Source organism: Streptomyces sp. NPDC033229 (genome assembly GCF_055576875.1).
The window spans coordinates 203,819-261,063 of sequence record NZ_JBVIQR010000002.1 but is presented as its reverse complement, the minus strand read 5'-3'; the positions used below and the strand labels follow the sequence as shown (position 1 = coordinate 261,063).

Here is a 57,245-nt window from a genome sequence, read left to right as displayed (position 1 = left end):
GAGCAGCCGGCGGTCTGGCAACAAGGAGCTGTCGGTCATGGGACCAGCCTACGAGCCCGGCGGCGCGTGCGGGGCGCCGCCCGGACACCGAACGTCAGAACTTGATGTTGCTGATCATCCCGGTCACGCTCGTGGTCAGACTGTGCAGCGTCGGGGCTACCGACGAACTCGCGAGGTAGAACCCCAACAGCACACAGACCGCGGCGTGGCCCGCCTTCAGTCCGGACTTCCGGACCAGCAGGAAGACGATGATCGCCAGCAGCACCACCGCCGAAATCGAGAGTGCCACAGCGGTTCACCTCCAGTACGCGCGGTCGGATGGATCACATACAGATGCCTCAGAAGCCATACCCACTATGCGCGAGTGATCATAACTTTCCGTACGTGCCAAGACTCGGTGCACAGGAGCAAATGTGGGGCGCACGGCGAGATCTCGCCGCCCCGGCCGTAGGCTCCCGGCATGACCGGACAGCTCTCGTTTCCACGTCAACACGCCCGTACCCAGCGCTTCTCCCTCGGCGCGCCGCGCGCGTTCACGGTGTCGCCGGACGGCTCGCGTGTCGTCTTCCTTCGCTCCCGTTCCGGCACCGATCGGGCGAACGTCCTATGGGTGCTCGACCTCGACGCCGGCCGGGAGTACCCCGCGGCGGACCCGGCGGTCCTGCTGGGCGGCGCCGACGAGGAATTGTCCGCCGAGGAGCGGGCCCGCCGCGAACGCAGCCGTGAGGGGTCGGCGGGCGTCGTGGGATACGCGGTGGACAACGCGGTGGAGTTGGCGGCGTTCGCCCTGTCCGGGCGGCTCTTCGTCGCCGAACTGCGCGGTGGCACGGCCCGCGAGCTGACCGTGCCGGGCCCGGTCGTCGACCCCCGCCCCTCCCCCGACGGCCGCCGGGTCGCGTATGTCACGGGTGGCACGCTGCGCGTGGTCGAGGCGGACGGCAGCGCCGACCGCGCCCTGGCCGAGCCGGAGAACGACACCACCACGTGGGGGCTCGCGGAGTTCATCGCCGCCGAGGAGATGGACCGCTCGCGCGGCTTCTGGTGGTCGCCGGACGGCTCCGCGCTGCTGGCCGCCCGCGCCGATGACGCGGCGGTCGACCGCTGGTGGATCGCCGACCCGGCCAACCCCGGCCGGGAGCCCGTCGAGGTCGCCTACCCGGCGGCGGGCACGGCCAACGCGTCGGTGTCGCTGTCCCTGCTGCGCCTGGACGGCTCCCGGACGGACGTCCGCTGGGACCGTGAGCGCCACCCCTATCTGGCGCGCGTCCACTGGTCGGCGGACGGCGCCCCGCTGCTGCTGGTCCAGTCGCGCGACCAGCGCTCCCAGGTTTATCTGGCCGTGGACACCGAATCGGGTGCCACGCGGGTGCTGCATCTTGACGAGGACGCAATCTGGCTTGATCTTTTCGCTGGTGTGCCCGCATGGTCGCCGCAGGGCGATCTCGTACGGATCGCCGAAGAAGACGGCGCCCGCGTGCTCGTCGTCGGCGGCCGCGCCCTGACCGGTCCCCAAACGCACGTGCGGGCCGTGCTCGACGTGGGCGACGACGACGTGCTGGTCTCGGCGTCCGCCGGGCCCGGGGCGGCGGATCCGGAGACCGGCCAGGCGCATGTGTACCGCGTCGACGAGCGGGGCGCGGAGCGCCTATCGGAGGGCGAGGGCTGGCATTCGGCGGTGCGTTCGGGCGCGGTCACCGTGCTGGTGTCGGCGTCGCTCGACCGCGCGGGCTCCGAGGCCCGGGTGCTGCGGGACGGCAAGCAGATCGCCGTCGTGGCCTCGTACGCGCAGCAGCCGGTGCTGACCGCACGCGTCACCCTCACCGAGGTGGGCGAGCGGCGCGTGCCGTGCGCCGTCCTGCTGCCGACCGGCTACACCGACGGCGACGGGCCGCTGCCGGTCCTGATGGACCCCTACGGCGGTCCGCACGGACAGCGGGTGGTCGCCGCGCACAACGCCCATCTGACCTCGCAGTGGTTCGCCGACCAGGGCTTCGCCGTGATCGTCGCCGACGGGCGGGGCACCCCGCACCGCTCCCCCGCCTGGGAGAAGTCCATCCGCGACGACTTCGCGGGGGCCACCCTGGAGGACCAGGTCGAGGCCGTACGGGCACTGGCCGGCCGCTACCCCCTGGATCTGACCCGGGTGGGCATCCGCGGCTGGTCGTACGGCGGTTATCTCGCGGCGCTCGCCGTGCTGCGCCGCCCGGACGTCTTCCACGCGGGCATCGCGGGCGCGCCCGTCACCGACTGGCGGTTGTACGACACGCACTACACCGAGCGCTACCTCGGCCACCCCGACGAGCAGCCGGCGGTGTACGCCCGTAATTCCCTGGTGACGGACGAGGGCCTGGCCGAACCGGCCGAGCAGGTCCGCCCGCTGATGATCGTCCACGGTCTGGCGGACGACAACGTGGTCGCCGCGCACACCCTGCGGCTCTCCTCGGCCCTGCTGGCGGCGGGCCGCCCGCACGAGGTGCTGCCGCTGTCGGGGGTCACCCACATGACGCCGCAGGAGCAGGTCGCGGAGAATCTGCTGCTGCTCCAGGTCGACTTCCTCAAGCGGTCCTTGGGCGTCGCCTGACCCCGCGTCTCGTCCTCAAGCGCCGGACAGGCTGAAATCGACTGAGGTCAGCCACATCAAGCCCGTCCGGCGTTCGAGGACACCGCCGCGCAGCGGAGGTGCACCCGCAACGGCCCGCAGGGCCAAGGGCAAAGGCAAATGCGGAAGCACACCCCGCATTTCACCCAGGCCCTCTTGACCGCGCCGTGAGTCCATTGCCACAGTCCGCTCAACCCACCGCGTGCGCGCCCTCTGCGCCGGGTTGACGAGACGACAGTGCGGGGGATCCACGCATGACGAGTCCTTCCCCGGCCGTGACGGCCGAAGCCGGGCCGGTGGGCCGGTCGCCCGGACAGCTGATGTGGCGCCGCTTCCGACGCGACCGTTCGGGGGTCCTGTCCGCGTACGTCGTGGCCTTCTTCTTCACCGTCGCGATCGCGGCGCCGCTGATCTCGAAGTTCTACGGCAAGAGCCCGACGACGACCTACGGTCTGAACGAGCAGGGGCTGCTCAACGAGTTCGGCTATCCCGTCGCGCCCAACGGCGGCGTCTCCGGCCGGTTCTGGTTCGGCATCGAGCCCACCCTGGGGCGGGACGTGCTGACCCAGCTCGTCTTCGGCATCCGCACCTCCCTGCTGATCGCCGTGGCCGCCACCGTGCTGTGCGTGCTGACGGGCGTGGTGGTCGGGGTGACGGCCGGCTATCTGGGCGGCCGGACCGACTACTTCCTGGGCCGGTTCATCGATCTGCTGCTCGCCTTCCCCTCCCAGCTGTCCTTCATCGCCTTCACCCCCGTCGTCTACTCCCTCTTCGTCAGCCCGGAGAAGGAGACCCCCACGTATCTGCGGGTGCTGACCCTGATCCTGGTGCTGTGGGTGCTGGGGTGGATGGGACTCGCGCGACTGCTGCGCGGCCAGGTACTCAGCCTGCGGGAGCGGGAGTTCATCGAGGCAGCGAAGGTGACCGGCGCCTCGCCCTGGCGGATCATCACCAAGGAGCTGCTGCCCAATCTCTGGACCCCGATCCTGGTGCAGTCGACGCTGATGCTGCCCTCGTTCGTGACCATCGAGGCCGGCCTCTCCTTCATCGGGGTCGGCATCCTGGAGCCCACGCCCGACTGGGGCCGGATGTTCGCCAACGGCGCCCAGTACTACGAGAGCGACATCACCTACATCTTCTTCCCCGGCCTCGCGATGATCATTTTTGTGGTCGCCTTCAACCTGCTCGGGGACTCGGTCCGGGACGCCTTCGACCCCCGGACCAAACGCTGAACCGCACGCAGCCGCACGTCATCGTCACAACGGACAGGCAGGTGCATCGACCCATGACCCCCAGGACGAGATCCCCCAGGAGAAGGGCCCACATCGCGGCCACGGCCCTCGCGGCCGGTGCGCTGGTGCTCTCCGCGTGCAGCGACGGAGGCGGCGGGAGCGGCGGAGACAAGGACAGCGGTCCGGGCGACGACAAGACCACGGCCTCGAACTATTCGATCGGCACCAAGGCCGACGCGGCCGGCCCCGCCCCGGAGGTGCCGGGCGCGAAGAAGGGCGGCACGGTCGGCGTTCTCCAGCGGGACGCCTTCAACCACCTCGACCCGGGCCAGATCTACTACGCCGACGTGCTGGCGAACCAGATGCTCTACAACCGCTCCCTGACCTCGTACAAGGTGGACGACAAGGGCAGGGTCAAGGTCGTCGGCGATCTCGCGACCGACGCCGGCACCGCCTCGGACGGCGGGAAGACCTGGAAGTTCACCCTCAAGGACGGACTGAAGTTCGAGGACGGCTCGCCCATCACCGCCAAGGACGTGCGGTGGGGCATCGAACGGCTCTACGCCTCCTTCGAGACCGACGGTCCGCTCTACATCCCGCAGTGGCTCTCCGGTGACGGCAACGACTTCCGCAAGGCCCTTCCGGACGGCCCGTACAACGGCAAGCACCTGCCGTCGTCGGTGCTCGACACCCCCGACGACAAGACGATCGTCTTCCACTTCCGCCAGCCGCACGCGGACACCCCCTTCGCCACCGCGATGCCGAACATCGGCGCGGTCAAGCAGGCGAAGGACACCAAGCAGAAGTACGACAACGCCCCCTTCTCCTCCGGCCCGTACAGGGTCGGCGAGTACAAGGTCGGCAAGTCGCTGACGCTGGTGAAGAACGAGCACTGGGACCCGAAGACCGACCCGATCCGCCACCAGTACGCCGACCGGTTCGAGATCAGCTTCGGCCACCAGTTCGCCGACTCCACCCGCCGCTTCCTCGCCGACCAGGGCGGCGACAAGAACGCCCTGTCGTTCAGCAACGCCGTGGCACCGGAGATGACCGAGAAGGTGCTGAAGCAGACCGACACCAAGGCCCGTCGCTTCCTGGAGATCCAGCCCTACGTCGACTACATCAGCTTCAACACCACCCGCCTCAAGGACGCCAAGGTCCGCAAGGCGCTCGCGTACGCCATGCCCAACGGACAGATCCTCCAGCAGAACGGCGGCGCGACCGCCGGGGTGGTGGCCACCAACTACCTCTCGCCCGCGATGGACGGCTACAGGGCGACCGACCCGTTCAAGAAGAAGGCGAACCCGGCCGGACAGCCCGAGAAGGCCAAGGAGCTGCTGAAGGAGGCCGGCAAGCTCGGTCAGGAGATCGTCTACGCCTACGCCAACACCGACGTCCAGCAGAAGGTGGCCGTGGTGGTGACCCAGGCGCTGGAGCGGGCGGGCTTCACGGTGCAGAAGAAGGAGATCGACGCCAACACCTACCGGACGGCGATCGCCGAGGTGCAGAACAAGTTCGACATCTACCGCTCGTCGTGGGGAGCGGACTGGCCGGTCTCCTCCACCGTCGTCCCGCCGCTCTTCGACGGCCGGCAGGTCGCCGACGGCGCCCAGAACTACGGCCATCTGAAGAACTCCGGGGTCGACTCCGAGATCGACCGGATCAGCGCCATCCCGGATGTGAAGAAGGCCGCCTCCGAGTGGCAGAAGCTGGCCGACAAGATCCTCGAGGAGGATGTCCCGGGCGTGCCCGTCTTCTACAACCGGCAGTTCTCGCTGTGGGGTTCGCACCTCGGCGGCGTCCGCTACCACCCCGTCTACGGGACCGTCGACCCGACCTCCGTCTACGTCAAATAGCGCCGACCGGTCAGGGCGGGCGATAGCGCCCGCCTCACCCGCGCCATGCCCGGCCGGGGCCACCACGGCCCGGCCGGCCCCCGCCGCCCGGCCGGAACCTCCGCCCGCCCGGCCGCTGCCTCCCGCTACCCGGAAGACCGCGACGACATGCTCAGATTCCTCGTCCGCCGCTCGCTCGGCGCGATCGTCATCATCCTGCTGATCAGCGCGATCACCTTCTTCCTCTTCTTCGCCCTGCCCTCCGAGCCCGCCCTGATGTCCTGCGGCAAGAACTGCACCCCCGACGCCCTCGCTGTCATCAACAAGAATCTGGGCCTCGACCAACCCGTCCCCGTCCAGTACTGGCACTACATGCAGGGCATCTTCATGGGCCGCGACTTCACCGTCGGCCACTGCCCGGCGCCCTGCTTCGGCTACTCCTTCTCCAACCAGCAGCCGGTCTGGGGCACGATCGTGGACCGCTTCCCGACCACCTTGTCCATCACCCTCGGGGGCGCGGCCGTCTTCCTCGTCGTCGGCGTGGGCATCGGCATGATCGCGGCGGCCTTCCGGGGCACCTGGATCGACAAGTTCTTCAGCTCCCTGTCGCTCGTCGGCGGCGCCCTGCAGATCTACTTCGTCGGCGTCATCGCCCTCGCCGTCCTGGTCAGCGGGCTGCACTGGATGGACAACCCGGCCTACCACCCGATCACCGAGGACCCCGTCAAGTGGTTCACGGGCATGCTCATCCCCTGGCTGGTGCTCTCCATCATCTTCATCGCCAACTACAGCCGGATGACCCGCTCCCAGATGATCGAGCAACTGGGCGAGGACCATGTGCGCACCGCCCGCGCCAAGGGCCTCAGCCGCCGCACGGTCTTCTTCCGCTACGCCTGGCGGGGTGCGCTGGCGCCCATCGTCACCATCTTCGGCATCGACCTCGGCTCGCTCTTCGGCGGCGCGATCATCACCGAGTTCACCTTCAGCCTGCACGGCCTCGGACGGCTCGCCGTCTCCTCGGTGAGCGAGACCGATCTGCCCACCCTCATGGCCGTGATGCTCGTCGGCTGCACGGCGATCGTCGTCGCCAACATCGTGGTGGACGCCGCCTACGCCGTCATCGATCCCCGCGTACGCCTCGCCTAGCAGCCGGGAGAACCACCGCCGTGACCGCGACCACACCCTTTCTGTCCGTGCGCGATCTGTATGTGCGCTTCGCCACCGAGGACGGCACGGTCAAGGCCGTCGACGGGCTCTCCTTCGAGCTGGAGCGCGGCCGTACGCTCGGGATCGTCGGCGAGTCCGGCTCGGGGAAGTCCGTCACCAACCTCGCCGTCCTCGGGCTGCACGACCCGCGCACCACCGAGATCGAGGGCGAGATCCTGCTGGACGGGCAGGAGCTGACCGGTGCCCCCGAGTCCGCGCTGGAGAAGGTGCGCGGCCACAAGGCCGCGATGATCTTCCAGGACTCGCTCACGGCGCTCTCGCCGTACTACACCGTCGGCCGCCAGATCGCCGAGCCCTTCCGCAAGCACACCGGGGCCACCCGGCGCGAGGCGCGGCTGCGGGCGGTCGAGATGCTGAAGCGCGTCGGCATCCCCAACCCCGCGCTGCGCGTGGACGATTACCCGCACCAGTTCTCCGGCGGCATGCGGCAGCGCGCGATGATCGCGATGGCGCTGGTCTGCGACCCCGAGCTGCTGATCGCCGACGAGCCGACGACCGCGCTGGACGTCACCGTGCAGGCGCAGATCCTCGATCTGCTGAAGGACCTTCAGCAGCAGACCGGTTCGGCGATCATCCTCATCACCCACGACCTCGGCGTCGTCGCCCACACCGTCGACGAGCTGCTGGTGATGTACGCGGGCCGGGCCGTGGAGCGCGGCACGGTCCGCGAGGTGCTGGGGGCGCCGCGGCACCCGTACACCTGGGGGCTGCTCGGATCGATGCCCCGGCTGACGTCGGACGTCGAGGAGCCGCTGAGCCCGATCCCGGGCGCGCCGCCGAGCCTGCTGGCACCGCCGCCGGGCTGCCCCTTCCACCCGCGCTGCGGTCAGGTCGCGGCTGTCGGCGGCGACCGGTGCCGCACCGAACGTCCGGAGCTGCCGGGGGGCCGGGGGGCGGCCTGTCATCTGACGCCCGAGCGGCAGCGGGCCACCTTCGCCGAGCAGATCAAGCCCCGACTGGGTTAGGGCGTGTGAGGAGTTCCCACCATGACCGACAAGGTTTCGCTGCCCGCGCCGCGCGAGGCGGCCCCGGACGGGGCCCGGGGCGAGCCCCTGCTCGTCGCCGAGGGGCTGACCAAACACTTTCCGATCACGGGCGGCTTCCCGGTGAAGCGGCGGATCGGGGCCGTACAGGCCGTGGACGGCCTCGATCTGACCGTACGGGCCGGGGAGAGCTTCGGGTTGGTGGGTGAGTCCGGGTGCGGCAAGTCCACCACCGGCCGGCTGCTGACCCGGCTGCTGGAGCCGACCTCCGGGCGGATCGTCTACCGGGGGCGGGACATCACGCACGCGGGGCGCCGGGAGTTGGCGCCGTTCCGCGCCGAGATTCAGATGATCTTCCAGGACCCGTATGCCTCGCTGAACCCCCGGCACACCGTGGGGAAGATCGTCTCCGGGCCGATGGAGATCAACGGCATCGATCCGCCGGGCGGCCGGGAGGCGCGGGTGCGGGAGCTCCTGGAGACCGTGGGGCTGAGTCCCGAGCACTACAACCGTTTCCCGCACGAGTTCTCCGGCGGCCAACGTCAGCGCATCGGCGTCGCCCGCGCGCTCGCCCTCGAACCCAAGCTGATCGTCGCCGACGAGCCGGTCTCCGCGCTGGATGTCTCCATTCAGGCCCAGGTCGTCAATCTGCTGCGGGACGTGCAGCGCGAGTTGGGCATCGCGTTCGTCTTCATCGCGCACGACCTGGCCGTCGTGCGGCACTTCTCGCAGCGTGTCGCCGTGATGTACCTCGGCAGGATCGTCGAGGTCGGCGACCGGGACGACATCTACCGCCGGCCGCGCCACCCCTACACCCACGCCCTGCTCTCCGCGGTGCCGGAAGCCGCGGACCTGATGGACGCGGGGGACGGCTCCGGGGGCGCGAGCCGGGAGCGCATCCGGCTCGCGGGCGATGTGCCGTCGCCGATCCGGCCGCCGTCCGGCTGCCGGTTCCGCACGCGCTGCTGGAAGGCGCGACAGGAGTGCGCCACCGAGGAACCGCCCCTGCTGCGCGCCGAGGGCAGCGGGCCCGGCCATCTGTCCGCGTGCCACTTTCCGGAGCCGCCGACGGTGGAGCGGGCGACCGAGGTCATTCTCGATCCGGCCCTGCGTGCGGCGGAAGGACATACGGAATCCCCGCCGCCGAACCATGCACCGTGAATTCTGTCAACTCTTGTGATTACAGGGGCACATGCCTACTGTCAATTCCACGCGACGCGGTAATCACACCGCGGGCGGACCTGACGAGAAGGAGGTGTTTGCCATGCGCAAGATGATCCTGACCGGTGCGCTTTTCGCCCGGCTGACTCGCAAGGACCGACTCACCCTGCCGTACTCGTACTACTAAACCGGCACGGTGACGCACCCGGTGGCCGCGGCAGCGATGCCGCGGCCACCGTCGTTCCGCCGCCGCATGAACCCCTGCCCGTACGAACCCCTGCGAGGCATCCGTGACCGCCACCGCCCGCCCGCGTAATGATCTTCCCGGCCCGTCCGGCGACAAGTACTTGGGCAATCTGCACGCGTTCAGCACCGACCCGCTCGGCTTTCTGACCGCTTGCTCCCGGAATTACGGTGACGTGGTGCGGCTCGGCGCGAACAATGTGCTGCTGACCTCCCCCGGCGACGTCGAGAAAATGCTCGTCGACCGGAACGCGAAATTCTCCAAGGCCAGCGCCGACACCCGGCGCGGTTCCCGGCGGCAGGGCTTCCCGCGCTCGACCATGAACAGCGACGGCGCCGAGTGGCAGGCCAAACGGCACCGGATGCAGCCCGCGTTCGGCCGGTCCCTGGCCACCAAGGCCGCCGAGATCGTCGACGCGCAGGGCGAGCGGATGCTCGCCCCCTGGCGGCCCGGCCAGGCCCGTGACCTCCAGGACGACGTCTCCGTACTGACCCTGCGGCTGGTCACCTCGCTGATGTTCGGCGACGAGTTCAGCGACGCGGACACCGCCGAGGTGGCCCGGCTGGTCGCCCCCATCATGGACCTGTCCACATCACCGGTGCTGCTGCCCGAGTGGGTGCCCACCCTCCGCAAGCTGCGCATCCGGCGCTCGATGCGCCGCGTCGACCGCACCCTGCACGCCCTCGCCGCCTCGCCCGCCGCCGGTGACCCGCAGCGCGCGCCCGTGCTGCACGCGCTCGTGCACGGCGACCCTGCCCCCTCGCCGGACGAACTCCGCGACGAGCTGGCCACGTTGATCATGGCCGGCTTCGAGACCACCAACGACTCCGTCGTCTGGGCGAGCGTGCTGCTCGCCCAGCACCCCGAGGCCGCCGAGCGGGTCCGGGCCGAGGCCGAGGCGGCCTTCGCCACCGCCCCGGCCGGACTGGCGCGGATGGAGGCCCTGTCGTACACGAACGCCGTGGTCCGCGAGGCCCTGCGGCTGTACTCGCCGGTCTGGCTCACCAGCCGCGACGCCACCGAGGACATGGAGTTCGGCGGCTATCTCATACCGGCCGGTACCACGGTCACCGTCAGCCAGTGGGTCAACCACCGCGACCCCCGCTACTGGGAGGACGCCGAGGACTTCCGCCCCGAGCGCTGGCTCGGCAGCGGGCCCAAGGCCGTACCGCGCGGCTCGTACTTCCCCTTCGGCCTCGGCCCCCGGGTCTGCGTCGGCGCCGCCGTCGCCACCACCGAGACCGTGCACATCGTCGCCGACATCTGGCGCCGCTTCCGGCTGGAGCTGATCCGCCCCGAGCGCATCACCCCCCGCCCGGCCCTGGCCCTCCAGCCGATGGGCGTGGAGGTCGTGCCGCGCGCCTGGTGATCAGGTGTCGTCCCGGTCCTCGGTGCCCTCCGGCGGCACCACCCGGCGCTCCTCGGCGAAGTGACAGGCCGACGGGTGCGCGGGAGGGCCGCCCTCCTCCCGGAACCACTCCGGCACCGCCAGCTCCGGCACCTCCACCACGCACCGCTCCTGCGCCTTCCAGCAGCGGGTCCGGAAGCGGCAGCCCGACGGCGGATGCGCGGGCGAGGGCACGTCCCCCGACAGCAGGATCCGCTCCCGCCGCGCCCGCGCCGCCGGATCCGGCATGGGCACGGCGGACAGCAGCGCCTGGGTGTAGGGGTGCGTCGGGTGCTGGTAGATCTGGGTGTCGGTGCCGATCTCGGCGAGCCGCCCGAGGTACATCACCGCGACCCGGTCGGAAATGTGCCGCACCACGGACAGGTCGTGCGCGATGAAGACGTAGGACAGCTCGAACTCGTCCTGGAGCTTCTCCAACAGATTGACCACCTGCGCCTGCACGGAGACGTCCAGCGCCGAGACGGGCTCGTCGCAGATGATGATCTCCGGGTTGAGCGCCAGGCCGCGCGCGATGCCGATGCGCTGCCGCTGACCACCGGAGAACTGGTGCGGATACCGGTTGATGTACTCCGGGTTCAGGCCGACGACGTCCAGCAGCTCCTGGACCTTCCGCCGCCGGTCGCCCTTCGGCGCCACCTCGGGGTGGATCTCGTACGGCTCCCCGATGATGTCGCCCACCGTCATACGGGGGTTGAGCGAGGTGTACGGGTCCTGGAACACCATCTGGATGTTGCGACGCACGGCCCTGAGCGCCTTGCCCGACAGATCGGTGATGTCCTCACCCTTGTACAGAATCCGCCCGGCCGTCGGCCGCTCCAGGTTGACCAGCATCTTCGCGACCGTCGACTTACCGCAGCCGGACTCCCCCACGATGCCCAGCGTCTCGCCCCGCCGCAGCTCGAACGAGACCCCGTCGACCGCCCGGACCGCGCCCACCTGCTTACGGAAGACGATCCCCCGGTTCAGCGGGTAGTGCTTGACGAGGTCCCGTACTTCCAGAATCTCCTCGCCTTCAGCTTTCATCGAGGGTGTCCTTCCAGAAGTGGCAGGCGCTGGCCCGGCCCGGGCCCACGGTGAACAGCGGCGGCCGGTCCGTACGGCAGATGTCCTGGGCGCGGGGACAGCGCGGGTTGAACGGGCAGCCGGGCGGGATGTCGGTCAGGCTGGGCGGCAGGCCCTTGATCGCGTAGAGCGCGCGGCCCTTCTGGTCCAGACGCGGGATCGAGTCCAGCAGGCCCCGGGTGTACGGGTGCGCGGGCGCCGCGTACAGCTCGTGGACCGGCGCGGTCTCCACGATCCGGCCCGCGTACATCACCGCGATGCGGTCGGCGACGTCCGCGACCACGCCCAGGTCGTGGGTGATGAGGATCAGCCCCATGTTGTACTCGCGCTGGAGCTCCGCGAGCAGATCCATGACCTGCGCCTGCACCGTCACATCGAGCGCGGTCGTCGGCTCGTCCGCGATGATGAGGTCCGGCTCCAGGGCCAGCGCCATCGCGATCATGATGCGCTGGCGCATACCGCCCGAGAACTGGTGCGGATAGTCCCGCAGCCGCTCCTGCGCGGCCGGGATCCGCACCCGGTCCATCAGCTGCGCGGCCCGCGCACGGGCGTCCTTGCGGGTCATCCCCTGGTGCACCACATACATCTCGGCGAGCTGCGCCCCCACGCTCATCACGGGGTTCAGGGACGACAGCGCGTCCTGGAAGATCATCGCGATCTTCGCGCCGCGCAGTCTGCGCCGGGACTCGGCTCCCATCGTCAGCAGGTCCTCGCCCCGGAAGAGCACCTCGCCGCCGGTGACGAACCCCGGCGGCGAGTCGAGGATGCCCATCACCGCCTGGGCGGTCACCGACTTGCCCGATCCCGACTCGCCGAGCACGGCCAGCGTCTCGCCCGCCGCCACGCTGTACGTCACTCCGTTGACCGCCTTGGCGACCCCATCCCGGGTGCGGAACTCCACCCGCAGATCGCGCACGTCCAGCAGGTTCTTCGGCTCCGCCGGGGTCTCCTGGGTCAGCTGCTGATCCATCCGTCGCTCCATCCCGCCGGGTCTCAGCGCAACTTGGGGTCGAGGGCGTCGCGGACCGCGTCGCCGAGCATGATGAACGCGAGCACCGTGATGCTCAGCGCTCCCGCCGGCCACAGCAACATGTGCGGGGCGTTGCGGATCTGGGTGGAGGCGTTGGAGATGTCGATCCCCCAGGAGACAGTCGGCGGCTTGAGGCCCACGCCCACGAACGACAGCGTCGCCTCCAGGGCGATGTACGTCCCCAGCGCGATGGTCGCCACGACGATGACCGGGGCCACCGCGTTGGGCGCGATGTGCCGCAGCAGCATCCGCCTGTTGTCGGCGCCGAGCGCCCGCGCCGCCTGGACGTAGTCGTGCTGCTTGGCGGTGACCACCGAGCCGCGCGCGATCCGGGAGATCTGCGGCCAGCCCAGCAGCACGATGAAGCCCACCACCGGCCATACCGAGCCGCTGGTGATCACGGAGAGGAAGACCAGCCCGCCGAGGATGATCGGAATGCCGAAGAAGATGTCGGCGACCCGGGACAGCAGCCCGTCCCACCAACCGCCGAAGAACCCGGCCAGCCCGCCCAGCACACTGCCGAGCAGCGCCGCCCCGGTCGTGGCGCAGACACCGACGGCGATCGAGGCGCGCGCCCCGTGGACCGTGCGGGTGTAGACGTCGCAGCCCTGGGTGTCGAAGCCGAAGGGGTGGCCGGGCTGCGAGCCCTGGCCCGCCTTGGCGAGGTTGCAGCTCAGGGGGTTGCCACTCGCGATGAGGCCGGGCCAGATCGCGATCAGTACAAGAAAGACGATGACCAGCCCGGAGACGAGGAAGACGGGGTTGCGCCGCAGGTCGTGCCAGGCGTCGGACCACAGGCTGCGGGGCTTGCCGTCGGCGCCGCCGGGGGGCGGCTCCTTCTCCAGCGACTCGCCCTCACTGGTGGCCAGCGTCATGGCGCCGCCGTCGCCGGGGGTGATGGCGGCGTGCGGATCGAGCTTCGGGTCGAAGGGGTCAGGCATAGCGGATCCTCGGGTCGAGCACGGCGTAGAGGAGGTCGACGAGCAGGTTCGCCAGCAGGAAGACGATGACCAGGACGGTCACGAAGCCGACGACGGTCGGCGAGTTCTGCCGCAGGATGCCCTGGTAGAGCTGGTAGCCGACGCCGTGGATGTTGAAGATCCGCTCGGTGACGATGGCGCCGCCCATCAGCGCGCCGATGTCGGTGCCGACGAAGGTGACGACGGGAATCAGCGAGTTGCGCAGCAGGTGTCGGGTCACCACCCGGCGGCGGGGCAGCCCCTTGGCCACGGCCGTCCGGACGTAGTCGGCGCGGGAGTTCTCGGCGATGGACGTGCGTGTCAGCCGGGTGACGTACGCGAGCGAGGTCAGGGCGAGCACCAGGCCCGGCAGGATCAGCTCGTCGAACGGCGCGGCCGGGGAGACGGACGGGGAGACCCATCCCCATTTCACGCCCAGCAGGTACTGCAGCACATAGCCGCTGACGAAGGTGGGGATGGAGACCACGATCAGAGTGAGCAGCAGCACGGAGGTGTCCACCGAGCGCCCGCGCCGCAGCCCGCTGAGGACGCCGAGGGTGATCCCGACGAGGATCTCGAAGAGCAGCGCGACGACGGTCAGCCGCAGGGTCACCGGGAAGGCGCTCTTCATCAGCTCGGTGACCTTCATGCCGTTGAAGGCGGTGCCGAAGTCACCGGTGAGGATCTGCCCCATGTAGTGCAGGTATTGCTTCCACAGCGGCTCGTCGAGGTAGAGGTCCTTGCGGATCCGCGCGGCGGTCGCGGGGTCGGGGGCCTTGTCGCCGAACAGCGCGGCGATGGGGTCACCGAGGGCGTAGACCATGAAGAAGATCAGGAACGTGCTGCCGATGAACACCGGGATCATCTGGAGCAGCCGCCGGATCACATACCGTCCCATGGGGGCTCCGGGGGTTCGGACGTAGGGAAGGGGCTTCCGGGTACGGTCAGCCGACCTTGATCCGGTCGTAGACGGGCACGCTGAACGGATTGAGCATCACGTCGGAGAGATTGGCGGAATAGCCCGCGCTGCCGTTCTGGTACCAGAGCGGGATGGCCGGCATCTGCTCGGCGAGGATCTTCTCCGCGTCCTGGAACTTCCCGACCGCCTTGTCCTGGTCGCTCTCGGCATTGGCCTCGTCGACGAGCTTGTCGAAGTCCGGGTCGCTGAACTTCCCGTAGTTGGAGGAGGCGTTCGCGTAGTAGAGCGGCTGGAGGAAGTTCTGGATCAGCGGGTAGTCCATCTGCCAGCCCGAGCGGAACATCCCTGTCATCCGGTGCTGGGAGATCTGATTGCGGAAGTCCGCGAAGGTGCCCACGGGATTGACGACGCACGCCTTGTCCATGGCGAGGGCGTTGTTGATGCTGTTGCAGACGGCGTCCATCCACACCCGGTGCGAGCCGGTGTCGACGTTGGAGGTGATGGTCACCTGCCCGCCGGGCAGCCCGCCGCCCTCCTGGATCAGCTTCTTCGCCCGCGCGGCGTCGAAGTCGCAGGCGTCACCGCACACCCCCTCCTTGTAGCCGCCCTCGGACTTCAGGACGGGCGAGGTCCAGTCGGTCGCCGGGGTGCGGGTCTTCTGGTAGATCTGCTCGGTGATCTCCTTGCGGTTGATCGCCATGGAGATGCCCTTGCGGACCTTCTCCATCCCGGCCTTGGACCATTTCGCGTCGTACATCGGGAAGACGACGGTCTGGATGATGCCGGCGGGCTGGTTGATGTACCGGTCACCGAGGTCGTTCTTGACGTTCTTGAGCTGGGCGGCCGGAATGTCGTCCACGAGGTCGAGATTGCCCGCCTGGAGATCGGTGTAGGCGGTGTTGTTGTCGGTGTAGACGCGCAGCTCGACGCCCTCGTTCTGCGCCTTGTCGTCGCCCGGGTAGCCCTCCCACTTCTTGAGGTTGAGAGCGGAACCCTTGGCATACGAATCCACCATGTACGGGCCGTTGCCGACCGGCTTCTTCAACCAGTTGTCGTGGTCGTCGAAGAACGCCCGGGGCAGCGGGGAGAAGGCCTGGTAGCCGAGGGTCTGCGGCCAGGTGGAGAACTTCTGCTTGAGCTTGACGGTAAAGGTCCGGTCGTCCTTGACCACCAGCCCGGACATGGTCTTGGCCTTGGCCGAGCCGCTGTCCGGGTGGACCTCGTCATAGCCCTCGATGGTGGCGAAGAAGGGGGCGTTGTTCTGCTTGTTGTCGACAAGGGCCGCGTAGTTCCAGGCGTCGACGAAGGACTTGGCGGTCACCTTCTCGCCGTTGGAGAAGGTCCAGCCGTCCTTGAGGGTGATGGTGAAATTCTGCTGGTCGGAGGTGTCGATCTTCTCGGCGAGCACGTCCTTCGCGGCGCCGGACTTGGGGTCGTACTTCTTGAGCCCCCGGAACATCATGGCCAGGACCTTGCCGCCCTGCACCTCATTGGTGTTCGCCGGCTCCAGCGGATTCTGCGGATCCCCCCAGGAGGCCCGCACCACCCCGGCCCCTCCGCCGCCACCCCCGCCGCATCCCGTTGCCGTGAACGCGACCGCGACCGCCGTCGCCGTCGCCGTCGCACGAACGGCCCATGTGGCGCGCGTACCTCCACGCATGGAGTGCCTCCCTCAAGGTCCCAAGCCGTATCCCAGCCATATCCCGAACCACGCTCAGGCCCACATAACACCCCATGAGGTGACGAAAGGCGCCCTTATGGCGGCCGTCCGCGCGCGATCCGACGCGGATTCCGCCCGAATGCGCGAGCGCGTGGCGCGCCGGGGGCGGGGCGGTCACCGGGAGGCGGTGTGGCTACTTTCGGACGGTCAGTTCGCAACATGACGGTCCCCGTTCTGCCACAGCCCTGTGACACCTACCGCCCCTGGCCTGCGTTTCCTTCACATTCCACACGTATCTTCGATAGACAGGAGTGCTAGTGACGACGTGACAGTCGGCCGGATCGCATAGGGCCGCTGCCATGTCAGCAACGGGGGCAGGGGGAACTTTCGTGTCGGCTTGGGACATCAGTCCGTCCGCGGTGAGTGGCGTGCTCACCAAGTGCGGAACGTCAGCCGAGGGGTTGTCGAAGGCGGGCCAGGCGGTGCAGAAGTCGCTGCCGGCCGCCGCGACGGCGGCGGGGACCATCAGCGGGATGTACTGCGGTGAGGCGCCGAGCGGGCCGGTCTCGGGCGCGCTGGCCGAGTTCGCCAACGCGTGGGGCAAGGACGTCGCCTACGTGGCGCAGCGCACCGTCAACTCTCTGACCGGGGCCAAGACGGCCACCGAGGAGTACGTCAAGGGCGACCTGAAGATGGCGGCGGACGCGCAGAGCGAGGCGCTCAAGGAGCCCAAGATCGACATGCCGGGTCAGGGGAAGAAGTGAGCGACAAAGAACTCATCGTCCCTTCGGGCATACCGCAGTTCACGGGCGATCTGGAGACACTGGACACCGAGTCCAAGTCCCTGGCCACCAACGCCAAGCTCTTCCGGGACTCCGGTGCCGCCGTGCACACCCAGTTCCAGGGGCTCTCGGCCTGCTACAAGGCACCCGAGGCGGACAAGCTGTTCGCCACGACCCAGCCCGTCGCGACCAAGTCCGACGCCTTCGCGGACGACCTCGAAAAGGTCTCCTCGGCACTGAACGCCTACGCCGGTGAAGTCCGCCCCTTGAAGGACAAGCTCAAGAGCCTCAGGGACGACGCCTTCGCGTTCGTCGACAGCGTCGAGGGCGACGACGACTGGCGCAAGGACCAGAAGAAGGTCGACCGGAACAACAACCTCTGGCACAGCGTCAACGCCACCGTCGCCGCCTTCCACGCCGCCGAACGCGCCTGCCACGACAAGATCGTCGCCCTGGTGCACGGCACGCCCCTCATCGCCGACGACGGCTCCCACAAGCCGAACATGTACGGCTACAAGGCCAGTGACCTCGACCATGCCGAGGAAACACCCTGGGGCAAGATGGCCGAGCGCGAGTACACCGGCATCGAGTGGCTGGGCCACCAGATCAAGAGCTTCGTCTGGGACGGCTTCATCGTCGACGGCATCTGGGGCACGATCAAGGGCCTCGGCACCCTGGTCGGCACCGACGGCTGGGACGCGGCGGGCCAGGCCTGGACGGGCCTCGCCAAGCTGGCCACCGGTCTGGCCATCACGGCCACCCCCCTCGCCGCCGTGTACTGGACGGCCCCCGAGGACAAGCTGCCGAGCTGGCTGCGTGACTCCCGCACGGCGGTGAAGGAGACCGGCAAGGCGCTCATCGCCTACGACCAGTGGGGCAAGAACCCCGCCCGCGCGGCAGGCGGCGTCACCTTCAACGTGCTGACCACGGTCTTCACCGGCGGCGGTGGGGCTGCCGCGAAGGGCGGTGCCGCCGCGAAGGCGATCTCCGTGGCCGGCAAGGTGAGCCGCATCGTCGACCCGATCACCTATGTCGGCAAGGCCGGAAAGTTCGCCTTCGTCAAGGTCGGCGACCTCATGGCGGGCCTGAAGACCTTGAACCCGGGCGCCTCGTTGCGTATCGCGGGAGAGACGTTCAAGCTGGCCGACGAGCTCACGGCGTCCAAGCTGCCGGAACGCCCCGCCGGTCTGCCCGAGGAGGCGGCGCCCTTCCTCGACAACAAGGGCCGCCCGGTCTATCTGAATCCGAAGACCGGCGAACTCTTCGACGAGTACGGCAAGGTCAAGCAGCCCGCCGAAGCCGTCCCGAAGGAAGGCTCGGCAGCGGAACGCGCCGCCGAGGCGGAGAAGGCCCGTGCCCCCGAGCCGGAGAAGGTCCTGGTCGGCGCGGGTGCCCGCGCGGGGGACAACGTCACGGCCTCGGTCGGACACTCCGGCGACAACGCCGCGGGCGGGGCGGGCGGCGCGGCGCGCGACGTCCCCGGCGGTGCTGCCCACGACCTCGGGCAGGGCCCCTCCGCGAGTCACGGGACGCCGGGCACGGGTAGTGGTGGTGCGGGTGGTGGTGCCGGTGGCGGGCACAGCACGCCGCACACCGGCGGTGGCGGTGGCCACGACGTGCCGGGCTCGGGCTCCGGCGGCCACGGCTCCGGTGGGCGTGGTGACACCCCGACGACCCCGCACGGTCACGAGGAGCCCCGCCCCGGGGACGACACCCCGCCGCGCGACGGCGACCACGGCAACGGCAACGGTCACGACGCGCCCTCCGGCAACCCGCACGAGGCGGACGGCGCACACGGCTCCAAGCCCGAAGGCACGGACACCTCCGGTCCCGGCGGTGCGCACGGCGCCGACGGCGGCACGCCGCCGCACACCCCCGCACCGGCCCGCCGGCCGGTCGGTGACTTCGTCCCCGGCTCGGGCAAGGACCTCACCCCGGAGCAGCTCCAGGAAGGGCTGCAGCAGGCCCTCGACGGCGACTACGCGGGCCTGCGGATCAAGGTCGACGGCGTATTCCCCATGGACAACCAACTGGGCTGGAGCGCGCAGATAGTCGACCAGGCCGGAAACCCGGTGGGCAGGATGGACCGCGACTTCATCCGCAAGGAAGACGGTACGCTGGCCGTCAAGCACAACATCATGAAAATCGATGACGCCGCCTACCGCGGAAAGGGCGTCGGTTCGGCCATCAGCAGGGACCTGGAGAACTGGTACCGGAAGTCCGGTGTCTCGGAAATCCAGCTCACGGCGGGCAAGGAGAACGGCGCCTACACCTGGGCCCGACGGGACTACGACTGGGTGCAGGAGAAGTCCGCAAAGAAGATCTTCAACCGCATCAATGTAAAGATGAAGGATCCCGAGTGGGACCTCTCCCCGGAGGAGCTCGCGGCCGCACAGGACATTGTGAACCGCGCGCGTAACAACCCGTTCGGAAGCCCCGACTACCCCACCCCGCGAGAGATCGCGAACATCGGGCGTGGGAGCGGCCGGGAGAACCCCTTCGGGAGGCGTGTACTCGTGGGTCAGCGTTGGGAAGGTAGGAAGCTGCTGTGACGGAGCGCGAGCCCGGCAAGCTGGAGCCGTCGGAGCCGGTTCACCCTCTGGTGACCAAGCGGCACCGGCTGTCATCGGAATGGTTCTACGAGTTCTGCGCCAAGTACGGCGTGGACTACCCGGACGAGGCCACTCCCGAGCAGGAAGCGGAATACGACGCGGGCCTGGACGCGATCCACGCGCAGATCCGCGCGGAGTACGCCGCCGAGAAGGCGAAGCAGGACGACTGATCGTCGTCGGGCGCGGCCGATCGAGCCGCGCCCGACGACTCAGGGGTCGATCACGGGTACTCGTGCGTCACACGCAGATGCACCCCCATGGCGGTGGTCAGCGCGGCGGCTTCCTGAACATCCCCGGCGGCCAGCGCGCGGGCACGCTTGCGCTTGATCTCCTGGCAGCCTTCGCATCGACGGCCCGCCTCCACGGCCCCTGTCGCAACGGACGCCGCCGCAACGGCCTCCCCGCTCATAGCCGACCTCGCGCGGCCTGGTCGTTGACGCCGGCCACGCGTGCGCGCAGCGCGTCACCGGTGGTCGCCGGACGGAGGTCGCACGGGAGGGCCTCCCACTCCCGTCCACCGGCAGGGTCTCGCAGTAACACCCGCCCGCAGATGACGTCCATCACCTCACCGACCCGATCCCGCCGGGCGTCCAGCACCAGTGCCCCGATGGCGGGAAGCGGTGGTCGCTCGTGATCGGTCACCGGCCCGCCGCCTGCGGGCGGGTGACGATGTCGATGCCGTGCGCGGACATCCGCGCGAAGGCGGCGGGGGCCGGCGGTCGCGGGGATTCGGCGGGCCGAGCGGGACAGCGAACCTGCTGCTCATGGCGGTTGACCATCAGTCCGCACAGAGCTCTCGCCCAGCTGAACCAGCGGTAGATACACTTCTCCACGTTGACGCTCCTCAATCAGCGTTGGCCATGCCCCGGGACTGGTCGCACAGTCGCCGGGGTTTCCTGTTTTGGGCACACGGGTGCCCTGTGACAGCCCTCGGAGGAGAAACCAGCAGGGCTGCTCCACGAAGCATGCACACCCGGACGCGCGCCAACAATCGAATCCGTGAAAGTGCATATAGACGTGTGAATCGCGGCGCCCCCGCCCCGGAGCCATGCGAGACACTCTGAACTCACCACCGCACCCTCGGGGGAGGCTCAGAGTGACCGCGCTACCTACCGTGCGTCGTCGCATGCTCGGCTTGGAACTACGCAGCATCCGCGAGGAACTCGGCCTGACGGTCAATGAGATGGCCCAACGTCTCGGATGGCCCCAGTCCAAGGTCAGCCGGGTCGAGACCGGCCGCTCCGGCATCCGTCCCCACGAGGTGGAGGACGCTCTGGACTCCTATCAGGTCACGCCCCCAGAAAGGCGGGAGGCCCTTGCCACGCTCGCCCGAGAGGTCCGGCAGAGGATGTGGTGGACGCCGTACTCCGACGTGATCACACAGCGGTACGCGGAGTACATCGCTTTCGAGGCCGAGGCGTGCTCGATGCGGTCCTTCGCGGCGACACTGGTTCCCGGGCTCTTCCAGACAGCCGAGTACACCCGGGCGATCAGCGCCACGCTCCAGCCGGATTCGCCGCCGCAGGAGATCGACGCCCTGGTCAATGTCCGGCTGGCCCGGCAGAACGCCGCACTCCGCAGGACGGATCCGCTGCATGTGTGGGCCGTCTTGGACGAAGCGACCCTGCGGCGCCAGATCGGCGGCCCGAAAGCCATGGCCAACCAGCTCCGACACCTGCTGGCCCTCTCCGACGAACCCCACGTCACCATTCAGGTGCTGCCGTTCGGCACAGGCGCCCACTCGGGCTTGCTCGGCCCCTTCGTGATCCTGCAGTTCCCGCTCCGCAGCGATCTCGACGTGGTTCACACCGAGTCCTACGTGAGTAACCTTCACTTCGAGCGGGACAACGAACTGGCGACCTACAGCAAGCTCTTCCAGCAGCTATGCGCAACGGCGCTGGACGTTGCGGCCTCACGCGACCACATTGGGCATGTCATCAAGGATATGGAATGAGGCACGTATGAACCTCGTCTCTGTCACGTGGCGTAGAAGCTCTTACTGTGGAACCCAGGGCGAATGCATAGAGGTGGCTGACGGCATCCCCGGCCTGACGCCGGTCCGCGACAGCAAGAACCCCCAGGGCCCCACCCTGCTCTTCGAGGCCGCCGCCTGGGCGGCGTTCATCACCGGGCTGAAGCGCGGCTCCATCCCGGCGGGCTGACGCCCCCGGGCCGTAGCACCAATACGGGGGCAAACCCCCCAACGCATACGGGGGATCAACCCATGGAGCGGAGCGCCCCCGCTCCATAGCGTCGAGGCATGAGAAAACGGAACGTAGTCACCGCCCTCACCCTCACCTTCGCCACCGTCGCCACAGGGACCGGCTTCGCCGCGAGCCCCAAGAAGCCGGCTCCGGCGCAGCAGGACGGGTTGGAGCGGTTCAGGGAGCAGAGAGTCGTCTGGGGCGCGTGCCAGGACGAGAAGCTGGCGGCGAGCGGGACCGAGTGCGCGCGGGTCACCGTGCCGCTGGACTACCGCGACCCGGACGGGCGGACTTTACAGATCGCGATATCGCGCATCAAGGCCGCAAACAATGGCAAAGCGCGACGCGGGATACTCCAGACCAACCCCGGCGGCCCCGGCGGCCCCGGCCTGTCCATGCCCGCCGAACTACGGAAGCGGCTCAGCGCCAACGTGGCGGCGGCCTACGACATCATCGGCATGGACCATCGCGGGGTCGGGGAGAGCAACCCGTTGGACTGCGGGCTGCCCCGTACGGCCTGGATACGCTCGGCCGGCAACGACCGGGCCGGGTTCGACGAGAACGTACGGCTGGCCCGGCAGGACGCCCGTAAGTGCGCCGCGAAGTACTCCGGCACGCTCGCGCATTACTCGACCCGCAATATCGCCCGCGACGTCGATATCGTCCGCGCGGTCCTGGGCGAGCGCCGGACCTCGTGGTTCGGGCAGTCGTACGGCACGGTCCTCGGCGCCACCTACGCGCAGATGTTCCCGGAGAGGGTCGACCGTCTGGTACTGGACAGCGCCCCCGACCCGGTCAAATACGGTGACATGCGCTTGGCCCAGGACATGGGGCCCGTCAACGAGAAGGCTCTGGACGAATTCGCCGCATGGGCCGCGCCCCGCCACAGCCGGTATCGCCTCGGCGCCACGCCCGCGGCCGTCCGCAGCACCGTCGAGGGGCTCGTACAGCGGGCCATGAAGGAGCCGGTCAAGGTCGGCCCGTACCGGGTGGACGGGCACGATCTGCCGCTCTTCCTCTTCGACTTGGGAGTGGACGCCCAGAAGAACACGCAGTACGCCGAGGTCGTGCGGAACCTCCTCGACGCTGCCGACGGCAAGGCGAACACCCCCCATCCGTACCTGCTCGAGCAGCTCAAGGTGATGTCCGATCCGGCGGGCTCCGGGATGAGCGCGGGCATCTCCGGTCAACTCGCGGTGCTCTGCGCGGACACCACCATGCCCCGGGACCCCGAGTGGTACTGGCGAGCCGTCGAACGCTCCCGCGCCGAGCAGCCGGTCTTCGGCCCGGCCCTCAACGGCCCCCTTCCGTGCGCCTTCTGGAAGGATCGCCCCAGCGAAAAGCTGACGGAGATCAACAACAAGGTGCCCGCGCTACAGCTCCAGGCGACCGTTGACACCCGCACCTCCTACGAGCAGGGGCTCGGCATGCACCGGGCCATGCGCGGCTCGGTCCTGGTGACCGTCCCGATCCGTACCCATGCGGTCATCGTCTCCCGCCCTGGCACCTGCGCGGACAAGGCCGTGGACGACTACCTGCTGCGGGGCACCCTGCCCGCGCGGGACATCACCTGTAAGCCCGCCGCCTGAGCCGAGGCACCTGCCCCGGGACGAGGGCCCACCCCGCCCCATGTGCACCAATCACGCCACATGGCACGTAACCGCTTTGCGCATACAACATGTTTTCGATAGACATGGATGCCATTCAGTGGGGGCTGTGTGGCGGGAGTGCACATGGTGCGGGGATCGGGGATCTGGGGGATTTCATGACGGCTTGGGACATTGTTCCGTCCGAAGTGGGCGCGGTACTCACGAGATGCGGGAAGGCCGCCGAGGGGTTGTCGAAGGCGGGCCAGGCCGTGCAGAAGTCGTTGCCGGCCGCTGCGATCGCTGCCGGCACGATCAGCGGTATGTACTGCGGGAACGCCCCGAAGGGCCCGGTAGGGGCGGCGCTGGCGGAGTTCGGCTCGAAATGGGGCAAGGACCTGGCCTATATCGCGCAGCGCACCGTCAATTCTCTCAACGGAGCCCAGAAAGCCACCCAGGCCTACATGGAGGGTGACTTGAAGATGGCAGCCGACGCACACAACGCGGCGCTCAAGGAGCCCGTCATCAAGATGCCCGGGCAGGGGAAGAAGTGAGCGACCTCATCATTCCGACGGGCATACCGCAGTTCGTCGGCGAGTTAGGCACGCTGGAGAAAGAGTCCAAGTCCCTGGCCTCGCAGGCCAAACTGTTCCGGGACTCCGGCGCGGCCGTGCACTCCTCCTTCCAGGGCCTGTCGGCCTGCTACAAGGCCCCGGAAGCGGACAAACTCTTTGCCACCACCACCCCCGTCGCGACCAAGTCCGACGGGTTCGCGGACGACCTGGAGAAGGTCTCCTCGGCACTGGACGCCTACGCGAGCGAAGTGCGCCCGTTGGCGGACAAACTCGCGTCCCTCAAGGAACAGGCCATTGCCTTCGTCGAAAGCGTCGAGAACGACGACGACTGGCACAAGGACAAGAAGAAGGTCGACCGCAACAACGAGCTCTGGCACAGCGTCAACGCCACTGTGGACGCCTTCCACGCCGCCGAGCGCGCCTGCCACGACAAGATCGTCGCCCTGGTGGGCGGCACGTCGTTGATTGCCGATGACGGCTCCCACAAGCCCAACATGTACGGCTACAAGGCCAGTGACCTCGACCACGCCGAGGAGACCCCCTGGGGAAGCATGGCCGAGCGGGAGTACACGGGCCTCGCTTGGCTGCGCCACCAGGCCAAGAGCTACCTGTGGGACGGCATCGTCATGGACGGGATCGTCGGCACCGCCAAGGGCGTGGCGACCCTGTTCGGCTCCGAGGGCTGGGGCAAGGCCGGTGAGGCATGGACGGGCCTGGCCAAGCTGGCCACGGGCGTGATCATCAGTATCTCGCCCCTGTCGGGCGCCTACTGGATGGCGTCCGACGACCAAATGCCGGCCTGGTTCCGTGATTCCCGCACCACCATGAAGCAGACCGGCAAGGCGTTCGTCGCCTATGACCAGTGGGGCAAGAACCCCGCCCGAGCGGCCGGTGGGGTCACCTTCAACGTCTTGACCACTGCTTTCGGCGGCGCCGGAGCAGCCGCGAAGGGCGGGGCCGTGGCGAAGACGTTCGCCGCGGCGGGCAAGGTGGGCCGGCTCATCGACCCGATGACGTACGTCGGCAAGGCCGGAAAGTTCGCCTTCGTCAAGGTCGGCGATCTGATGTCGAGCTTGAAGACGTTGAACCCCGGTACGTCTTTGCGCATCGCCGGAGAAACATTCCGCCTGGAGGACGAGGCTGCGGCGGCCAAACTGCCGGGACGCCCTGCCGGCCTGCCCGATGAGGCGGCGCCCTTGGTCGACAGCAAGGGCCGCCCGGTCTACCTGAACCCGAGGACCGGCGAGCTCTTCGACGAGCACGGCAAGGTCAAGCAGCCTGCGGATCAGGTCCCGAAGGAGCTCTCGGCCACGGAACGCGCCGCCGAGCACGCTCGCGCGTCCCAGCCGGAGAGGGTTCCGGTCGGCGCAGGCGCCCGTGCGGGTTCCGACGTCACGGCCTCGGCCGGACGCACCGGTGACAACGTCCCCGGCGGGGCTGCCGACCACCCGCCGGGCGGCTCCGCGAGCCACCAGCCCGGAGGATCAGCCGACGAGCTCGGCCGACGCCCGTCCGCGAGCCATGAACCTCCCACAGGCCCGCCCGATCCGCCCCCGTCTCGCGATGGCGGCACCCCCGGAGGGGGCTCACACGCTTCCGATAGCTCCCACCACGACGGGCACCCTCAAGCGGGCCACTCCCCCGACGGCGCTGGCCCACGAGGTGACGGCGGCATGCCGAGCCACGGAGAGACGCACCACGGGTCTGGGCGAACGCCCGCTGAGCAGACAGGCGCAACAGAATCAAAGGGCGCAGCCGCCCAGAGGCGCGGCAGAGAGTACGAGGAGTACCTCCAAGGGAAAATGGGAGGGGGCGACTCCTTCCGAGAAGGAGGCCGCGAATTCGACGGAAGCTATCCGGGCGGGAAGGCGGACGCAAAAACTTGGTTCGAAGCCAAATCTGGGTCCTATTGGGATAGAGTAAATCGCGACCCGAAGACCATGCTTAAATTCAAGTCGAACCTCGGCGACGCACGCCGCATCGCGACCGAGCACGGTAAAGAGTTTTTGCTCATTTCCGAGAAGGAGATCCCCGACAACATCGTAAAGTGGCTCGAAAAGAAGGGCTACAACTGGAAGATAGTCCCAAAGGAGTAGTGTTCAAATGTCTCGAACAGTCGATGTCGACTTCACCTTCCAGGAGCCCGTCACGGTCTCTTCAGTGGTGGAATCCTTGTCCCGGTCGGGCTGGTCGCCCGTGGAGCCCCTCGGGATCTCGCACGCCAGCGAGGATGAGGATGGCGATCTGGAATGGGTAAGCACCACCCCTGATTCCAGCAATCAGGTCATCTCCGATCTCGATTCCCCAAAGAATCATGGGCGTGTGGTAGGAATTTCCATCTACAGCCAGGAAGGAGAAACGGGAGGACTGCTCCTGTTCTTCGCCGATAGGACTCAGGTTTCATTCTCACCTTCAATTAACCGGCGAAGGCTTCACGTAGCGGAAGAGATGACCGACCTGCCTTGGTACCTTGATCGAATGCTGCCTGGCCTTTATGCGAGCGGCCTTCTTGGCTATCAGGCGCAAGACGTCGCTGACTAAGAACGGGCAGGCAACAGGCCAGCGGAGCTCACCGGTCAGGGTCCCAGCGATGCGGAACGTGGGCCTCTGGCCGTCCTGTAAGGGTTCCTGGTCTATGTTGCCGTCACGGCCGGTAGGCGATTCGGTGTTCCGGCAGATCGCTCATGGCCCCAGCCGAGACCCTGTCACCCGCCCACCCGCGCACAATAGGACACCGCCATGAAAGACGTCATAGCCCTCACCCCCGACATGCCCGACTCCTGGGCCGTGTTGGCCGGGCTCTTCGCGGGTGGGCCCGAACTCGAGGTCAGTAGCGGGCACGACGGTGCCGTCATCCAACTGCACGCGGCGGACGGACGGCCGCTCGTCTCGCTGGAGGCGCCGCTGCTCGTGCACGTGCCCGGCGAGGCCGAGCGGCTGCTCGGGGGCGACGTCAGCGAGCCCCCCGTGCCGTACTGGTGGTCCGAAGTGCGGGCCTCTACCGCCGTGCCGGAGGCAGGGCCGCTGGCCGGGTCCGTCGCCGGGCGGCTCACCGCCCTGCTCGGAGGGAGCGTGTGGCCCGCCGGGGCCGCCACCACCGACGTCGTCCGGACCACCGCCGCAGAAACCGTCGCCGCCAACGGTGACGACGACGCCCTCACCGTGGACGTCCTCACCGACTCCACCGCCGTGGTCCTGGCCGACCGGCCCGTCCTCGCGCTGACGGCCTGGCTGTCCGCGATCCTGCGGAAGGTCACCGACGCCGGGCTCGCGCTGCACATCGTCACCCCGGCCCACGTGCGGCTCAGCCTGCCCCTGCGTACCGCTCTGGCCGGGGCTCCCAACCGCTGGGTCGTGCAGGACCCCGAGTGCGGCTACTACGACGGGCTCTCCGGCGCCGTCCTGCACTGGCAGCACGGCACCTTCACCCCCGTCGTCGACGAAGCCGGGGAGCGGTCCGCCGCCAAGGTCTTCACCGAAAGCGCCCCCGCCACCGAGCGACAGCTCGGCGTCGCGTTCCGCGTCACGCACCGCGCCGACGACAGCCTCGTGCTCGGCCGTTCCCTGGAAGCCGCCTGGAGCGCGCTCACCGGCGCCGCGCCCGCAGGCTGGGGCACCGCCGAGCCCGTCAACCTGCGGTGGTCCACCCAGCAGTTGACGGACCTCGCCCGCGACCGCTCCCCCGAGCCCACCCACCTGCTCGCCGTCGGTCACCCCGACCGCCCCGCTATCGCCACCCACCGCGTCACCCGCACCCCCGACGGCGTCGCGGAGGACATCACCCTCACCCTCGGCTACGGCGAGGACGAGACCCCGCCGCTCGACGCGATCGAGCCCCTCGCCCGGACCCTCGTCGCCGAGCACGGCCTCACCTCCATGCTCGTCACGCTGCGCCGGGCCCGCCGCGACCTCGCTGTTCCGCCGCGCTTCGAGGCACCGCCCATTCCCATCTCCTTCACCCTCGGTGCCGCCGACGTCCACACCATCGGCCTCGACCACGCCCGCCGCCCACCCCTCGACCTCCGCCCCGTCCACCTCGGCCCGGACGCCCGGCCCGCCCTGTACTACCCCCTCGGCGACGGCACGGACGCCCAGGCATGGACCGTCCTCCAGCAGCTCTCCGCCCACCTCCAAGTCGATCCCGCGAACTGAGCCAGGGGCAACGCCCGTTGCCCCTGCATCAGGTGGGTAGCCACACCCCATCTGACATACTCATGCACACTGAACCTTTTTCGTCACAGCAGTTCAACGGTGAGGACGTGGTGGGGATATGGCGTCGGGCGAGATGTACGAGACGTACGAGAAGCTGATCGCCCTGCTCGACGAGCACGGCGCCACCTACCGGACGATCGACCACGAGGCCGAGGGCGGCACCGAGGCCGTGAGCCGACTGCGTGGGCACGAACTGGCGCAGGCCGCCAAGTGCATCGTCATCATGGTGAAGTTGGGCAAGAAGACGAAACGTTACGTGCTCGCCGTGGTGTCCGGCGAGCAGCGCGTCGACCTCGCCGCGGTCAAGGGCCTGCTCGGCGGGACCTATGCGGGATTCGCCTCGCAGGACGTCGCCGAAAAGCTCTCGGGCTGCGCGAGCGGAACCATCCTGCCGTTCTCCTTCGATCCCGAGCTGGAGCTCATCGTCGATCCGGCGCTGCTCGCGCACCACGAGTTCTTCTTCAACGCCGCTCGCCTCGACCGCTCCCTCGCCCTCTCCACCGACGACTACCTCAAGGTCGCGGAGCCGCGCGTCGAGGCGATCGCGGTCAGCGGCTGACCCACCTGCCGCGACAACGCAAGCGGGGGCTCCCCCGGACATGACGTCCAGGAGAGCCCCCGCTGAATCAAACGCCGAGCGCGAGCGATTACGCCACGCCCACCACGTCCTTCTCCTCCGCGAAGTGGCACGCGGACTCGTGTGCCGCCGGAGTCTTCTTGCCCGCGAAGACCTCGGGGATCGCCAGCAGCGGGACCTCCTCCGCGCAGCGGTCCTCCGCCTTCCAGCAGCGGGTGCGGAAGCGGCAGCCGGACGGCGGGTTCGCCGGGGAGGGCACGTCGCCGGTCAGGATGATCCGCTCCCGGCGCTCGCGGGCGTCGGGGTCGGGGACCGGGACGGCCGACAGCAGCGCCTGGGTGTAGGGGTGCGTCGGGTGCTCGTAGATCTCCGTGTCCGTGCCGATCTCGGCCATCTTGCCGAGGTACATCACGCCGACCCGGTCGGAGATGTGCCGCACGATGGACAGGTCGTGCGCGATGAAGAGGTAGGAGAGGTTGAACTCGTCCTGGAGCTTCCCCATCAGGTTGATGACCTGCGCCTGCACCGACACATCCAGCGCCGAGACGGGCTCGTCGCAGATGATGATCTCCGGGTTGAGCGCCAGGCCGCGCGCGATGCCGATGCGCTGCCGCTGACCGCCGGAGAACTGGTGCGGATACCGGTTGATGTACTCCGGGTTCAGGCCGACGACGTCCAGCAGCTCCTGGACCTTCCGCCGCCGGTCGCCCTTCGGCGCCACCTCGGGGTGGATCTCGTACGGCTCCCCGATGATGTCGCCCACCGTCATCCGGGGGTTGAGCGAGGTGTACGGGTCCTGGAACACCATCTGGATGTTGCGGCGCACGGCCTTCAGGGCGCGCCCGGACAGCTTGGTGATGTCCTGGCCCTTGTAGAAGACCTCGCCCGACGTGGCGGTCTCCAGCGTCATCAGCAGCTTGGCGACCGTGGACTTGCCACAGCCGGACTCGCCGACGATGCCGAGGGTCTCGCCCTGATAGAGGTCGAAGGAGATCCCGTCGACCGCCTTGACCGCGCCGACCTGCCGGCGGAAGAGGATGCCCTGCGTCAGCGGGAAGTGCTTGACAAGGTTTCGGACCTGGAGGATCGGCTCGCCGCGCTCGACCGGGGCGTCGAGGACGGCCTCGACCTCGGCGGTGGTGCTGGCGTCGGTGTGCACGACCTCAGTGACGTTCGGCGTCGCGTCGGCCACGGCCTCGCCCTTCTTGCCGGACTCGCTGGTGGGCTCAGCCATGGATCGTCTCCTTCCAGAAGTGGCACGCGCTGCCGCGGCCCGGCAACGCCGCGCCGTCCGGCTCCGTGACCTGGTGCAGCTGCGGGACGTCGGTGCGGCAGACGTCCTGCGCCTTGACGCAGCGCGGGTTGAAGGCACAACCGGCGGGGATCCGCGTCAGGTTGGGCGGCAGGCCCTTGATCGCGAAGAGCTCCTGGCCCTTCTGGTCCAGGCGCGGGATCGAGTCCAGCAGGCCACGGGTGTACGGGTGCGCGGGGCGCTTGTACAGCTCGTGGACCGGCGCGGTCTCGACGATCCGGCCGGCGTACATCACCGCGATCTTGTCGGCGACGTCCGCGACGACACCGAGGTCGTGGGTGATGAGGATCAGGCCCATGTTGAACTCGCGCTGGAGCTCCGCGAGCAGATCCATGACCTGCGCCTGCACCGTCACGTCCAGGGCCGTCGTCGGCTCGTCCGCGATGATGAGGTCCGGCTCCAGGGCCAGCGCCATCGCGATCATGATGCGCTGGCGCATACCGCCCGAGAACTGGTGCGGGTAGTCACCCACCCGCTCCTTGGCGGCCGGGATGCGCACGCGGTCCATCAGCTCGATGGCCTTGGCCTTGGCGTCCTTCTTGGACAGGCCCTGGTGCACCCGGTACATCTCGCCGAGCTGGTAGCCGACGCTCAGGACGGGGTTGAGCGAGGACAGCGCGTCCTGGAAGATCATGGCGATCTTCCGGCCGCGGATCTGCCGCCGCTCCTCGCCCGACATGGTGAGCATGTCCTGGCCGCGGTAGAGGATCTGGCCCTGCGGAATCTTGCCGGGCGGCATGTCGAGGATGCCCATGATCGCCTGCGCGGTCACGGACTTGCCCGAGCCGGACTCGCCGAGCACGGCCAGGGTCTCGCCGGCGTCGACGGTGTAGTTCACACCGTTGACGGCCTTGGCGACACCCTCGCGGGTGTGGAACTCCACGTGCAGGTCGCGGACTTCGAGCAGCGGAGTGCTCGCGTCGTCGGCCGAACGGGGTTCGGGGACGTTCGCGGTCTTCTCAAGAGTGGTCACGGTTACGCCTCCCTCAGCGCAGCTTGGGGTCGAGGGCGTCGCGCACCGCGTCGCCGAGCATGATGAACGCGAGCACCGTGAGGCAGAGCATGCCGGCGGGGAAGAACATGACGTGCGGGGCGTCCCGCAGTGCGTCCTTGGCGTCCGAGATGTCGATGCCCCACGAGATCGTCGGGTCGGCGAGGCCGAGACCCAGGTACGACAGCGTGGCCTCGGCGGCGATGTAGCCGCCCAGGGCGATCGTGGCGACGACGATGACGGGGGCGATCGCGTTCGGCAGGATGTGCCGGAACAGGATCCGCCCGGTGCCCGCGCCGAGCGCGCGAGCGGCCGTCACATAGTCGGACTGCTTGGTGGTGATCACCGAACCGCGCATGACGCGGGCGATCTGCGTCCAGCCGAGGAACGCCATGGACCCGGCCACCACCCACAGCTCCCGGTCGGTGAACGAGGTCAGGATGACCATGGCACCGAGGAAGAAGGGGATGCCGAAGAAGATGTCGGTGAAGCGGGACAGCACCGAGTCGATCCAGCCACCGTAGTAGCCGGCGAGCATGCCGATCAGTCCGCCGAGGATCGTGACCGCGAGGGTGACGAGCACGCCGACGCTGATCGAGGCGCGGGCGCCGTAGATGACACGCGCGTAGATGCTGCGGCCCTGCTTGTCGTAGCCGAACCACTCGGGCGAGAAGACGTGGCCCCACTCCGGCTTGGACATGAAGTGGTTCGTCAGATCGCCGCTGCGCGGGTCCACGCTGGTGAACAGCGTGGGGACGATCGCCATCACCAGCAGCAGCACGATCAGCAGCGCGGAGATGACGAAGAGGGGATTGCGGCGCAGCTGCTGCCAGGCGTCGCTCCACAGGCTGCGCGGCTTGCCGGTGGCGGGCACCGCGGGCACGTTCGCCGCGACCGTCTCGTCCGAGGTGAGGACGGTGTCGGAGGCGGCCGGGGTCTTGGTCACGTCAGGCATACCGGATCCTCGGGTCCAGGACCGCGTAGAGCAGGTCGACGATCAGGCTGGTGAACAGGAAGACGATGACCAGGACGGTGACGATCCCGACGGTGGTCGTGCCCTCGCCCTGGCTGACCGCCCGGTACAGCTGCTGGCCGATGCCCTGCACGTTGAAGATGCCCTCGGTGACGATCGCGCCGCCCATCAGGGCGCCGATGTCCGTACCGAGGAAGGTGACGACGGGGATCAGCGAGTTGCGCAGCAGGTGCACACCCACGATGCGCCGCCGGGGCAGGCCCTTGGCGAGCGCGGTGCGCATGTAGTCGGAGCGGACGTTCTCGCTGATGGTGGTGCGGGTCAGCCGCGCCACATAGGCGAGCGACAGTGAGCCCAGCACGGCACCCGGGAGGATCAACTGGGTGAAGTCCTCGGAGTCCTGGACGCTCGGTGTCACCCACCCGAGTTCGGTCGCGAAGACCGTCTGGAAGATGTAGCCGAGGACGAAGACCGGCACCGAGATCACCAGCAGGGTGAAGATCAGCACGGCGGTGTCGACGGCCTTGCCGGCCTTGAGCCCGGCGAAGACGCCGAGGGTGATGCCGAGGATCACCTCGATGACGAACGCGACGAGCGCCAGCCGGATGGTGACCGGGAAGGACTCCGCCATGAGGTCGGAGACCTGACGGCCGCCGAAGGTCTCGCCGAACTTCCCCTGGAAGAGGTCGGCCATGTAATTGGTGTATTGCTGCCACAAGGGCAGGTCGAGCCCGAACTTATGGCGCAGCACCGCGACCTGGGCGGGGTCCGCCGCCTTGTCGCCCCACAGCGCCTTGATCGGGTCGCCGGGCAGCACATGCACCATGAGAAAGATCAGCAGAGTGGTCCCGATGAACACCGGGATCATCTGGAGCAGTCGCCTCGCGACGTAGCGCCCCATGTCGCCTCCATGTCAGTCGCATCCGCGGCGTCGGACGCATGTGCCCCTGCGGGTGGAGGAGGATGGCGCTAACGCTCGCGGGTGCGCCGGTGCCGCCGACGTATGCGGCGGCACCGGCCTCAACGGTTGTCCCTGGGTTACTTCTGCTTCACCTGAACGTCGGTGAGGATGGGGTCACCGTCCTGGCCGTACGGCATCTTGCCGTAGACCTTCGTGGACTGACCGGCGTTGGTCGCGTAGTACCAGAGGGGGATGACCGGGAGCTTCTTGGCCAGGGTCTTCTCAGCCTCCTGGTAGAGCTTCACAGTCTCGTCGAGGGTGTTCGCCTGGTCGGCCTTGGCGGCCAGCTCGTCGAACTCCTTGTTCTCGTAACCACCCTGGTTGCCGTCGGCCTTGGAGCCGTAGAGGTCACGCAGGAAGTTGGCGTTGACCGGGTAGTCCAGCACCCAGCCGGACCGGTACATCGACTTGACCTGCTTCTTCTCACGCTGGTCGAGGTCGGCCTTGAAGTTCGGCTTGGAGTCGCCGACGCACTCGATACCGGTGGACTTACGGATGCTGTTGCACACCGCGTCGACCCAGGTCTTGTGCGGCTGGTCGGCGTTGTACTGGATGGAGATCTTGTTGCCGGGGACGCCGCCGCCGTCCTTGATGTACTGCTTGGCCTTCTCGGGGTTGAACGTGCAGGCCTCGCCACAGGAGTTGGCCTGGTAGCCGATGACACCCTTGGCGACGAAGCTGGTCGCCGGGACGCGGGAGCCGTGCAGCGTGGTCTTGGTGATCGTGTCGCGGTCGATCGCCATCGACAGGCCGGTGAGGACCTTCGGGTTGATGCTCTTCCACTGGTCGGTGTAGAAGGCGAACGCGACGTCCTGGATCGCCGAGTACTCGTTGGTGATCGCCCGGTCGCCGAGGTCCTGCTTGTAGTTGGTCAGCGAGGTGTCGGGGATCTGCTCGACCCAGTCGAGGTTGTTCGACCGCAGGTCGTTGTAGGCGGCGTCGGCGGTCGTGTAGTTCTTGAAGGTGATGCCGCCGTTCTTCGCCTTGTCCGGGCCCTGGTAGCCGTCGAAGCGCTTCACGACGATCTTGTCGTTGTGGTCCCAGGACTCGAACTTGTACGGGCCGTTGCCGACGGGCTTCTGGCCGTACACCTTGGGGTTCTTGAAGAACGCGTCGGGCAGCGGGTACCAGACCGAGTAACCGAGCTTGTAGTTGAAGTACGAGACCTTCGACTTGAGCGCGATGGTGAACTCGGTGTCGCTGACGACCTTGAGGCCCGACATCTTGTCGGACTTCGGGTCGCCCTCACCCTTGGCCGGGTGGACGTCGTCGTAGCCCTCGATGTCGGAGAACCACTGCGAATTGATCTGGTTGTTCTTGGTGTTGGCCGACCAGTTCCAGGAGTCCACGTAGGACTTGGCGGTCACGGGCTCACCGTTGTGGAACTTCCAGCCCGGCTTGAGCTTGACGGTCCAGTGCTGGGCGTCCGAGGAGGTGACGGACTCGGCGTTGATGTTCCGGATCTTGCCGGTGCCGGGCTCGTACGTCACCAGGCCGGAGAAGAGGCTCTTCAGGACGCGGTGGCCCTGGCTCTCCTTGGCGTTCGCGGGCTGCAGCGGGTTCTGCGGCTCACTGGTCTGAACGACCAGCGTGCCGTTGGGGTCGACCTTGCCATCGGTCAGACCGCTTCCGCTGTCGCTCTTGTCGCCGCCGCAGGCGGTCGCAGCCATGGCCACGACTATCGCGCCCGTGACCCACTTGGCGCTCTTGGCACCGCGCATGGGAATGCCTCCTCAGGAGTCCACTTATCACTACAAGAGAGGCACCGGCCCCACGCTGACACCCCTGACAGCGGAGACGGAACCGGCACCCCGAGTGTGCTCGTGAGTCGGCGCTCCCCACAGCGCGTGACCCGTTGACCCGAGCTCAGTGAACCCAACTATTAAGTAGGACCGCCTTGTAAACCACACTTAAAGGGTCTCGCTTTGGTCACATCGATCACACCCGGAGGCTTTAAATCCGGACAAAGTGATCACAGACAGACACACGCGAAACGGACTGTTAACACGAGTTACGGATTTTCCCGTCCGCTCACCGGACGTCCGGAGGGGTAAACCTGACGGATAATCCGTTGCCATCCGGCCCCCGAGCATGCCAGAGGCCCGGGGCCACCGCTACGAGTAGCGGGGCCCCGGGCCTCGAGGCCACCCGGCGGACCGGGCGGGATGCACAGAAGGGCCGGCGCCTGGCGCCGTGTCCCTTAGCGCTTCGCGCGGGAAGCCGTGCGGCCGCGCTCCTTCTGGTCCAGGACGACCTTGCGGATGCGGACCGCCTCCGGGGTCACCTCGACGCACTCGTCGTCGCGGCAGAACTCCAGGGACTGCTCCAGCGACAGCTTGCGCGGCGGGACGATCGCCTCGAAGGAGTCGGCGGAGGAGGAGCGCATGTTGGTGAGCTTCTTCTCCTTGGTGATGTTGACGTCCATGTCATCGGCGCGCGAGTTCTCGCCGACGATCATGCCCTCGTACACCTCGGTGCCCGGGTCGGTGAAGAGCACACCGCGCTCCTGGAGGTTCGTCATCGCGAAGGCGGTGACGGCACCGGCGCGGTCGGCGACCAGGGAGCCGTTGTTACGGGTCTTGAGCTCGCCGAACCACGGCTCGTGGCCCTCGTGGATGGAGTGGGCGATACCGGTGCCGCGGGTGTTCGTCAGGAACTCCGTACGGAAGCCGATGAGGCCACGGGACGGGACGACGAACTCCATGCGGACCCAGCCGGAGCCGTGGTTGGACATGTTGTCCATGCGGCCCTTGCGGGTGCCCATGAGCTGCGTGACCGCGCCCATGTGCTCCTCGGGCACGTCGACCGTGAGGCGCTCGACCGGCTCGTAGGTCTTGCCGTCGACCTGCTTGGTGACGACCTGCGGCTTGCCGATGGTCATCTCGAAGCCCTCGCGGCGCATCTGCTCGACCAGGATGGCCAGCGCCAGCTCACCGCGGCCCTGCACCTCCCAGGCGTCGGGGCGCTCGGTGTCCAGGACGCGCAGCGAGACGTTACCGATCAGCTCGCGGTCCAGACGGTCCTTGACCTGGCGGGCGGTGACCTTGCGGTCCTTGACCGCGGACTTGGCGTCCGCGCCCTTGCCCGTGCCACCGCGGCCGACCAGCGGCGAGGTGTTGGTGCCGATGGTCATGGAGATCGCGGGCTCGTCGACCGTGATCAGCGGCAGCGCGATCGGGTTCTCCGGGTCGGCCAGGGTCTCGCCGATCATGATGTCGGGGATACCGGCGACGGCGCAGATGTCACCCGGGCCGGCCACCTCGGCGGGCTTGCGGGTGAGGGCCTCGGTCATCATCAGCTCGGTGATGCGGACGTTGGACACCGTGCCGTCACGCTTGATCCACGCGACGGTCTGGCCCTTGCGCAGCTCGCCCTGCTCGACGCGGAGCAGCGCGATACGGCCGAGGAAGTTGTCGGCGTCGAGGTTGGTGACGTGGGCCTGCAGCGGCGCCTCGTCCTCGTACGTCGGGGCCGGGACGTGCTCCAGGATGGTGGAGAAGAACGGCTCCAGGTTCTCGCTGTCGGCGGGGACGGTGCCGTCCTCCGGCTTGGTCAGCGAGGCGATGCCGTCACGGCCGCAGGCGTAGACGATCGGGAACTCGATCTGGTCCTCGTCGGCGTCCAGGTCGAGGAAGAGGTCGTACGTCTCGTTGACGACCTCGTCGATGCGGGAGTCCGGGCGGTCCGTCTTGTTGATGCACAGGATGACGGGCAGCCGCTTGGCGAGCGCCTTGCGCAGCACGAAGCGGGTCTGCGGCAGCGGGCCCTCGGAGGCGTCGACCAGCAGCACGACCGCGTCCACCATCGACAGACCACGCTCGACCTCGCCACCGAAGTCGGCGTGGCCGGGGGTGTCGATGATGTTGATCGTGATCGGGTCGCCACCGTCCTTCGGGTGGTACTTGACCGCCGTGTTCTTGGCCAGGATCGTGATGCCCTTCTCACGCTCCAGGTCGTTGCTGTCCATCATGCGGTCGTCGAGGGACTCGGCGGCGTGCGCGGCGAAGGCGCCGGCCTGCTTGAGCATGGCGTCGACGATGGTCGTCTTGCCGTGGTCGACGTGGGCGACGATGGCGACGTTACGAATGTCGTGGCGGGTGGGCATACTTGCGGCGCTTCTCCCGGGTTGAGGATGGCGTCGCGTACGGTCCGGTACGCGCGCCCGCCGGGCAGAACACGCCACGGCCACTCTCCATGGTACGGGGCCGAGCCGACTACAGCCTCCCCAGCCCGCTGGGAGCACCTCTGACCTGGGGTTACTCCGGGGAAGTGGAGTATCTACCCAGCCGTTTGTGCCCGGAAACCGAGGTCCTGGTACCGGGGAGTGGCGAGACCGAAGGCGCCGGCGTTGACCACCGTCTTGCGGACCCCCGTCAGCTCCGGGCGCTGAAAGAGGGGGATCGACCCGGCCGCGGCCCAGATCCGGGCGTCCGCGCGGGCGATCAGATCACGGGAGGCGTCGGCGTCCAGCTCGGTGGAAGCCTGGTCGAACAATTGGTCGATCTGGTCCGTGCCGACCCGGGTGTAGTTCTGCTCCACCAGCAACGAGCCGTCGGCGGCGGGCTGCGGCTTGGCGAAGACCGGGCGGGCGTCGGTGGCCGGGAAGGCGGTGGCGGGCCAGGAGTAGAGGGCCAGGTCGTAGTCGCCGGCCGCGATGTGGTCCTTGAAGTAGCCGCCGCCGTCGACCTTGGTGATCTTCGTGCCGACGCCGACCGCGGCCAGCTGCCGGGCGATCCCGTCGGCGACCCCGTGCAGCGGCTCGGTACCGGCGCCGTCCGGCACGACGAAGCGCAGGGTGAGCTTCTTGCCGTTCTTGATCCGGGCCGGGGCCGCGGGGGCCGCCTTGCCGCCGTCCCGGTCGCTCTTCGGGTCCTCTTCCTTACCGGCCGAGCCCTTCCCGGCCCCGTCCTTACCCGTCGAGTCCTTCCCGGCCGCGTCGGCGGGGTTGCCAGTAGCCTTCGTGCCGCGCCCCGCCCCCTTCTCCCGCCAGCCCGCGTCGGCCAGCAGCGACCGGGCCGCCTGGGCGTCCTTGCCGCCGATGGCGTCGCTGTTGTCCTCGTAACCGTCCTGGCCGGCCAGCAGCACATGGCTGCCGAGCGGCTCGGCGGGCAGCCCCAGGGGGCCCAGCACGGACTCGGCCAGCGCCCTGCGGTCGATGGCCCGGGCCACCGCCTTGCGCACCCGCTCGTCGGCGAGCGGGCCGGTGGAGCCGTTGAGCGCGAGCTGGGTGTAGGCGGGCTCCAGGGATTTACGGACGGTCACCTTGCGCAGCCCGGCGGTCGCGGCGTCCCGGGGCGGGTCGTCCAGGGCGGGCTTGCCCTTCGACGCCGCGGTGTCCTTCTTCGGCGGGTTGTTGGCCAGGGTGATCCGGGCGGCGTCCGCCGGGGTGATGTCGGCCAGGTCGAGCAGGCCCTTGGCGAGCGCGTCGGCCCGCTCCCCGCGCGGCACGGCCCGCAGGACGAGCTTGTCCAGCCGAGCCCGGTCGCCCCACCACTTCGGGTTGCGTTCGAGGGTGAGCGTGCCCTCCTTGTTGTCCCGCGCGCCCATCTTGAAGGGGCCCGCGACGGTCTTCAGCTCATTGCGGGCGCCGTCGTTGAAGGCGTTCCCGTTGCCCATGACGCTCTTGGGGTACAGGGGGGTGAAGAGCGCGGGCCAGTCGGCGTAGGGCTTCGCGAAGGTGACCTTGACCTCGTGGGCGTCCGCGCCCCGCTCGATCCGGTCGATCCGGTCGTAGCCCGCGTTCCGGGCCGTCCAGTACGCGCTGTCCTTGCCGCGCAGGGCCTTCCACTGCGCCTCGAAGTCCTCCACGCCGATCGCCCGCCCGTCGCTCCACACCGCCTTGGGGTTGAGCTTGTAGACGACGACCTGCCGGGGCTCGCGCTGGACGACCTCCGCCGACCTCAGGAAGTCCCCGTCGCGCTGCGGGCGCCCCCGCTCGTCCATGGTGAACAGGGCGGGCAGCACGGCCCCCGCGACGCGCTGGGTGGCGTCGTCCGCGTCGGCCTGGAAGGCGTTCAAGGTGCCGGGCAGGGCGTCCACCGCCCAGTTCAGCGTGCCGTTCCCAGCGGTCTGGGCGGGCGGGAGCGCGGCGATGTCCCGCGGCGCCCCCGCCCGGTCGTCGCCGCTGTCACCCGCGCCGCAGCCGCCGAGGACGGGCAGCGGGAGCAGCACACCCGCGAGCAGAAGGACGGAGCGGCGAGGACGGGACCGGGGGCGGGTCGAGAGGGGGGCCATGGTGATACCTCCGCCGGACTGGGCCGGGATCGTTCATTCGGCGTAATGCGCCGCTGATCGCATCTACTGCCCACCACTGAATGCGACGGTCCGCGGGAAGCCGGGCCGACACGGCGCCGTCGGCGAACACGCCACCCGCCTGGTCGAACGGCTCGGCGAAGGGCGGTCGCACGGCGAATGATCCCGCGAACGGGAGATCACGGCGGCTATCTTCCCCTGGAGGGCTGTGACGCGCGACACTCTCAGTCGCATCAGCGTCTCCACCCGCAACAGCCGACCGCCGACCGCGGAAGTGAGGGCAAACCATGTCCTTGAATGACGACTTGACGGCCGTTCAGCGCTCTTTGGACGATCTCGACCGCTCGCTCGGGCAGCTGGAGAAGGACCTGGACCCGGGCGGCCTGGACATGCGACGGGTACGCACCGACGCGAGCCATCTGCGGGAGAGCTTCGCGCTGCTGCGCGGCACCCCGCCGGCCGAGCGGCCGGCCCCGCAGAAGGTGACGATCCCCGACACCCCGTACGACCGCTCGCTGTGGTCGGACGCCGAGGACGACGAGGGCCTCGGGGCCCGCGACCGGCGCGCGCCCTGACGACCGCGGTCCGTTCCGACACGGAAGGCACCGCCCACCCCTCGCTCCTCCCCGGAGTCCCTCTTGGCCACTGGTACCGAGCCCGAAACCAACGCGGCCCCCGCCGTCACCGCCGGTGACCGCGCGCGCGGCGGCGTCCACCACCCCTCGCGCGCCGCGATCCCGGACCGCCATCTGCGCCGTGACCGCTGGTGGCTGGCGCCCGCCGGCACGGCCGCCGGGCTGTTCGCCTTCATCGTCTACTCCACCTGGCGCGCCTTCGCCGACACCGACTACTACGCGGCGCCCTATGTCTCGCCGTTCTACTCGCCCTGTCTGGCGGAGAACTGCGTGCCGATGCGCGGCGGCCCCAACTGGGAGATCTTCGGCGCGTGGTGGGGCCTGTCCCCCGCCCTGCTGATCCTGATCTTCCCCCTCGGCTTCCGGCTGACCTGCTACTACTACCGCAAGGCGTACTACCGGGGCTTCTGGGCCTCGCCCCCCGCCTGCGCCGTCGCCGAGCCGCACCGGACGTACAGCGGTGAGACCCGCCTCCCGCTGATCCTCCAGAACGTCCACCGCTACTTCTTCTACTTCGCGGTGCTGGTCGCCGGGATCCTCACCTACGACACCGTGCTCGGCTTCCGTGACGAGCACTACGCGTGGGGCCACATGGGCCTGGGCTCCCTGATCCTGCTCGTCAACGTCGCACTGATCTGGGCGTACACCCTCTCCTGCCACTCCTGCCGGCACATCGTCGGCGGCCGGCTCAAGCACTTCTCCAAGCACCCCGTCCGCTACCGCCTGTGGGGCTGGGTCTCGAAGCTCAACGCACGGCACGCGCTGCTCGCCTGGGCCTCCCTGATCAGCGTGGCGGTGGCCGACTTCTACGTCTATCTGCTCGCCACGGGCGCCTTCGACGATCCGCGCTTCTTCTAGGAGAGGGACACATCTGATGACGCAAGTCGACCGGCAGTCCTGGGACGTCGTCGTGGTCGGCGCGGGCGGCGCCGGCCTGCGCGCGGCGATCGAGGCCCGCGAGCAGGGCGCGCGGACGGCCGTCATCTGCAAATCGCTGTTCGGCAAGGCCCATACGGTGATGGCCGAGGGCGGCATCGCCGCCAGCATGGGCAACGTCAACGCGGGCGACAACTGGCAGGTCCACTTCCGCGACACGATGCGTGGCGGGAAGTTCCTCAACCAGTGGCGGATGGCGGAGCTGCACGCGCAGGAGGCTCCCGACCGGGTCTGGGAGCTCGAGACCTGGGGCGCGCTCTTCGACCGCACGCCCGACGGGCGGATCTCCCAGCGCAACTTCGGCGGCCATGAATTCCCCCGGCTCGCGCACGTCGGCGACCGCACGGGGCTGGAGCTGATCCGCACCCTCCAGCAGAAGATCGTCTCGCTCCAGCAGGAGGACGAGCGGGAGTTCGGCGATCACGAGGCGCGGCTGAAGGTCTTCCAGGAGTGCACGGTCACCCGGGTGCTGAAGGAGGAGAACGGCGAACGGGTCTCGGGCGTCTTCGGCTACGAGCGGGAGTCCGGGCGCTTCTTCGTCATGGAGGCGCCCTCGGTGGTCCTGGCCACCGGCGGCATCGGCAAGTCCTTCAAGGTGACGTCCAACTCCTGGGAGTACACCGGCGACGGGCACGCGCTCGCGCTGCTCGCCGGGGCGTCGCTGGTCAACATGGAGTTCGTGCAGTTCCACCCCACGGGGATGGTCTGGCCGCCGTCGGTGAAGGGCATCCTGGTCACCGAATCGGTCCGGGGCGACGGCGGGGTGCTGCGCAACAGCGACGGCAAACGCTTCATGTTCGACTACGTGCCCGACATCTTCAAGGAGAAGTACGCCCAGTCCGAGGAGGAGGGCGACCGCTGGTACGAGGACCAGGCGAACAACCGTCGGCCGCCCGAGCTGCTGCCCCGTGACGAGGTGGCCCGTGCGATCAACTCCGAGGTCAAGGCCGGGCGGGGCTCACCGCACGGCGGGGTGTTCCTGGACGTGTCGACCCGGCTGCCCGCCGAGGTCATCAAGCGCAAGCTGCCCTCCATGCACCACCAGTTCAAGGAGCTGGCGGACGTGGACATCACGGCCGAGCCCATGGAGGTCGGCCCCACCTGCCACTACGTGATGGGCGGCGTCGACGTCGACCCGGACACCACGGCCGCCGTCGGCGTCCCGGGCCTGTTCGCGGCGGGCGAGGTCGCGGGCGGTATGCACGGCTCCAACCGGCTCGGCGGGAATTCCCTCTCCGATCTGCTGGTCTTCGGCCGCCGTGCGGGACTGCACGCGGCGGAGTACGCCACCGGGCACGCGAGTGCGGACCGCCCCGCACCCGCCGGGTCCGACATCGACCTCGCGGAGGCGGAGGCGCTGCGCCCGTTCAGCGCGGAGGGTTCCCCGCCGGGCATCGAGCCGGGGCGCCCGCCGGAGAATCCGTACACCCTGCACCAGGAGCTCCAGCAGACGATGAACGACCTCGTCGGCATCATCCGGCGGGAGCCCGAGATGCGTCAGGCGCTGGAGAAGCTGGCGCAGCTGCGGGACCGGGCGGGGCGCGCCGGGGTCGAGGGGCACCGGCAGTTCAACCCCGGCTGGCACCTGGCCATCGATCTGCGGAACATGCTGCTGGTCAGCGAGTGCGTGGCGCGGGCGGCCCTGGAGCGCCGGGAGAGCCGCGGCGGTCACACCCGCGACGACTACCCGGACATGGAGCGGCGCTGGCGCCGGGTCAATCTCGTGTGCCGGCTGTCCGGCGGCCCGGCCGAACCGGCGACCGGTGATCCGGCGCTCGGCCGGATCCGGCTGGAGCGCCGGGAGACCCGGCCCATCCGCGCGGATCTTCTCGGGCTGTTCGAGAAGGACGAGTTGGCGAAGTACCTGACGGACGAGGAGCTGACCTGAGTGAGCTCGTACGAGGCCCACTTCAAGGTGTGGCGGGGCGACGCGGACGGCGGCGGCCCGGCCGACTTCACGGTGGAGGTCAACGACGGCGAGGTCGTCCTGGACATCATCCACCGCATCCAGGCCACCCAGGCCCCTGACCTGGCCGTGCGCTGGAACTGCAAGGCGGGAAAGTGCGGTTCCTGCAGCGCCGAGATCAACGGCAGGCCGCGGCTGCTGTGCATGACGCGGATGTCCGTCTTCGACCGGACGGAGACGATCACGGTCACCCCGCTGCGGGCCTTCCCCGTGGTCCGGGACCTGGTCACGGACGTGTCCTTCAACTACGCCAAGGCGCGGGAGATCCCGGCCTTCGTCCCACCGGCGAAGCTGGCACCGGGCGAGTACCGGATGCGGCAGGAGGACGTGAACCGCTCACAGGAGTTCCGCAAGTGCATCGAGTGCTTCCTGTGTCAGGACACGTGTCACGTGGTGCGTGACCACGAGGAGAACAAGACCGCCTTCGCCGGGCCGCGCTTCCTGATGCGCGTCGCCGAGCTGGACATGCACCCGCTGGACGCGGCGGCGGAGGCGGGCCTCGACCGCAAGCGGACGGCACAGGACGAGCACGGGCTCGGCTACTGCAACATCACCAAATGCTGCACGGAGGTCTGCCCCGAGCACATCAAGATCACCGACAATGCGCTGATCCCGCTGAAGGAACGGGCGGTGGACCGCAAGTACGACCCGCTGGTCTGGCTCGGGAACAAGATCCGCCGGCGCGAGCCCTGAGGAAGCCGCGCGAGCGGGGCGGCGCCCGCCCCGCTCGGCGGCCCCGCCACGGTGCGTGGACGGCCCGGACCTCCCGGTAGCGGGCCGGACGATACGGCCATACGCTCCGAAATGTGACGCAGCTTTCGAGGCGGGACGGGCCGAGGGCGGCAGGCTGGGCCGTCGTCGGCGCCCTCCTCGCGCTGTGCGTCCTGCTGCTCCCGCCGATGGCGTCCGCACGCGCCGACACCCCCCTCGACCTGGACTCCCCCGGGCGGATCACCGACACCGTCGGCGCCCTCGGCCAGCGCCGCCACCAGGTCGAAGCCGCTCTCGGCCGGCTCCACGCCGAGCACCGGATGCGGCTGTACGTGACCTACGTACGTGACTTCTCCGGCCGCGACGGCCACGACTGGGCGGACGCCACCGCCGACCGCAACGGCCTCGGCCCGCGCGACGTGCTGCTCGCCGTCGGCACCCATGTGCGCCGCTACGCCGTCTCGGCCGCCACGGACTCCGGCTTCCGCCAGGACCAGCTCTCCGAGGTCGCCGACACCGCCATCGCCCCCGCTGTCAAGGGCCACGACTGGGCGGGCGCCGCCATCGGCGCCGCGGACGGCTACCGGGCGGTGCTGCGCGGGGAACGGGTCCGGGCGCCCGTCATCGTCCCCGGCAACAGCGACCCCGGCGGCGGCCTCGTCCCCGGCAACCGCCGGGTGTGGCTGCCGACGGCCCTGGCCGCCGGGGCCTGCCTGACCGGCCTGTACGTCTGCTCCCGGCGCGCGGCCCGCCGCCGCGCCGGGAGCCGGCCACCGGTCCTCGCCACGAGCACCCCGCCCGGCCTCGCCCGAATGGCCCAACCGCTGACACCGCTCCCCGAGCTGGACACCGAGGCCGCACGGAACCTCGTCGGAACGGACGACGCGGTCCGCACCAGCGCCGAGGAACTCCTCTTCGCCAGGGCCCAATTGGGGGTCGCGGTGACCCGCCCGTTCGCCGAGGCCGTGGCCTACGCGCGGGGCGAGCTGTCCGACGCCTTCCGGCTGCGGCAGTGGCTGGACGACAACCCGTACGAGGAGGAGGAGATCCGCCGCCACGCGCTGGACGAGATCTGCTCCCGCTGCACCAGCGCCAACCGGCGCCTCGACGCCGAGTCCGAGGCCTTCGACCGGCTGCGCGACATCAAGGTCAACGGCGCCGGGATACTCGCCCGGGCCGAGGCCGCCGCCAAGGCCCTCACACCCCGCCTCGACGCGGCCGAGGCCGCGCTCGCCTCCCTCGCCCACCGCTGCGCCGACAGCGCGATCGACACCGTCGCCCGCCACCCCGCCGAGGCCCGTGACCGTCTCGCCTTCGCCACCGCCGCCCTCACCGAGGCCCGCGGCGCCCTGACCGCCCGAGACGGCGACCGGGCGGCCATCTCCCTGCGGGCCGCCGAGGCCGCCCTGTCCCAGGCCCGCACCCTCACCACCGCCGTGCTGCGGCGCACGAGCGAACTCACCGGGGCGACCGCACGGCTGCGCGCCGCCCTCGCCGACGCCAAGGCCGCCCCGATCCCGGCGGCGGACCTCGACCGACGGGCCGCACGGGCCACCGAGGTGCTGGCCGAGGCGGAGCGGGAGATGGCGACCGGGCGCTACGACCCCGGGACCCTGCTACGCCGGGTCGAGGAGTCGGCGGCGCTGCTCGACGCGGTCTCCGGGATGCCGCCGGGCCGGAGCGAGCAGCGCCGACGGGCACGACTCGCGCGGGCGATGCCCGCCACGCGGGGCGAGGTGGCGGCGGCCCGGGACTTCATCAGCACCCACCGGGGCGCGGTCGGCAGCCGCGCCCGCACCCGGCTGGCCGAGGCCGAGCGGCATCTGGCCCTCGCCGAGTCCCTGGGCAGGACGGACGGGGCCGCCGCCCTGCACGAGACGGGGGAGGCGGACTCCCTGGCCCGCCAGGCCCGGGCCCTCGCCGAACACGACGTCGGCAGCTACGGCCAGCCCTACGATCCGGCGACCCCCCGCCCCACCCGCGCCCTGGGCGGCGCCCTCCTCGGCGGCATCATCCTCGCGGGCCTCCTCCCCGCGTCCTTCGGCGGCGGGGCGACCCGGGGACGGCTGGCGGGCTGAGGCGGGGCCGGGCGGCGCCTTCAGTACAGGCTCAGCAGCGCCTCCACCGCGTCCGGCGGCGGGGTGTCACCGTCAGGGAGGGCGAGCTCGAACCAGACCGTCTTGCCTATCGGGGTGCGGCGGCTGCCCCAGGCCGCACTGAGGAGGCCGACGAGCTGAAGGCCCCGGCCGCCCTCGTCCGTGTCGCGGGCCCGGCGGCGGCGCGGCTGGACGAGGCCGCCGTCCCACACCTCGCACACCAGGGTGCGGTCCAGGAGCAGCCGGAGGCGGATCTCCCCCTCCCCGTACCGCAGGGCGTTCGTCACCAGCTCGCTGACCAGCAGCTCGGTGGTGTCCACCAGGTCTTCCATGTCCCACGCCCGCAGCTGGTCGCGGGCCATCTCGCGTGCCCGCGCCACCGAGCGGGCCTCGGGCGGGAGCGTCCAGTCGCCCACATGCGTCTCGGGCAGTCCCCGCAGCCGCGCCATGAGGAGCGCGATGTCGTCCTCGCCGTGGTGCGTGTCCAGCGCGCTCAGCACGTGGTCGCAGACCTCCTCCAGCGGGCGGGAGGGGTCGGTGAGGGCGTCGCGGAAGGCCTGGAGGCCCTCGTCGAGCGGGTGGTCACGGGACTCGACCAGGCCGTCGGTGTAGAGGGCCAGCAGCGCGCCGTCCGGCAGCTCGATATCGGTCTCCTCGAACGGCTCGCCCCCGACGCCGAGCGGCATGCCCGGCAGGACGTCCAGCAGCCGTGCGGGCCGGCCCGCCTCGACCAGCACCGGCGGCAGGTGCCCGGCGTTGGCGACCGTGGCCCGCCGGGTCACGGGGTCGTACACGGCGTAGACGCACGTCGCCAGGTACACCTCGGAGAGGTCCGCAGCCCGCACGCTGCCCCGCACCCCGCGCGAGGCGGACTGCTTACCGCCGGGCGTGCCCAGACCGTGGGCGATCTCGTCCAGCGCGGAGAGCACCTCGGCCGGCTCCAGGTCGAGCATGGCGAGGGTCCGTACGGCCGTGCGCAGCTCACCCATGGCGACGGCGGCCCGCAGGCCGCGCCCCATGACGTCACCGACGACGAGAGCCGTGCGGTGCCCGGGCAGCTCGATGACGTCGAACCAGTCGCCGCCCACCTCGGTGGCCGTATTGCCGGGGAGGTAGCGGGCGGCGATCTCCAGCCCGGCCGCCTCCGGGGCGCCGGGCGGCAGCAGGCTGCGCTGGAGTATCAGCGCCCGCTCGTGCTCGCGCCGGTACAGCCACGCGTTGTCGATGCAGACGGCCGCGCGCGCCGCCAGCTCCACGGCCAGCGCGGTGTCCCGCTCGCCGAACGGCTCGCTGCCCTTCGTCCGGGAGAACTGCACCAGTCCCACGACCGTGTCCCGGGCGACCATCGGCACGGCCAGGGTCGACTGCACGACCGCCCCCAGCTCGGGCCCCTCCTCGCTCTCCCGGCGCGGAACGGTCTGGACGTGCGCGGTCCGCAGCGCCCCGGCGCACGGCGAGTGGAAGGGGTAGCGGTGCACCTCGCCGACCTGGATGGGCTTGTCGGTCCCGTCGACCGGCGCCCCGGACACGGCGCTGGCGTACGCGACGCGCCGCAGTTCACCACTGCCGTCGGCGAGGCCGGGCGGCGCCTCGTCACCGACGAGCAGACCTTGGTAGAGGTCGACGGAGGCCAGGTCGCAGAACTGCGGGACAGCGACGTCGAGGAGCTCCCGCGCCGTGGTCTCCAGGTCCAGGGAGTTGCCGATCCGCGCGCCCGCCTCGTTGAGCAGCGCCAGGTTCCGGCGGACGCCCGCGGCCTCGCGCTCCGCGCGGCGCCGGCCGGTGACGTCCGTGGCCAGCGCGGCCACCCCGATCGGCCGCCCGCTGCCGCTGTGCAGCCGGTACAGCGACACCGCCCAGCGGCGGCGCTCGCTGCGCCCGGGCACGGGCCCGACGAGCTGGATGTCGGACACCGGCTTGCCGCTGTCGAGGACTTGGCGCAGCGCGGAGGTCAGCCGGTCGGCCTCGTTGCGGGGCAGGAAGTCGTGCGGGGTGCGGCCGCGGTGCCAGCCGGCCGGGCGGCCGAAGGTCTGGGCGAAGCTCTCGTTGACCCGAAGGAGCGTCAAATCCGTACCGAAGAAGAAGAAGCCGAGGGGAGATTGACCGAAAACGGCCTCCGAGGCGGCGATGTCGGTCTCTATCGCCCGCAGGGCCCGTACGTCAACGGCCACACAGAGCGCGGCCCGTTCACCGCGCTCGTTCTCGGTGGGCATCACATAGATCTCGGCGAGGCCCTGCTCGTGGCCGTCGCGCCGGTAGGGGACGAGGCCGGTCCACTCACGGCCGTCGAGTCCGCCCTCGCCCAGGAAGGGGGCGCCTGTCTCGCCGCGTTGACCCGGCACGGCGGGGGCGAACACTTCGAGGGGGTCTCTGCCGACGGCCTGCCGGGCGTCTATGCCGAAGAGCTCGGCCGCGCGCGCGCTCCACTGCTCGATCCGCCCGTCGGGCCCGAGGGAGAAGGACGCCACGCGAATGTAGTCGTAGAGGGATCCCGGCGGACTGTTCTGCCACATCGCTGCGGCATCCGGTCCCCCCGGCGTTCCCGCTCCCGCCGTACCCGCTGGCTTTTCGCTCACGTGCCCGTCCCCTCCGGCTCATGTGCTCGCACCGGCATCAGAAGGCCGAGTATCCAGCACAGGGGCCCTTCGGAACACGGACTTCACGATCACAGCACGGTCTCAACCCGCTATGTCTTCTCCCCGGGTTCCTAACCGGGCAAGCCCAGCTCGAACCACACCGTTTTGCCGGTGTTCCCGCGACGGGTTCCCCAGCGGCGGGAGGCGAGGGCCACCAGTTGCAGTCCGCGGCCCCCCTCGTCGTCGGGTTCGGCGACGCGCTCGCGGGGCGGATCGGGCAGCGGGTCGGAGACCTCGACGAGGAGGACCGGGCCCGCGTGCGAGTACATCCGTACGCCGATCGGGCCGCTCGCGTACCGCAGGGAATTGGTGACCAGCTCGCTGACCAGCAGGACCGTCACATCGGTGACGCCCGCCATGCCCCATTCCTCAAGGGTGTCGCGCACCAGGGTGCGGGCGGTCCGTACGGCGCCCGGCTCGGCGGGGAAGCTCCACTCGGCGAATCCGGGCGTGGATGCCAAGGTCCCTGCGCTGTCGCTCACGCCGACCACTTCCCAGACCGCTGCGACCCCACCGGTATGACCGGATTTGGGGAGAATAATCAGCACATACCCGCATCTGGGGTCTGACTATCTTCCTCAGTGGTCCCGGACCGTCTCCTGTGGCACGGATGGCGTATCGGAATCGGTCACTCCAGCGCTGAGCAACCGGGCGGCGGCGGCCACCGCGGGGCGGTCCTGGTCCAACCAGTCGACCTCGCCCACCCGGTCCGGGGTGAGCCAGCGCAGCTCGTCGTGGTCCTGGAGCGGGCGGGCCTCACCCGCCAGCAGCCGGGCCGTCCAGACATGAAGCACGTACGGCGGCTTCAAGGGCCACTCGCCGTCGATACGGGCGAGCGGCTCGACCTCCACGCCGAGCTCCTCGCGCAGCTCCCGCACGAGCGCCTGCCGGGCGCTCTCGCCGGGCTCGAGCTTGCCACCGGGCAGCTCCCACCGACCCGCCAGCTCGGGCGGGGCGCTGCGCCGCGCGGCGAGCAGCCGCCCCCGGTCGAAGACCGCTCCACCCACCACCACACGTACCGTCGTCATGGGCGGAGCCTATGTGCCGGGGGCCCACGCGCACGCACCGGGAGACCGCGCGCGACGAGTCCTGACGCGACGAGTCCTCAAGCGAGACCGCCCGTCCTCCCAAGAGACCGCCCGCCCCCTTGAGAGACTTAGGAGACAGCCCGCCCCACGCGCTCGACTATGTAGAGCTGCGGGTGACCGTGGGTGTCCAGCCGGTCGGCCACCTTCTCGGCCTCGGTCTTCGTGGCGTAGCGGCCGACGCGGTAGCGGTTGCCGTTCTCGTCCTGGCGGATCACCAGCCAGGGCAGGACCGGTCCAGTCTCATTCATCGCCCCGCCCTTCCGCTGTGGCGTCGCACACCGGCGTACGCCCGTCGGCGCCTTCCGAAGAAACCGCAGTCCGCATATGCCCGAGCGTACGCCCGACCTTTACGCAGCGGATACGGGTTTTCACGAAGAGGTACGCATTTGGCCACCCACGGGCATCCGTGGGTGGCCAAATCAGCGTTCGGCAACGGGAAGGCTACGCCTTCGCCGCCTCCTTCTCGGCCGCCTTGGCGAGTTCCGCCTCTTCGCGCTCCTCGGCCTCGGCCATGGCCGTCATCTCCTTCTCGACCTCCACCAGGGTGGGGTTGCGCCAGGCGCTGCGCACGCCCCACAGATAGAAGACGAGGGCGATCAGGACGACCACGACGATGTCCCAGCCCTGGGCGAGATAGCCCTGGCCACCGAACTCGGTGCCGCCGGCCCAGGACACGAAGGCCATGACCAGCAGGTAGGTGACCATCCAGGCGCCGGCCTTGAGGTGCGGCTTGAGCTCGGCCCACGGCTTGCGCAGCTCGTACCAGGCCCAGATCGGCAGGCCGATGGCCATGATGAAGATGACCTTGCCCGTCAGCGGCCAGCGCGCCCAGTACATGACCAGGGAGCCGAAGATCATCGCTATGGGCGCGATGACCGGCATGGCCTTCAGCTTGACCGGGCGCTTCATGCCGGGCGCGATGCGGCGCAGCGACATCACGGCGACGGGGCCGGTGATGTACGAGATGACCGTGGCCACACCGACGATCTCCGCTATCGAGCCCCAGCCGCGGAAGACGGCCAGGAAGATGAACGAGATCACGAGGTTGAGCAGCAGCGCCGGCTTCGGCACACCGGTCTTGGGGTCGACCTTGCCGAAGACCTTCGGCAGGTGGCCGTTCTCCTGGACACCGTTGATCATGCGCGAGGTGGTGGCCGCGTAGATCATGCCGGTGCCGGACGGGGAGACGAAGGCGTCCGCGTAGAGCAGCAGCGCCAGCCAGTTCAGGCCCCAGGCGATGGAGAGGTCCGCCAGCGGGGACTTGTAGCCCAGCGCGTTCCAGCCGCCGGCCGCGGTGAGGTCCTGGGCCGGGACGGCCATCAGGAAGGCCACCTGGAGGGCGATGTAGATCACCAGGGCGATCAGGATGGAGCCGATGACGGCCTTCGGCAGCGACTTGCCCGGGTTACGGGCCTCGGCGGCCATGTTCAGCGGGGACTGGAAGCCGTTGAAGGCCCAGACGATGCCCGCGACGGCGACGGCGCTGAAGACGGCGCTCCAGCCGTTCGGCGCGAATCCGCCGTGGTCGGTGACGTTGCTCGTGTCGAAGTGGGCGAAGATCAGCGCGCCCGCCGTGAGCACCGGCACGACGACCTTGAACACGGTGATCGCGTTGTTCGTCTTGGCGAACAGGGTGATCGCGAACCAGTTCAGGAAGAAGTAGAAGACCACCAGGACGCTGGCGCACGCCAGACCGGTGCCGGTGAGCTCCTTGCCGTCGAACAGGCCCTGCGCCCAGCCGAAGTCCCACGAGCTCATGTACTGGATGGACGCGGTCGCCTCGCCGGGAATGACGGAGACGATGGCGATCCAGTTGGCCCAGGCGGCCATGTACCCGGCCAGCGAGCCGTGCGAGTACTGGCCGAACCGCACCATGCCGCCGGCCTTCGGGAACATCGAGCCGAGCTCGGTGTACGTGAGGGCTATGGTCAGCGCCACGACGGCGCCGATGACCCAGGCGAGGATCGCGGCCGGACCGGCCAGCGCGGCGGCTCGCTCGGCTCCGAAGAGCCAGCCGGAGCCGATGATCGACCCGAGACCGACGGCCGTCAGGGCCGCCGTGCCCAAGCTCCGGCGGTAATTCGAGTGGGAACCCTGTTCGGTACTCAAGCCCCGGATCTCCTTTTCTTCCTACTCCCCCACGGCACGACACAAACCGCGCCATCGTACGAGCGAATTGGCGCGGTCCGTTCCGCAAAAACGCTCTGACCTGGGCGTATGTGAGGTTTGCAACACAAAGATCCACCTTGCCGAATCAGGACAAGCTAGGCCAAAGTGCGCATATTCTTCCATGGGCGCAAGCCGACGTAGGGTGCATTTCCGGACGTCAACTCTCCGTCGCCGCCTTCGAATCGCTATCGGGACGGCCGCGCCACTTTCACGTCATCTTCACTTCACCGGCAGGTGGTAGGCGACCCGGTGCCGCTCGGCGAGCATGACGATGTCCGCCGTCTCGACCGGACAGCCCCCCGCGAGATACGTGCGCGAGACGACCAGCACGCAGTGACCGGGCACCCCGCCGAGCGCCAGTGCCTCCTCGGCCAGCCCGGGGCGCGCGCTGACCTCCTCGGTGACGTTGTCCACGATGAGATCGATGGCGGCCATCCGCTCGACCACCCCCTTGCCCGCCAGCGGCCCCTCCTCGGGCAGCATCACGGGCGTCCGCCCGGTGACGGCCAGCGGCTCCCAGGAGGTGGAGACCATGGCGGGCTCCCCCGCGGCCCGGAAGAGATACCCCGTCCGCATCACCCGGTCACCGACCGCGATGCGCAACCGCCGCGCCACATCGGCACCGGCCGCCACCTGCTCACTGCGCGACTCCCAGGTCCCCTTGACCCGGTCGTCGGCCTGCTCCTGCCGGAACGGCGTGGAATCTCCCACCGACCGGTACCCCGTCCGCACGAGCGCCCGCGGCACGGGCTGCTCCCGCACATACGTCCCCGACCCGGACCGGCCCTCGACCAGCCCCTCGGCCATCAGCACCTTGCGGGCCTCCAGGGCGACGGTGTCCGAGACCCCGTACTGCTCGCGAATGCGCGCTTGGGAGGGGAGCCGGGTATGCGGCGGCAACTCGCCTGCGACGATCTTCTGGCGAAGATCACCGGCGACGCGGAGATATGCGGGCTGGTCACCGAAGGCCACGGCCACTCCCATCAAGTTGACAGTCCGCAACAGCTTGGCAACCGATGGTTGTGATCCGCAACTCAAGGCCAAGGATTCACTAGATGTGGTGAATTGCAGCTCAGCGGCGTGTGATCAGGCGACGCCCGCACATGCACCCAGCACTGCCCCGGGGCACATCCCCTCATACCCCGCGGAAGGCACGGATACGGAGCGTGACCGCGCGGCGGGGCGGGGCCGGGGGGTGCGGGAACCTTGCGGACGACTGCTGGGGGCACGGGTACGGCCCGGATGCCCCGTACGGCGCCAAGCCGGGCAGCGCCGCGGCGCGAGGCGGGGCCAGCGCTGCGCCAGCTCTGCGCCGTTGTGTACACATGGCACACTCGGTACCGTTGAGCGCATGACACAGCCGCTGCCCATAGAGTCCATTCGTGACGTCCGCGCGCACTTGGCCGAGGTCGTCGAGCGGGCCGACCGCGACGACACGCCGACGGTCATCACGCGGCGGGGCAAGGAAGTCGCCGCCGTCGTCTCGATCGAGGTCCTGCGCAAGTACCAGCAGTGGGAAGAGCGCGAGATCAACCGCATCATCGACGAACGCATGGCGAACCGGTCGGCCGGCATCCCGATCGAGGACGTCATGAGGGAGACGCTGGCGCGCAGTGAGTGAGTACCGCACCGTCTTCCACCCCGAGGCCCGGGCCGAGCTCCGGAAGATTCCCCGAGATGCGGCTCTCCGCATTCTGACGAAACTGACGGAGCTGGAGACCGACCCCCTCGGCTTCAACACCACCGCACTCGTCTCCCAGCCGGAGCGCCGCCGACTCCGCATCGGCGACTACCGCGTCATCTACACCCTCGACAACGGCGAACTGGTCGTGTGGGTCGTGCACGTCGGACACCGCTCCACGGTCTACGACACGTGAGGCTCCTCAAGCGTTGTGGATCACCGGATCGACGCCCCCTCGTGCGGCCGCAATCGCTACGGTGGAGTCATGACCGCCCTGCCCGACTGGATGATCCCGCCCCGTCCCGAGGGATGGTTCGCGGAAGATCTGGACCGCCTGCCGGATGCCCCCCGCCACACCGAGTTGATCGACGGAGCCCTCGTCTTCATGATGTCGCCGCAGCGGTGGTGGCACGGCCACCTCGTCACCGTTCTCACCGTCGCACTCATGGAGCAGGCACCGGAAGGACTCGCGGTCGGCCGAGAGATGACCATCCGGCTCGACGAACGCAATCGCCCCGAGCCCGACCTCCTGGTGGCCACGACCCCTTACGACCCTGACCGCACCTGGTTCGCGCCGGAGGACGTCCAGCTCGTGGTCGAGGTCGTCTCGCCCGAGTCCGCACACCGCGACCGCACGGTCAAGCTGCGCAAATACGCGCAGGCCGGCATCCCCCACTACTGGTGCGTCGAGGACGAGGACGGCGCACCTGTCGTCCATGTCTACGAGCTGGACGAGCCGACCGGCGTCTACGCCCCGGCAGGGATCTTCCGCCACGCCCTCCAGCGTGAGCTGCCCTTCGAGATCGGCCTCGATCTCGACAAGCTCGTGCCGCGCAAGAGCGGGTGAATCGACGCGAGAAGGGGCCGCACTCCAGGAGTGCGGCCCCTTCTGACGTTCGCGTTCGCGATCAGACGTTGAAGCGGAACTCCACCACGTCGCCGTCCGCCATGACGTACTCCTTGCCCTCCATGCGGGCCTTGCCGGCCGCGCGGGCTTCGGCGACGGAGCCGGTGGCGATCAGGTCGTCGAAGGAGATGACCTCGGCCTTGATGAAGCCCTTCTGGAAGTCGGTGTGGATGACACCGGCCGCCTCGGGGGCCGTGGCGCCCTTCTTGATGGTCCAGGCGCGGGTTTCCTTGGGGCCGGCCGTCAGGTAGGTCTGCAGGCCCAGGGTGGCGAAGCCGACGCGGCCGAGGGTGGCCAGGCCGGGCTCCTCCTGGCCCATGGACTGCAGGAGCTCCAGCGCCTCGTCGTCGTCCAGCTCGATCAGCTCGGACTCGATCTTCGCGTTGAGGAAGATCGCCTCGGCCGGGGCGACCAGGGCGCGCTGCTCGTTCTTGAAGTCCTCGTCGACCAGTTCGTCCTCGTCGACGTTGAAGACGTAGAGGAACGGCTTGGTGGTCAGCAGGTGCAGCTCGTGCAGCAGGTCGCCCTGCTCGGTGCCCTTGGTGATGCCGGCCGAGAAGAGCGTCTGGCCGGACTCGAGGATCTTGCGGGCGGACTCCACGGCGGCCAGGACCGCGACCTTCTCCTTCTGGAGACGGGACTCCTTGGTCAGGCGCGGGACGGCCTTCTCGACGGACTGGAGGTCCGCGAGGATCAGCTCGGTGTTGATGGTCTCGATGTCGTCCTTGGGCGAGACCTTGCCGTCGACGTGGACGACGTTCTCGTCCTTGAAGGCGCGGATGACCTGGCAGATCGCATCGGACTCACGGATGTTCGCGAGGAACTTGTTGCCCAGGCCCTCGCCCTCCGAGGCACCACGCACGATGCCCGCGATGTCCACGAAGTCGACCGTGGCGGGGAGGATCTTCTGCGAATTGAAGATCTCCGCGAGCTTCTGCAGACGGGGGTCGGGGACACCGACGACACCGACGTTGGGCTCGATGGTGGCGAACGGGTAGTTGGCCGCCAGTACGTCGTTCTTGGTCAGGGCGTTGAACAGGGTCGACTTGCCGACATTCGGCAGGCCGACGATTCCGATCGTGAGCGACACGTGGCGACTTCCCGTAGCGAGATTCCCGTAGCGGCGCGGGCGGCGGTTCGCCGTGCGTCGTCCGGGAATGGTGTAAAGGGTCCCGGCCCCCGGCGGGGCCGGTCAACCAGTCTACGGGTCCGCGCCGTGACCCCGCCCCGAACGGGCAGTCCTTCGAACGCTTGGGCAAGGTGGCTCAAAGCGCGTGTCCAACGCCGGATTCCTCCCGCTTCCCGACCTACTTTGGTCGGGTGGAGCAACCCAGCACACATACCCCGCAGCGCAAGGCCCGCCGCACGCCCCCCGTGCCGCGCCCCGCTGCCCCCGTAGGACAGGGCGAACACGCGACCGTCTACCGGTCGGGGCCCGGGCCCGGGCTGCCGCCGCTGCGGCAGGCGCTGGAGCGGATGCCCGCCGCCCGGCTGACGGGGCTCGGCAGCGGGCTGCTCACCGCGCTCGGGATGCTGGCGATCGGCGCGGCGGACTCGGCGCTGCTGGACGGCTCCCCCGCCGTCTACGGGGTGTTCTTCATCATCGGCAGCGCGGCCTGCGCGCTGTGGGTGCGGCCCGCCGACCTGGTCACCGCGCCGATCAGCGCGCCCATCGCGTACGCCGTCGGCGGGGTGCCGATCAGCGGCGGCGGGGGCGGCTTCGGCACCCAGCTCATGGGGCTGATCACCCTGCTCTCACTGAACGCCGGGTGGCTCTACGCCGGCACCCTGCTGGCCGCGCTGATCGCCCTCGTCCGCAGGATCGCGCTGATCAGAGCGCGAAGGCGGGAGCGGAGCCGGCAGCGGAAGCGGCCATCGCGGCCCCCACGATCCCCGCACTGTTCTCCAGCCGGGCGGGAACGATCTCCGCGCTGACCCCCTTGATCAGCGGCAGGAACTTGTCCGCCTTGCGGCTGACGCCGCCGCCGATCACGAACAGCTCGGGCGAGAAGAGATTCTCGACGTGCAGCAGATACCGCTCGACCCGCTTGGCCCAGCGCTCCCAGCTCAGACCCTTGTCCTCCTTGACCCGCGTCGAGGCGCGGGTCTCCGCGTCGTGACCGCGCAGCTCCAGATGGCCGAGCTCCGTGTTGGGCACAAGGGTGCCGTCGATGAACACGGCGCTGCCGATACCGGTACCGAAGGTGAGGACGATGACCGTGCCCTTGCGGCCGCGGCCCGCGCCGTAGTGCATCTCGGCGAGCCCGGCGGCGTCCGCGTCGTTCAGTAGCGTCACCGGCGCCCCGAGCCGCTCGCCCAGCAGGGCTGCCGCGTCCCGGTTCACCCAGTCCTTGGAAACGTTCGCGGCCGTGCGCGTCGTCCCGCCGACCACCACACCGGGGAAGGTCGCCCCGATCGAACCGCCGGACCAGCCGAAGTGCTCCACGACCTCGCGGACACAGTCCGCCACCGCGTCCGGGGTCGCCGGATGGGGGGTGAGGACCTTGAACCGCTCCTCCGCCAGCTCACCCCGGGCCAGATCGACCGGTGCGCCCTTGATGCCCGATCCGCCGATGTCCACGCCGAATACGTCCATGACGACCACGCTAAGGGGTGCCGCCGCGCGACACCCCCCGTACGGCCCGTACGGCCCGGGCGGATGGGCTCAGGCGGTCCCGGACGCCCCGGACGATTCGGACGGCTCCGCCGACAGGTCCGCCGCCTCGGCCCGCAGATCCCGGCGCAGCTCCTTGGGGAGCGAGAAGGTGATGGACTCCTTGGCGGCCGTGATGACCTCGACGTCGGCGTAGCCGCGCTCGGCGAGCCACTCCAGGACGCCCTCGACGAGGATCTCGGGCACCGACGCACCGGAGGTCACACCGACCGTGTGCACGCCCTCCAGCCACGCCTCGTCGATCTCGTCGGCGAAGTCCACCAGGTGGGCGGGGGGGGGGGGGGGGGGGGGGGGGGCCAAGCCAAGACAGGTGGAAGTGGAGGGGATTTTGGCGCCGTCGCCCATCAAGAGATCGATTCCCCTCCCCCCCTTCTTGCCCTTCGTCTTCTT

Annotated in this window: 53 protein-coding genes and 1 pseudogene (1 of these 54 cut by a window edge); 28 read left to right on the top strand and 26 right to left on the bottom strand. The window is 69.4% G+C overall.

The features are described from left to right. Both mshB and ACZ53N_RS03090 read right to left on the bottom strand, forming a co-directional pair. On the bottom strand, positions 1–39 hold the beginning of the coding sequence (gene mshB / locus ACZ53N_RS03095; protein WP_469139219.1) for an N-acetyl-1-D-myo-inositol-2-amino-2-deoxy-alpha-D-glucopyranoside deacetylase. It extends 855 nt beyond the left edge of the window; only the first 39 of its 894 coding nucleotides appear in the window; it begins with the start codon at positions 37–39; its stop codon lies beyond the left edge, outside the window. A gap of 55 nt (positions 40–94) precedes the next feature. After that, positions 95–289 (bottom strand): hypothetical protein, encoded by a 195-nt coding sequence (locus ACZ53N_RS03090; RefSeq protein WP_130879722.1) that lies wholly within the window; start codon positions 287–289, stop codon positions 95–97. A 171-nt stretch (positions 290–460) separates the two neighbouring features. Here ACZ53N_RS03090 and ACZ53N_RS03085 point away from each other — a divergent pair, with 171 nt between their 5' ends. The 8 genes from ACZ53N_RS03085 to ACZ53N_RS03050 all read left to right on the top strand — a co-directional run bounded on the left by ACZ53N_RS03085 (position 461) and on the right by ACZ53N_RS03050 (position 10,650). Beyond that, on the top strand, positions 461–2,581 hold the full coding sequence (locus ACZ53N_RS03085; protein ID WP_469139218.1) for a S9 family peptidase: 2,121 nt from the start codon (positions 461–463) through the stop codon (positions 2,579–2,581). A 272-nt stretch (positions 2,582–2,853) separates the two neighbouring features. Beyond that, positions 2,854–3,831: an ABC transporter permease gene (locus ACZ53N_RS03080; RefSeq protein WP_469139217.1), complete on the top strand. Its 978-nt coding sequence runs from the start codon at positions 2,854–2,856 to the stop codon at positions 3,829–3,831. 53 nt (positions 3,832–3,884) lie between these two features. Next, positions 3,885–5,687 (top strand): ABC transporter substrate-binding protein, encoded by a 1,803-nt coding sequence (locus tag ACZ53N_RS03075; RefSeq protein ID WP_469139216.1) that lies wholly within the window; start codon positions 3,885–3,887, stop codon positions 5,685–5,687. A gap of 147 nt (positions 5,688–5,834) precedes the next feature. After that, entirely contained in the window at positions 5,835–6,812 is a 978-nt protein-coding gene (locus tag ACZ53N_RS03070; RefSeq protein WP_366685206.1) for an ABC transporter permease, read from the top strand. A gap of 20 nt (positions 6,813–6,832) precedes the next feature. Beyond that, positions 6,833–7,858, top strand: coding sequence for an ABC transporter ATP-binding protein (locus tag ACZ53N_RS03065; RefSeq protein ID WP_469139215.1), 1,026 nt, complete (start codon positions 6,833–6,835; stop codon positions 7,856–7,858). Positions 7,859–7,879: 21 nt separating this feature from the next. Then, complete coding sequence (locus tag ACZ53N_RS03060; protein ID WP_469139214.1) at positions 7,880–9,037, top strand: ABC transporter ATP-binding protein; 1,158 nt, start codon at positions 7,880–7,882, stop codon at positions 9,035–9,037. Between the two features lie 31 nt (positions 9,038–9,068). Continuing rightward, the gene (locus ACZ53N_RS03055) at positions 9,069–9,224 is read left to right on the top strand and encodes a cittilin family RiPP precursor (RefSeq protein WP_184732975.1); all 156 of its coding nucleotides are present in this window, start codon (positions 9,069–9,071) and stop codon (positions 9,222–9,224) included. A gap of 103 nt (positions 9,225–9,327) precedes the next feature. Continuing rightward, positions 9,328–10,650, top strand: a complete 1,323-nt coding sequence (locus ACZ53N_RS03050) for a cytochrome P450 (RefSeq protein WP_469139213.1) — start codon at positions 9,328–9,330, stop codon at positions 10,648–10,650. Here the strand turns inward: ACZ53N_RS03050 and ACZ53N_RS03045 are convergent, their stop codons facing one another. Genes ACZ53N_RS03045 through ACZ53N_RS03025 form a run of 5 tightly spaced genes read right to left on the bottom strand, consistent with a single transcriptional unit; the run spans position 10,651 to position 16,319 of the window. Further along, positions 10,651–11,712, bottom strand: coding sequence for an ABC transporter ATP-binding protein (locus ACZ53N_RS03045; protein WP_469139212.1), 1,062 nt, complete (start codon positions 11,710–11,712; stop codon positions 10,651–10,653). After that, positions 11,702–12,721 carry an ABC transporter ATP-binding protein gene (locus ACZ53N_RS03040; protein ID WP_469139211.1) on the bottom strand — a complete coding sequence of 340 codons (1,020 nt, stop codon included), beginning with the start codon at positions 12,719–12,721 and terminating at the stop codon, positions 11,702–11,704. The genes ACZ53N_RS03045 and ACZ53N_RS03040 overlap by 11 nt, the downstream gene beginning before the upstream one ends. Before the next feature lie 23 nt (positions 12,722–12,744). Continuing rightward, positions 12,745–13,722 carry an ABC transporter permease gene (locus ACZ53N_RS03035; protein ID WP_469139210.1) on the bottom strand — a complete coding sequence of 326 codons (978 nt, stop codon included), beginning with the start codon at positions 13,720–13,722 and terminating at the stop codon, positions 12,745–12,747. Further along, positions 13,715–14,638 carry an ABC transporter permease gene (locus ACZ53N_RS03030; protein WP_469139209.1) on the bottom strand — a complete coding sequence of 308 codons (924 nt, stop codon included), beginning with the start codon at positions 14,636–14,638 and terminating at the stop codon, positions 13,715–13,717. Before ACZ53N_RS03030 ends, ACZ53N_RS03035 begins: the two co-directional genes overlap by 8 nt. Before the next feature lie 46 nt (positions 14,639–14,684). After that, the gene (locus tag ACZ53N_RS03025; RefSeq protein ID WP_469139208.1) at positions 14,685–16,319 is read right to left on the bottom strand and encodes a peptide ABC transporter substrate-binding protein; all 1,635 of its coding nucleotides are present in this window, start codon (positions 16,317–16,319) and stop codon (positions 14,685–14,687) included. Between the two features lie 389 nt (positions 16,320–16,708). Here ACZ53N_RS03025 and ACZ53N_RS03020 point away from each other — a divergent pair, with 389 nt between their 5' ends. From ACZ53N_RS03020 to ACZ53N_RS03010, 3 genes are read left to right on the top strand one after another with little or no spacing between them, the layout of a single operon-like run. Further along, entirely contained in the window at positions 16,709–17,083 is a 375-nt protein-coding gene (locus ACZ53N_RS03020; RefSeq protein WP_469139207.1) for a DUF6507 family protein, read from the top strand. Next, complete coding sequence (locus ACZ53N_RS03015) at positions 17,080–19,653, top strand: hypothetical protein (RefSeq protein ID WP_469139206.1); 2,574 nt, start codon at positions 17,080–17,082, stop codon at positions 19,651–19,653. The genes ACZ53N_RS03020 and ACZ53N_RS03015 overlap by 4 nt, the downstream gene beginning before the upstream one ends. Continuing rightward, the gene (locus ACZ53N_RS03010; RefSeq protein WP_469139205.1) at positions 19,650–19,883 is read left to right on the top strand and encodes a hypothetical protein; all 234 of its coding nucleotides are present in this window, start codon (positions 19,650–19,652) and stop codon (positions 19,881–19,883) included. The genes ACZ53N_RS03015 and ACZ53N_RS03010 overlap by 4 nt, the downstream gene beginning before the upstream one ends. Before the next feature lie 50 nt (positions 19,884–19,933). Here ACZ53N_RS03010 and ACZ53N_RS03005 read toward each other — a convergent pair whose 3' ends face one another. From ACZ53N_RS03005 to ACZ53N_RS02995, 3 genes are read right to left on the bottom strand one after another with little or no spacing between them, the layout of a single operon-like run. Beyond that, entirely contained in the window at positions 19,934–20,122 is a 189-nt protein-coding gene (locus tag ACZ53N_RS03005) for a hypothetical protein (protein ID WP_469139204.1), read from the bottom strand. Then, a complete protein-coding gene (locus ACZ53N_RS03000) occupies positions 20,119–20,355 on the bottom strand; it encodes a hypothetical protein (protein WP_469139203.1) in 237 nt (78 codons plus the stop codon). The genes ACZ53N_RS03005 and ACZ53N_RS03000 overlap by 4 nt, the downstream gene beginning before the upstream one ends. Beyond that, positions 20,352–20,546 carry a hypothetical protein gene (locus tag ACZ53N_RS02995; RefSeq protein WP_469139202.1) on the bottom strand — a complete coding sequence of 65 codons (195 nt, stop codon included), beginning with the start codon at positions 20,544–20,546 and terminating at the stop codon, positions 20,352–20,354. The genes ACZ53N_RS03000 and ACZ53N_RS02995 overlap by 4 nt, the downstream gene beginning before the upstream one ends. A 263-nt stretch (positions 20,547–20,809) precedes the next feature. On the opposite strand from ACZ53N_RS02995, the gene ACZ53N_RS02990 reads away from it, so the two are divergent. The 8 genes from ACZ53N_RS02990 (at position 20,810) to ACZ53N_RS02955 (ending at position 28,849) form a co-directional block, all read left to right on the top strand. Then, on the top strand, positions 20,810–21,667 hold the full coding sequence (locus tag ACZ53N_RS02990) for a helix-turn-helix domain-containing protein (RefSeq protein WP_469139201.1): 858 nt from the start codon (positions 20,810–20,812) through the stop codon (positions 21,665–21,667). Continuing rightward, positions 21,645–21,875, top strand: a complete 231-nt coding sequence (locus ACZ53N_RS02985) for a DUF397 domain-containing protein (protein WP_469139200.1) — start codon at positions 21,645–21,647, stop codon at positions 21,873–21,875. The genes ACZ53N_RS02990 and ACZ53N_RS02985 overlap by 23 nt, the downstream gene beginning before the upstream one ends. 98 nt (positions 21,876–21,973) lie before the next feature. Continuing rightward, positions 21,974–23,506 carry an alpha/beta hydrolase gene (locus ACZ53N_RS02980; protein WP_469139199.1) on the top strand — a complete coding sequence of 511 codons (1,533 nt, stop codon included), beginning with the start codon at positions 21,974–21,976 and terminating at the stop codon, positions 23,504–23,506. Between the two features lie 89 nt (positions 23,507–23,595). Next, positions 23,596–24,057 (top strand): DUF6507 family protein, encoded by a 462-nt coding sequence (locus ACZ53N_RS02975; protein ID WP_469139198.1) that lies wholly within the window; start codon positions 23,596–23,598, stop codon positions 24,055–24,057. Beyond that, positions 24,054–26,174, top strand: coding sequence for a hypothetical protein (locus ACZ53N_RS02970; RefSeq protein ID WP_469139197.1), 2,121 nt, complete (start codon positions 24,054–24,056; stop codon positions 26,172–26,174). The genes ACZ53N_RS02975 and ACZ53N_RS02970 overlap by 4 nt, the downstream gene beginning before the upstream one ends. A gap of 7 nt (positions 26,175–26,181) precedes the next feature. After that, a complete protein-coding gene (locus tag ACZ53N_RS02965) occupies positions 26,182–26,619 on the top strand; it encodes a hypothetical protein (RefSeq protein WP_469139196.1) in 438 nt (145 codons plus the stop codon). Between the two features lie 198 nt (positions 26,620–26,817). Next, positions 26,818–28,230 carry a DUF6177 family protein gene (locus ACZ53N_RS02960; protein ID WP_469139195.1) on the top strand — a complete coding sequence of 471 codons (1,413 nt, stop codon included), beginning with the start codon at positions 26,818–26,820 and terminating at the stop codon, positions 28,228–28,230. A gap of 118 nt (positions 28,231–28,348) precedes the next feature. Further along, positions 28,349–28,849 carry a YbaK/EbsC family protein gene (locus tag ACZ53N_RS02955; protein ID WP_469139194.1) on the top strand — a complete coding sequence of 167 codons (501 nt, stop codon included), beginning with the start codon at positions 28,349–28,351 and terminating at the stop codon, positions 28,847–28,849. Between the two features lie 88 nt (positions 28,850–28,937). On the opposite strand, the gene ACZ53N_RS02950 is transcribed toward ACZ53N_RS02955, so the two are convergent. From ACZ53N_RS02950 to ACZ53N_RS02920, 7 genes are all read right to left on the bottom strand, one after another. Further along, on the bottom strand, positions 28,938–30,101 hold the full coding sequence (locus ACZ53N_RS02950) for an ABC transporter ATP-binding protein (protein WP_469139193.1): 1,164 nt from the start codon (positions 30,099–30,101) through the stop codon (positions 28,938–28,940). Further along, a complete protein-coding gene (locus tag ACZ53N_RS02945; protein WP_469139192.1) occupies positions 30,094–31,152 on the bottom strand; it encodes an ABC transporter ATP-binding protein in 1,059 nt (352 codons plus the stop codon). The genes ACZ53N_RS02950 and ACZ53N_RS02945 overlap by 8 nt, the downstream gene beginning before the upstream one ends. A 13-nt stretch (positions 31,153–31,165) precedes the next feature. Then, on the bottom strand, positions 31,166–32,125 hold the full coding sequence (locus ACZ53N_RS02940; protein WP_184733028.1) for an ABC transporter permease: 960 nt from the start codon (positions 32,123–32,125) through the stop codon (positions 31,166–31,168). After that, on the bottom strand, positions 32,118–33,044 hold the full coding sequence (locus tag ACZ53N_RS02935; RefSeq protein ID WP_356450130.1) for an ABC transporter permease: 927 nt from the start codon (positions 33,042–33,044) through the stop codon (positions 32,118–32,120). The genes ACZ53N_RS02940 and ACZ53N_RS02935 overlap by 8 nt, the downstream gene beginning before the upstream one ends. Before the next feature lie 137 nt (positions 33,045–33,181). Next, positions 33,182–34,825, bottom strand: coding sequence for a peptide ABC transporter substrate-binding protein (locus ACZ53N_RS02930; protein ID WP_469139191.1), 1,644 nt, complete (start codon positions 34,823–34,825; stop codon positions 33,182–33,184). Between the two features lie 479 nt (positions 34,826–35,304). After that, positions 35,305–37,209, bottom strand: coding sequence for a translational GTPase TypA (typA, locus tag ACZ53N_RS02925; RefSeq protein ID WP_390149224.1), 1,905 nt, complete (start codon positions 37,207–37,209; stop codon positions 35,305–35,307). Between the two features lie 173 nt (positions 37,210–37,382). Further along, a complete protein-coding gene (locus tag ACZ53N_RS02920) occupies positions 37,383–39,338 on the bottom strand; it encodes an ABC transporter family substrate-binding protein (protein WP_469139190.1) in 1,956 nt (651 codons plus the stop codon). A gap of 305 nt (positions 39,339–39,643) precedes the next feature. On the opposite strand from ACZ53N_RS02920, the gene ACZ53N_RS02915 reads away from it, so the two are divergent. The 5 genes from ACZ53N_RS02915 to ACZ53N_RS02895 all read left to right on the top strand — a co-directional run bounded on the left by ACZ53N_RS02915 (position 39,644) and on the right by ACZ53N_RS02895 (position 45,682). Then, on the top strand, positions 39,644–39,931 hold the full coding sequence (locus tag ACZ53N_RS02915; protein ID WP_469139189.1) for a hypothetical protein: 288 nt from the start codon (positions 39,644–39,646) through the stop codon (positions 39,929–39,931). A gap of 63 nt (positions 39,932–39,994) precedes the next feature. After that, complete coding sequence (locus ACZ53N_RS02910; protein ID WP_469139188.1) at positions 39,995–40,849, top strand: hypothetical protein; 855 nt, start codon at positions 39,995–39,997, stop codon at positions 40,847–40,849. A gap of 16 nt (positions 40,850–40,865) precedes the next feature. After that, complete coding sequence (locus tag ACZ53N_RS02905) at positions 40,866–42,815, top strand: fumarate reductase/succinate dehydrogenase flavoprotein subunit (RefSeq protein ID WP_469139187.1); 1,950 nt, start codon at positions 40,866–40,868, stop codon at positions 42,813–42,815. After that, positions 42,816–43,586: a succinate dehydrogenase/fumarate reductase iron-sulfur subunit gene (locus ACZ53N_RS02900; RefSeq protein ID WP_469139186.1), complete on the top strand. Its 771-nt coding sequence runs from the start codon at positions 42,816–42,818 to the stop codon at positions 43,584–43,586. 113 nt (positions 43,587–43,699) lie between these two features. Then, a complete protein-coding gene (locus ACZ53N_RS02895; RefSeq protein ID WP_469139185.1) occupies positions 43,700–45,682 on the top strand; it encodes a TPM domain-containing protein in 1,983 nt (660 codons plus the stop codon). Between the two features lie 20 nt (positions 45,683–45,702). Here ACZ53N_RS02895 and ACZ53N_RS02890 read toward each other — a convergent pair whose 3' ends face one another. The 6 genes from ACZ53N_RS02890 to ACZ53N_RS02865 all read right to left on the bottom strand — a co-directional run bounded on the left by ACZ53N_RS02890 (position 45,703) and on the right by ACZ53N_RS02865 (position 52,565). Continuing rightward, positions 45,703–48,213 (bottom strand): SpoIIE family protein phosphatase, encoded by a 2,511-nt coding sequence (locus ACZ53N_RS02890; protein ID WP_469139184.1) that lies wholly within the window; start codon positions 48,211–48,213, stop codon positions 45,703–45,705. A gap of 194 nt (positions 48,214–48,407) precedes the next feature. After that, positions 48,408–48,827, bottom strand: coding sequence for an ATP-binding protein (locus ACZ53N_RS02885; RefSeq protein ID WP_356450148.1), 420 nt, complete (start codon positions 48,825–48,827; stop codon positions 48,408–48,410). A gap of 87 nt (positions 48,828–48,914) precedes the next feature. Further along, positions 48,915–49,364, bottom strand: a complete 450-nt coding sequence (locus ACZ53N_RS02880; protein ID WP_469139183.1) for a (deoxy)nucleoside triphosphate pyrophosphohydrolase — start codon at positions 49,362–49,364, stop codon at positions 48,915–48,917. Between the two features lie 128 nt (positions 49,365–49,492). Beyond that, positions 49,493–49,672 (bottom strand): SPOR domain-containing protein, encoded by a 180-nt coding sequence (locus tag ACZ53N_RS02875; RefSeq protein WP_130879686.1) that lies wholly within the window; start codon positions 49,670–49,672, stop codon positions 49,493–49,495. Positions 49,673–49,865: 193 nt separating this feature from the next. After that, positions 49,866–51,533, bottom strand: a complete 1,668-nt coding sequence (locus tag ACZ53N_RS02870) for an APC family permease (RefSeq protein ID WP_469139182.1) — start codon at positions 51,531–51,533, stop codon at positions 49,866–49,868. Positions 51,534–51,812: 279 nt separating this feature from the next. Next, positions 51,813–52,565, bottom strand: coding sequence for a GntR family transcriptional regulator (locus ACZ53N_RS02865; protein ID WP_469139377.1), 753 nt, complete (start codon positions 52,563–52,565; stop codon positions 51,813–51,815). Positions 52,566–52,944: 379 nt separating this feature from the next. Between ACZ53N_RS02865 and ACZ53N_RS02860 the strand changes: the two genes are divergently transcribed. From ACZ53N_RS02860 to ACZ53N_RS02850, 3 genes are all read left to right on the top strand, one after another. Next, entirely contained in the window at positions 52,945–53,214 is a 270-nt protein-coding gene (locus ACZ53N_RS02860; RefSeq protein ID WP_469139181.1) for a type II toxin-antitoxin system Phd/YefM family antitoxin, read from the top strand. Then, entirely contained in the window at positions 53,207–53,470 is a 264-nt protein-coding gene (locus ACZ53N_RS02855; protein ID WP_469139180.1) for a type II toxin-antitoxin system RelE family toxin, read from the top strand. The genes ACZ53N_RS02860 and ACZ53N_RS02855 overlap by 8 nt, the downstream gene beginning before the upstream one ends. A gap of 69 nt (positions 53,471–53,539) precedes the next feature. Next, complete coding sequence (locus tag ACZ53N_RS02850) at positions 53,540–54,121, top strand: Uma2 family endonuclease (RefSeq protein WP_469139179.1); 582 nt, start codon at positions 53,540–53,542, stop codon at positions 54,119–54,121. 61 nt (positions 54,122–54,182) lie between these two features. On the opposite strand, the gene ychF is transcribed toward ACZ53N_RS02850, so the two are convergent. Continuing rightward, entirely contained in the window at positions 54,183–55,271 is a 1,089-nt protein-coding gene (gene ychF / locus ACZ53N_RS02845; protein ID WP_362219537.1) for a redox-regulated ATPase YchF, read from the bottom strand. 230 nt (positions 55,272–55,501) lie between these two features. On the opposite strand from ychF, the gene ACZ53N_RS02840 reads away from it, so the two are divergent. Next, a complete protein-coding gene (locus ACZ53N_RS02840) occupies positions 55,502–56,116 on the top strand; it encodes a DUF6542 domain-containing protein (RefSeq protein WP_469139178.1) in 615 nt (204 codons plus the stop codon). On the opposite strand, the gene ppgK is transcribed toward ACZ53N_RS02840, so the two are convergent. Both ppgK and ACZ53N_RS02830 read right to left on the bottom strand, forming a co-directional pair. Beyond that, entirely contained in the window at positions 56,013–56,777 is a 765-nt protein-coding gene (ppgK, locus tag ACZ53N_RS02835; RefSeq protein WP_469139177.1) for a polyphosphate--glucose phosphotransferase, read from the bottom strand. The genes ACZ53N_RS02840 and ppgK overlap by 104 nt on opposite strands. Before the next feature lie 69 nt (positions 56,778–56,846). Further along, positions 56,847–57,125, bottom strand: a pseudogene (locus tag ACZ53N_RS02830) (4-hydroxy-3-methylbut-2-enyl diphosphate reductase); the annotation flags it as partial. Positions 57,126–57,245: the final 120 nt, after the last annotated feature.

Bases quoted from the DNA above. Each gene is read 5' to 3' on its own strand.
- ACZ53N_RS03085 (WP_469139218.1), top strand. From the start codon at position 461: ATGACCGGACAGCTCTCGTTTCCACGTCAACACGCCCGTACCCAGCGC.
- ACZ53N_RS03080 (WP_469139217.1), top strand. From the start codon at position 2,854: ATGACGAGTCCTTCCCCGGCCGTGACGGCCGAAGCCGGGCCGGTGGGC.
- ACZ53N_RS03075 (WP_469139216.1), top strand. From the start codon at position 3,885: ATGACCCCCAGGACGAGATCCCCCAGGAGAAGGGCCCACATCGCGGCC.
- ACZ53N_RS03070 (WP_366685206.1), top strand. From the start codon at position 5,835: ATGCTCAGATTCCTCGTCCGCCGCTCGCTCGGCGCGATCGTCATCATC.
- ACZ53N_RS03060 (WP_469139214.1), top strand. From the start codon at position 7,880: ATGACCGACAAGGTTTCGCTGCCCGCGCCGCGCGAGGCGGCCCCGGAC.
- ACZ53N_RS03055 (WP_184732975.1), top strand. From the start codon at position 9,069: ATGCCTACTGTCAATTCCACGCGACGCGGTAATCACACCGCGGGCGGA.
- ACZ53N_RS03045 (WP_469139212.1), bottom strand. From the start codon at position 11,712: ATGAAAGCTGAAGGCGAGGAGATTCTGGAAGTACGGGACCTCGTCAAG.
- ACZ53N_RS03040 (WP_469139211.1), bottom strand. From the start codon at position 12,721: ATGGATCAGCAGCTGACCCAGGAGACCCCGGCGGAGCCGAAGAACCTG.
- ACZ53N_RS03035 (WP_469139210.1), bottom strand. From the start codon at position 13,722: ATGCCTGACCCCTTCGACCCGAAGCTCGATCCGCACGCCGCCATCACC.
- ACZ53N_RS03030 (WP_469139209.1), bottom strand. From the start codon at position 14,638: ATGGGACGGTATGTGATCCGGCGGCTGCTCCAGATGATCCCGGTGTTC.
- ACZ53N_RS03025 (WP_469139208.1), bottom strand. From the start codon at position 16,319: ATGCGTGGAGGTACGCGCGCCACATGGGCCGTTCGTGCGACGGCGACG.
- ACZ53N_RS03005 (WP_469139204.1), bottom strand. From the start codon at position 20,122: ATGAGCGGGGAGGCCGTTGCGGCGGCGTCCGTTGCGACAGGGGCCGTG.
- ACZ53N_RS02985 (WP_469139200.1), top strand. From the start codon at position 21,645: ATGTCATCAAGGATATGGAATGAGGCACGTATGAACCTCGTCTCTGTC.
- ACZ53N_RS02980 (WP_469139199.1), top strand. From the start codon at position 21,974: ATGAGAAAACGGAACGTAGTCACCGCCCTCACCCTCACCTTCGCCACC.
- ACZ53N_RS02975 (WP_469139198.1), top strand. From the start codon at position 23,596: ATGTTTTCGATAGACATGGATGCCATTCAGTGGGGGCTGTGTGGCGGG.
- ACZ53N_RS02965 (WP_469139196.1), top strand. From the start codon at position 26,182: ATGTCTCGAACAGTCGATGTCGACTTCACCTTCCAGGAGCCCGTCACG.
- ACZ53N_RS02960 (WP_469139195.1), top strand. From the start codon at position 26,818: ATGAAAGACGTCATAGCCCTCACCCCCGACATGCCCGACTCCTGGGCC.
- ACZ53N_RS02955 (WP_469139194.1), top strand. From the start codon at position 28,349: ATGGCGTCGGGCGAGATGTACGAGACGTACGAGAAGCTGATCGCCCTG.
- ACZ53N_RS02950 (WP_469139193.1), bottom strand. From the start codon at position 30,101: ATGGCTGAGCCCACCAGCGAGTCCGGCAAGAAGGGCGAGGCCGTGGCC.
- ACZ53N_RS02940 (WP_184733028.1), bottom strand. From the start codon at position 32,125: ATGCCTGACGTGACCAAGACCCCGGCCGCCTCCGACACCGTCCTCACC.
- ACZ53N_RS02935 (WP_356450130.1), bottom strand. From the start codon at position 33,044: ATGGGGCGCTACGTCGCGAGGCGACTGCTCCAGATGATCCCGGTGTTC.
- ACZ53N_RS02930 (WP_469139191.1), bottom strand. From the start codon at position 34,825: ATGCGCGGTGCCAAGAGCGCCAAGTGGGTCACGGGCGCGATAGTCGTG.
- typA (WP_390149224.1), bottom strand. From the start codon at position 37,209: ATGCCCACCCGCCACGACATTCGTAACGTCGCCATCGTCGCCCACGTC.
- ACZ53N_RS02920 (WP_469139190.1), bottom strand. From the start codon at position 39,338: ATGGCCCCCCTCTCGACCCGCCCCCGGTCCCGTCCTCGCCGCTCCGTC.
- ACZ53N_RS02915 (WP_469139189.1), top strand. From the start codon at position 39,644: ATGTCCTTGAATGACGACTTGACGGCCGTTCAGCGCTCTTTGGACGAT.
- ACZ53N_RS02905 (WP_469139187.1), top strand. From the start codon at position 40,866: ATGACGCAAGTCGACCGGCAGTCCTGGGACGTCGTCGTGGTCGGCGCG.
- ACZ53N_RS02890 (WP_469139184.1), bottom strand. From the start codon at position 48,213: ATGTGGCAGAACAGTCCGCCGGGATCCCTCTACGACTACATTCGCGTG.
- ACZ53N_RS02880 (WP_469139183.1), bottom strand. From the start codon at position 49,364: ATGACGACGGTACGTGTGGTGGTGGGTGGAGCGGTCTTCGACCGGGGG.
- ACZ53N_RS02875 (WP_130879686.1), bottom strand. From the start codon at position 49,672: ATGAATGAGACTGGACCGGTCCTGCCCTGGCTGGTGATCCGCCAGGAC.
- ACZ53N_RS02860 (WP_469139181.1), top strand. From the start codon at position 52,945: ATGACACAGCCGCTGCCCATAGAGTCCATTCGTGACGTCCGCGCGCAC.
- ACZ53N_RS02850 (WP_469139179.1), top strand. From the start codon at position 53,540: ATGACCGCCCTGCCCGACTGGATGATCCCGCCCCGTCCCGAGGGATGG.
- ppgK (WP_469139177.1), bottom strand. From the start codon at position 56,777: ATGGACGTATTCGGCGTGGACATCGGCGGATCGGGCATCAAGGGCGCA.